This window comes from Mesorhizobium sp. WSM4848 (assembly GCF_055811375.1).
The window spans coordinates 1-51,212 of sequence record NZ_JBVVPX010000009.1; the positions used below are offsets into that span (position 1 = coordinate 1).

Consider the following 51,212-nt stretch of genomic DNA (forward strand, 5'->3'; position numbering starts at 1 on the left):
CCCCCCCCCCCCCCCCCCCCCCGCGCGGGCGGCTGCGCGCCCACCTCTCCCCCGCTTCGCGGTGGGCGAGGAACCCAGGTCTTGACAGCCATACCCTGCGTTCTTCGCCGGACCATCATCGCCACGATAGTCCTTGATTCGCTTGCGGCCCTCTTGCGGGCTAACGGCAGCCGCTCTAGCGTCCATGGAGTAAAAAATACTACAAAAATGAAGGAAACGCCGATGTCGCCGGGCCTCGAGGCCGGATTCACGCTGGATGCTCGTCTGGAGGCCGACAGCGAGCAGTTGATGTGGCTCGGCCTGTGCGAATTGCGGGTGATGAACGACCGTCGCTGGCCGTGGCTGCTTCTGGTGCCGCAGCGGCCGGGTGCGGAGGAAATCCATGATTTGACGCCGCTCGACCAGGCGATGCTGACCTTCGAGACCAACATGGTGGCGCAGGCGCTGAAAAGCGTGACCGGCTGCACCAAGATCAACAGCGGCGCACTCGGCAATATCGTGCGTCAGTTGCATGTCCATGTCATAGCCCGCTCGGAAGGCGATCCCGGCTGGCCGGGCCCGGTGTGGGGGCACGGCATGCGCGAGCCCTACCAGCGCTCGGACCTGCGCCGGTTTGCGCAACAGATAAAGGCGGCGCTATAAGCCTGTCCCGTGTCCATCCTGAATCTTGAGTCTCCGATGAGCTTCCGCCTGTTTGACGCGCCCTTGCGCGAGCCAAGCCAATTCGTCGGCTTCGCCGGCAACATGATCGACCGGCAATCGGAAAACCGTGCCGACGATTCCGTCGAAAAGGCGCTCGCCGATCCCTCAGCCAGGCTTTTGCTGATGCATGGCGGGCGGCTCTATCTGAAGCTCAGCGGTGGCGGCTTCGACCCTTGGTTCGGCGCCGAGGAAAGCCGGCCGCTCCAGGTGTCGCTCGACCATGGCGTCCTGCTCGGTTTTTCCGATAGCGGCCCGGTGCTCGCCGTGCCGGCCGGCGTCGATCCCGAACAGCTGCCCGATACGATCAAGGCCATCGACTATCGCTCGGTCTATATGCAGGGGCTGATCGACGAGGCGGCGGCCGGCGCGATGGCGCAAGGAGCTGCATTGCTCGCCTGGCATGCCAGCCACCGCTTCTGCAGCAAATGCGGCGCCGAAGCCGCGATGCGGGCCGGCGGCTACAAGCGGCTTTGCCCGGCCTGCGCCACCGAGCATTTTCCGCGCACCGATCCGGTGGCGATCATGCTGACGGCGACGCGTGAAAAATGCCTGCTCGGCCGAGGCCGCCATTTCGCGCCCGGCATGTATTCGGCGCTTGCCGGCTTCATCGAACCTGGTGAGACGATCGAGGCGGCGGTGCGCCGCGAAACACTGGAGGAAGCCGGCATCCGGCTTGGCCGCGTCGTCTATCACGCCAGCCAGCCTTGGCCGTTTCCCTATTCGCTGATGATCGGCTGCTTCGGCGAGCCGCTCAACGACGACATCCAGGCCGACCTCAACGAATTGGAAGACTGCCGCTGGTTCTTTCGCGACGAGGTGCTGTCGATGCTGGCCCGCGAGCATCCGGGCGGCCTGGTCACGCCGCCGAAGGGGGCGATCGCCTACAACCTCATCCGCGCCTGGGCCGACAGCGCATAGCCTTGCAGGGGAAGCAAAGATGATCCGTCATACAGTGGTGTTCAGGCTGAAGCACAAGGAGAGCTCGGCCGAGGAGGCAAAATTTCTGGAAGACGCCAAAATACTGGCGGCGATACCGGGCGTCGAGAAATTCGAGCAGTTGCGGCAGGTCAGCCCGAAGAACGATTATCGCTTCGGCTTCTCGATGGAGTTCGCCGACCAGGCTGCCTATTCCCGCTACAACGACCATCCCGAACACGTCGCCTTCGTCCGCGACCGCTGGATCCCGGAGGTCGCGGCGTTTTTGGAGATCGACTACGCGCCGCTGAGTTAAGTTGGTGATTTGCCAGTGAAAACCGCCAGTTGAGCGGCGAAAGCACGCTGGTAGGCGGGCCGGGCTTCGCCACGGGCGACATAGGCGGAGAGGTTCGGATATTCGTCCAGCATACCCGACCCGCTCAACCTTAGCAGCACGTGCACCATCATCAGGTCCCCGGGGCTGAACGCGCCATCGAGCCAGTCGGCATCGCCAAGGCGACCGGAAAGCTCGCCCAGCCGGTCGCGGATGCGATCATCGACCATGGGCAGGCGCTGTTCGTGCCAGGTCTCGCCGCGCTCCAGGAGCACGGCGGTTTGGCGTTCAAGGATCGGCGGCTCCACGGTGTTGAGCGCGGCAAACATCCATGAGATTGCGCGCGCCCGGGCATCCGCATCATCTGGCAGCAGGCCAGCATGGCGCTCGGCGATATGGAACACGATCGCCCCCGACTCGAACAGCGCGAGATCGCCTTCCTCATAGGTCGGAATCTGCCCGAAAGGGTGAAGCGCGAGATGCGCGGGTTCCTTCATCGCCTTGAACGAAACGAGACGAACCTTGAAGGGCTGGCCGACTTCTTCAAGCGCCCAGCGAACCCGCATGTCACGCGCCAGTCCCCTGCCGCGGTCGGGCGACTGCTCAAAGGCGGTGATGGTGGGGATCATTGGAAGGCTCCGGATGATTGCATGACGCCATCGTGCGTGACGTCGTCGATTGAGATCCGTTTCCTCATCTCGTCGTCTCCCTTCTTCGATTGTGGCAAGCAAAGGACGTATGTCGCGCCGGAATTCCGACATCCGGGGACTGCTTTTCAATCGCGCATGACCGCCGCGACGGAGGCGCGTAGCGCGCCGGCGAAGTCGGGATGGCCATAAAGGTCGTTGTGGCCAGCCGCTATGGCGATGTGGCTGCGCAGGTCACGCGCAGCCTCGCGCAGAGGCGCCGAACGCGCCGCAGGTACGATGGTGTCGTTCTCGGCGGTGATGACGGCCGTCGGCACATCGAGGTCGCGCAGAGCTTCCGCCGCTTCCATGCGGTGCCGTAGCAAGAGGCGCACCGGCAACCAGGGATAGTGGTGAGCGGCGAGTTCTCTCAGCGAATCGAAGGGCGTCACCATGACGATGCCGCGCAACGGCCGGGCCGTCGCCAGATCCGCTGCAACCGCAGCGCCGATGCTAAGGCCGACGGCGACGATGCCGGCTTTGGCATCGCTGGTCAGTTGGTCATGGGCGCGTCGGGCGTCCTCGAACAGGGCGGCGGCCGACGGGCTGCCGCTGCTCGGCGCATAGCCGCGGTAGTGCAGCGCAGCGACCTCATGCTCGGGAAACAGCTGGTGCAGCATCAGGGCAAGTGCGTCGGCATTCCAGGCATTGCCGGCGAACCCGAGCAGCAGCGGACGCGGCTCGGCCGGCGCTTGCCTTGCCGGCAGGAGGACCAGGACGACGCGCTCGCCATCCTCCGTCGCCAGCTCGACATGGCGTGCCCCGGCCGGCAGATCGGGTCCGAACGCCGCAAGACCGGCCGGAAAGATCAGCCAGGATTGGAGCACATACACGACCGCAACAATCACCGCATACAATCCAGCGGCCGCCAGCGTCAGTTTCAGAAGCCACATCGCAGCAATGTCGCCCGGCGCTCGTCACCTGGCAAGGCGCTGCGCTAGTCCGCCACCTTCCATTGCTCGCGCGACTGGCTGGCCGGGTAGACGCCCAGAATCCGCATTTCGCGCGAGAAGAAGGCAAGCTCGTCGAGCGCCAGTTTTACCAGCGGGTCGTCGGGATGGCCCTCGATGTCGGCGTAGAACAGGGTCGCGGTGAATGCGCCGAGCTGGTAGCTCTCCAGCTTGGTCATGTTGATTCCGTTGGTGGCGAAGCCGCCCATCGCCTTGTAGAGCGCGGCCGGCACGTTGCGGACGCGGAAAATGAACGTCGTCATCATCCTGGCGTCGGCCGAGGGACGTTCTGCCCACTGCCTGTTCCTGGTCAGCACGACGAAGCGGGTGACGTTGCTGTCGGTGTCCTCGACATTCTCCTCAATGATGTCGAGCCCGTAGAGCGTCGCGGCCAGCGCCGGCGCCAGCGCGGCCATGGTGCGGTCCTTCAGTTCGGCGACCAGCTTGGCGGCGCCCGCCGTGTCGCCGGCGACCACCGGCTTCCAGCCGTTCTTGCGGATGTATTTGCGGCACTGGCCGAGCGCATGGATGTGGCTGTGCACGGTCTTGATCTCGTCGCGCCTCACGCCGGGCAGAACCATCAGCTGGAAATGGATCGGCAGGAAATATTCGCCGACGATGTGCAGCTTCGATTCCGGCAGGAGATGATGGATGTCGGCGACGCGCCCGGCAATCGTGTTCTCGATCGGGATCATGGCGAGGTCGGCCTTGCCGGTCTCGACCGCGTTGAAAGCATCCTCGAAGGTCGGGCACGGCAACGGCTCCAATTCAGGGAACATGTTGCGGCAGGCGGTGTCGGAATTGGCGCCCGGCTCGCCCTGGAAGGCTATTCTGTTGGTTTTCTCAGGCATGCCAAATGTCTCAGGTGTCCAAATGTCTCAGGTTGAAAGGACGCTTCTGGCGCGTTCGAGATCGTCCGGCGTGTCGACGCCGAACGGCGCCGACTTTACGATCTCGGCATCGATGCGCATGCCGGCCTCCAGCGCCCGCAACTGCTCGAGCTTCTCGCGCCGTTCCAGCGGCGACGGCTGCAGCGCGACGAAGCGCTCGAGCGCTGAGCGGCGATAGGCATAGAGGCCGATGTGATGATAGAGCCGCCCCTCGCCCCAGGGTGCGGTGGCGCGGGTGAAATAGAGCGCCCGCAGCCGTGTCTCCGACAGCGGCGAGCCGACGATCTTGACGACGTTCGGATTGGTCTTTTCCTCGTCGCGGACGATCTCGATGCCAAGCGTGGCGATGTCGACCGTCGCATCCTCGAAAGGCTTCAGCGCGGCCTTGATGATGTCGGGATCGATGGTCGGCAGGTCGCCCTGCACGTTTACTATCGTTTCGACCTTGCGCCCGGGATCCAGCGTGGCCAGCGCTTCGAAGATGCGGTCTGAGCCCGATTCGTGGCCGACGCGCGTCATCACCGCCTCGAAACCGTGCGTCCGCACCGCGTCCGCCACGCTGTCGGTATCGGTGGCGACCACCACCCGGCCGAGCCCGGCCTCGGCGGCGCGGCGGGCGACATGGACGATCATCGGAACGCCGGCGATGTCGGCCAGCGGCTTGCCCGGCAGGCGGGTCGAGGCCATGCGGGCGGGGATGAGGATGAGCGTGGACATCGGGTGATGAAGCATCCGAAAAAGAGGAAGGGAAAAGTGGCAAAAGGTCTCACTGGAAGCGCCCTTATAGGTGTTGCAACGCCAGAGCAAAAGACCTAGTTTCCGCCCGATTTGACCGCCTCGCGGGGTGGTTCACGATTACCGACGGACGGAGTGGACGGATCGGTCCGCCGGAAAAGGGAGCCTGGGGCGTATGGACTCTTTCGAAATCAACAAGCTGATCGGCGGCCTGCTCGGAACCGTGTTCGTCGTCTTCTCGGTCGGCATCATCTCCGACGCGCTGTTCGCCTCTCCCGCACCGGAAAAACCCGGCTACGCCATCGAGGCGACCGAGGAGCCTGCCGAGGGCGGCCCGGCAGCCCCCGCTGCAGAAGCCAAGCCGATCGCCGACCTCCTGGCCAACGCCAATGTCGAGGCGGGTGCGTCCGTGTTCAAGAAGTGCCAGGCCTGCCACACCGGAGAAAAAGGCGGACCGAACAAAGTCGGCCCTGATCTCTGGGATATCGTCGACCGTCCCATCGCCGAGCATGCGGGCTTCGCCTATTCGGCCGGCATGAAGGAGTTTTCCAAGGGCGGCGCGGAAAAGTGGACCTACGACAACCTCAATCATTTTCTCCTTTCGCCGAAGAAGCTGGTGAAGGGCACGGCGATGGGCTTCGCCGGGCTGCCGAAGGACGAGGACCGCGCCAACGTCATCGCCTATCTGCGCACGCTGTCGGACAGTCCGAAGCCGCTGCCGACACCCGGCGCTTCGGCCGAGAATGCAGCCGCGCCCGCCGAAGGCGCGGCGCCGGCCAAGCCGGCTGAGGGTGCGGCGCCGGCCGCACCGGCGCCGGCCCCTGCTGCTCCCGCACCAGCTCCGGCGCAATAACGCAATTGTAAATCGAAACATTCCTTGAAAAAGCCGGGTTCAGCCCGGCTTTTTCAATGGGAAAAGCGCATGTGCGGCGACAAAGCCGGCCTGGCGCGGTTTTCATGAGCGTCAAATGAACTAGATTGTCCGCGGACAGCTATCGCACAGAGGAGAAGGCATGACGGTTGGCCGAACGTTTCTCAGATCGATGCTGGTTGTGGCGGCTTTTGCCGGCGGCCTGCAGGCAGTGTTCGCGGACGAATGGCGCACCACCTCGTCGCTGATCGGCGAATCCAAATATGGCGACAACTTCCAGCACTATGATTACGTCAATCCGAACGCGCCGAAGGGCGGCACGCTGAATTCGGTGGTGCTTGGCACGTTCGACAGCTTCAATCCCTATATCGTCCAGGGTTCGCCGGCAGCCGGTTTTGCACAATTCGGCGGCGGCTTGATCTACGACACGCTGATGGAGCAGGCAACCGACGAAGGCAGCGTCAGCCATCCGTTGATCGCCGATGCCTACAAACATCCGGACGACTATTCCTCGGCGACCTACCGCCTCGACCCGCAGGCGAAATGGCACGACGGCAAGCCGATCACCACCGAGGACGTGATCTGGTCGTTTCAGGTGCTGAAGGACCACAGCCCGATGTACAGCCGCTATTTCGAGAATGTCACCGAGGCGATTGCGGTTTCCGACCGCGAGGTCGAGTTCCATTTCGACCAGAAGGGCAACCGGGAGTTGCCGAAAATCCTCGGCGACCTCGTGGTGCTGCCGAAGCATTGGTGGGAAGGCACCGACGCCAACGGCAAGAAGCGCGACATCACCAGGCCGACACAGGAGCCGCCGCTCGGATCCGCCGCCTACAAGATCGCCAGCTTCAAGCCGGGTTCTGAAATCATCTGGCAGAGGGTTCCGGACTACTGGGCTGCCAAACTGCCGGTGAAGATTGGCCGCGAGAATTTCGACAGGCAGCGTTTCAGCTATTTTCTCGACGACAATGCGGCCTGGCAAGCCTTCACCAAGGGCGGCCTGCATGACATCAGGTCGGAAAACAGTTCGAGGCGCTGGAACACCGCCTATAATTTCCCGGCGGTCCAGGCAGGCGACGTCATCAAGCAGGAATTCAAGACCGCCTCACCCGAACCGATGCAGGCCTTCATGCTCAACACAAGGCGTCCGTTGTTTGGGGATCGTCTGGTGCGCGCCGCGCTGACTTACCCGCTCGACTTCGAGAGCATGAATCGTACCTTGTTCTTCGGTTCCAACACCCGTACCAGCAGTTACTTCCAAGGCACCGAACTGGCATCGAGCGGCCTGCCGCAAGGCAAGGAGCTGGAAATCCTCGAGCCATATCGCGACAAGCTGCCGCCCGAAGTCTTCACCCAGGAATTCGAGCTGCCGGTCTACGATTCGCCACAGGCGGAACGCAAGTATCTCAAGACTGCGGTCGATCTCTTCGCCAAGGCGGGCTGGGTGATCAAGGGCGGCAAGATGGTCAATGCCAAGACGGGCGAGCCTTTCAAGTTCGAAATCCTCGGCTGGAACGACACCGACCAGGTCCTTTCCAGTCCCTACATCGCCAATCTGCGCAAGATCGGTGTCGACGCCACGTTGCGGCTGATCGACCAGACCCAATACATCAACCGCGTCAACAATTTCGATTTCGACGTCACCATATCGCAGTTGGGGCAGTCGGATTCGCCTGGCAACGAGCAGCGTGACTTCTGGAGCTCCAAGTCCGCAGACACGCCTGGATCGCGCAACTACGCCGGTATCAAGAATCCGGTCGTCGATGCGCTGGTCGACCGCGTCATATTTGCGACCGACCGTGACGATCTGGTTGCTGCCACCCATGCGCTCGACCGGGTGCTGCTGTGGAATTACTATGTCGTGCCGCAACACCATCGGTCGGCGGTCTGGATAGCCTATTGGAACAAGTTCGGCATCCCGGAAAAGCAGCCGACCTATAGCGGCGTCGACCAGAATTCCTGGTGGATCGACCCGGACAAGGAAAAGGCGCTGGCGGCAAAATACAAGAGTGGCAATTGATGGCGGCGCTGCCTCGCGGTGACTTTTTGGCCCGCCGCGACTTTCTGGCCTTGGGCACTGCGGCCGCGGCGGCGGCGCTGCTGCCAGGCCGGGCCTTCGCCGCCATCCCGACAGGCGTAAAGCTGCACGGCCTGTCGGCCTTCGGCGACCTCAAATATTCCCCAGGTTTCACGCATTTCGACTATGTCAATGCGGACGCGCCCAAGGGCGGTCAGATGAATTTCGCACCGCCGAACTCCACCTTCAACCAGAGCTTCCTGACGTTCAACACGCTGAATTCGCTGGTGTTGAGGGGGGAATCGCCGCCGCGCACCGAACTCTGTTTCGATTCGCTGATGGCAAGCGCACTCGATGAGCCGGATGCGGTCTATGGCCGGCTTGCCGAGTCGGTTACCTTGTCGCCGGACCGCAATGGCTTCCGCTTCAGCCTGCGACCGCAATCGCGCTTCCATGACGGCTCGCCACTGACCGCCGAGGACGTCGCCTTCGCATTGAAGCTGTACAAGGACAAGGGCCATCCGAACCTCTCGCAGGCGTTGCGGCATATGACGGAAGCGGTTGCGGCCGATCCGGTTACAGTCGACCTCACCTTCAACGGCAAACAATCCGCGCAGAATATCCTGGCGATCGTAGCCATGCCGATCGTGTCCAAAGCCTTTTATACGGTCAATGATTTCGATGCCTCGTCGATGACACCGCCGCTCGGCTCCGGACCTTACAAAATAGGGCGCGTGGCGGCTGGACAGACCGTCGAATATGAGCGCGTCGCCGACTATTGGGGCAGGGATCTGGCGGTGAACCGCGGCCTCTATAATTTCGACCGCATCCGCATCGATTTTTACATCAATCGCCAGGCAGCGTTTGAAGCCCTGAAGAAGGGGGACACACATTTTCGCGAGGAATTTACCTCGCGGGTGTGGGCGACCGGCTACGACTTCCCGGCGCTGCAGGACGGCAGGGTCGTCAAACGCGAATTTCCCGGCGAGAAGACGCCATCCATGCAGGCTGTCGCGCTGAACCAGCGCCGTGCGCAATTCCGCGATGTGCGCGTCAGACGCGCGATCGCCAATTGCTTCGATTTCGAATGGACCAGGCGGGTTCTGTTTTACGGCGCCTATGAGCGCTCGCAATCGAACTTCGAACAGTCGGATTACAAGGCCGAGGGCCTGCCCTCGCCCGAGGAATTGGCCCTGCTTGAGCCGTTTCGAGCCGAGTTGCCGCCGGAAACCTTTGGCGAAGCGGTGATGCAGCCTGTTTCCGACGGTTCCGGTCACGACCGCAAGCTGCTGCGCGCGGCTTCGAGACTGCTTGCCGAAGCCGGCTGGAAGCGGGCGGGCAATTTCGTCGTCAATGAAAAGGGCGAGCGGCTGCGGGTGGAAATGCTGGCCGAGGATGACGGCATCGTTCGGCTTTTCTCGCCGTGGGCCGAGAACATGAAAACGATTGGCATCGACGCTTCGATCCGGCAGGTCGATTCGACGCAGTATGAACAGCGGCAGAGCAATTTCGACTTCGATTTCAACCTGCTCGCCTGGTCGATCGGGGCGACGCCGACTGCCGACGGCCTGGAGATACTCTATGATTCGCGGATGGCGAAAACGCCGGGAATGCGCAATTATCCCGGCACGGAAAGCAAAGCCGTCGACGCACTGATCGAGGCAGCCGGCAAGGCGCAGAGCCGGATCGAACTGGTCACGGCGCTCAAAGCGCTCGATCGGGTCTTGCGCGCGCGGCTAGACTGGATTCCAACATATTATCTCGCGAATCACCGAGTCGCCTATTGGGACATGTTCGGTTTTCCCGAGCAGAAGCCCGATTTCGGCTTTCCGGTCGAGACGCTATGGTGGTTCGACAAGGACAAGGCGGCAAAGATTGGCAAAGGGTGAGATGTTGCGCAGCACTTCACCCTCCCCCTTGTGGGGAGGGTCGGTGAGCAGTCCGCGCGTTGCGCGGATGGCGAACCGGGGTGGGGGTGCTGGCGCATGCATTGACTTGAAAGTACCCCCACCCCGCTCCGCTTCGCGGATCGACCCTCCCCACAAAGGGGAGGGTAAAAACTGATGGGCGCCTATATCCTGCGCCGCATCCTGCTGATGATCCCGACCCTGTTCGGCATCATGGCGGTGTCGTTCGCCGTCATCCAGTTCGCGCCGGGCGGGCCGGTCGAGCAGGTCATCGCCCGGCTGACCAACCAGGGCGGCAGCGATCGCCTTGGCGGCGGCGGTGGTGATGCCGGCGCCAGCAATTTCGACGCGGCCGGCGACGCCGGTTCGAGATATCGCGGCGCCCAAGGCCTCGACCCCGAATTCATCGCCAAGCTGGAAAAGCAGTTCGGCTTCGACAAGCCACCGCTCGAGCGCTTCGGCATGATGCTGTGGAACTACATCCGGTTCGATTTCGGCGACAGCTATTTCCGTGACATCTCGGTGATCGATCTGATCATGGAAAAAATGCCGGTGTCGATCTCGATCGGGCTGTGGATCACGCTGCTGTCCTACCTGATCTCGATCCCGCTCGGCATTCGCAAGGCGGTCAAGGACGGCTCGGCATTCGACGTATGGACCAGCGGCGTCGTTATTGTCGGCTACGCCATTCCGGGCTTCCTGTTCGGCATCCTGCTGATGGTGCTGTTTGCGGGCGGATCGTTCTACGACTGGTTCCCGCTGCGCGGCATCACCTCCGACAATTGGGACCAGTTGTCCTGGCCGGCTAAGATCGTCGACTATCTCTGGCACATGACCTTGCCGCTGACGGCGCTGGTGCTGTCGGCCTTCGCCACCACGACGCTGCTGACCAAGAATTCGTTCCTCGAGGAAATCCGCAAGCAGTATGTGGTGACCGCGCGCGCCAAGGGCCTGTCGGAACGGCGGGTTCTCTACGGCCACGTCTTCCGCAACGCCATGCTGATCGTCGTCGCCGGCTTTCCCGGCGCCTTCATCTCGGCCTTCTTCACCGGCTCGTTGCTGATCGAGAACATCTTTTCGCTCGACGGCCTCGGCCTGCTCGGTTTCAGGTCGGTGGTCGAGCGTGACTACCCGGTGGTGTTCGCCAATCTCTACATCTTCTCGCTGCTTGGCCTGATCGTCGGGCTGCTGTCCGATCTGATCTATACCTGGGTCGACCCGCGCATCGACTTCGAGCGGAGAGACGTCTGATGGCCGGGGCCGCAGCCGAAACGGCGCCGGAGCGGATCGCACGGCCCTGGCTGTCGCCGCTCAACCAGCGGCGGCTGCAGAATTTCAGGGCCAACCGGCGCGGCTACTGGTCGTTGTGGATCTTCCTCGTGCTTTTCGTGCTGTCGCTGTTTTCCGAATGGATCGCCAACGACAAGCCGGTCCTCGTCTCCTACAAGGGCGAGATCCTGTTTCCGGTCGTGGTCGCTTATCCCGAGGAGAAGTTCGGCGGCTTTTATGCGGTCACCGACTATCGCGACCCGGTCATCCAGGACGAGATCAATGCTCATGGCTGGATGATCTGGCCGCCGGTCCGCTACTCCTACCGGACCGTCAACAACGCCATTCCCGAGGCGGCACCGACCAAGCCGTCCTGGCTCTATGACGTCAAGACACGTTGCAACCAGTATCCGCAAGGTGCCGCCGACCCCAATTGCGTCGTCGGCAACTGGAACTGGCTGGGCACCGACGACCAGGCCCGCGACGTGTTGGCGCGCGTCATCTACGGATTCAGGGTCTCGGTGCTGTTCGGCCTGATTCTCACCGCCGGCTCGGCGCTGATCGGCGTGACGGCCGGCGCATTGCAGGGTTATTTCGGCGGCTGGACCGACCTTCTGTTCCAGCGCTTCATAGAAATCTGGTCGGCGATCCCGGTGCTTTATCTGCTGCTCATCGTCGCCGCCATCCTGCCGCCCGGATTCTTCATCCTGCTCGGGCTGATGCTGCTGTTCTCCTGGGTGGCGCTGGTCGGCGTGGTGCGGGCCGAGTTCCTGCGCGCCCGCAACTTCGAATATGTCAACGCCGCCCGCGCGCTGGGCGTACCCAACGGTACTATCATGTTCCGGCATCTGCTGCCCAACGCCATGGTGGCGACGCTGACCTTCCTGCCCTTCCTGCTCAGCGGCTCGATCTCGACGCTGACCTCGCTCGACTACCTTGGCTTCGGCCTGCCGCCCGGCTCGGCCTCGCTGGGCGAGCTCCTCAAGCAGGCGCAGCGCAACCTCAACGCGCCATGGCTGGGCATTTCCGGCTTCGTCGTCATCTCGCTGATGCTGTCGCTGCTGGTCTTCGTCGGCGAAGCGACCCGCGACGCCTTCGATCCGCGCAAGACGTTCAGATGAGCGAAGCCCCTCTCCTCTCCGTGCGCGATCTCAGCGTCGCCTTTGCGCAGGAAGGCCGCCAGTCGATGGCCGTCGATCACATCTCCTTCGACATCGCCAAGGGCGAGACGGTGGCGCTGGTCGGCGAATCCGGTTCCGGCAAGTCGGTCTCGGCGCTGTCGGTGCTGAAGCTGCTGCCCTATCCGGCCGCCAGCCATCCGTCGGGAAAGATCCTGTTCCAGGGCGCCGATCTGCTCGCTGCCGACGAGAAGGCATTGCGCCGCGTGCGCGGCAACAAGATCACCATGATCTTTCAGGAGCCGATGACCTCGCTCAACCCGCTGCACACCATCGAGCAGCAAATCGTCGAGGTGCTGACGCTGCACCAAGGCCTGCGTGACCGCCAAGCCAAGGCACGCACCCTGGAGTTGCTCAACGAGGTCGGCATCCGCGAGCCGGAGAAGCGGCTCGACGCTTATCCGCACCAGCTTTCCGGCGGCCAGCGCCAGCGCGTCATGATCGCCATGGCGCTGGCCAACGAGCCGGAACTGCTGATCGCCGACGAGCCGACGACCGCACTCGACGTTACCGTGCAGGCGCAGATCCTCGAACTGCTCGCGGAGTTGAAGAGCCGCAAAGGCATGTCGATGCTGTTCATCACCCACGATCTCGGCATCGTCAGAAAGATCGCCGACCGGGTCTGCGTGATGACCAAGGGCAAGATCGTCGAAACCGGCCCGACGAAGGAAATCTTCGCCAGCCCGCAGCACAGCTATACGCGGCACCTTTTGGCCGCCGAACCGAAGGGCAAGCCGCCCGCCGCCAACGCAGCCGCGAAGCCAGTGATGACCGGCAACGACATCAAAGTCTGGTTTCCGATCAAAAAGGGCTTTTTCCGGCGCACCGTCGACAATGTGAAGGCGGTCGACGGCATCGATGTCACCGTGCGCGCCGGCCAGACGCTCGGCGTCGTCGGCGAATCCGGCTCGGGCAAGACGACTCTCGGCCTGGCGCTGGCCAGGATGATCTCGTCGACCGGGACCATCCGGTTCAACGGGCGCGACATCAACGAGCTGTCATTCAACGCCATGCGGCCGCTGCGGCGCGAGTTGCAGATCGTCTTCCAGGATCCGTTCGGATCGTTGAGCCCGCGCATGTCGGTCTCCGAGATCATCGAGGAAGGGCTGAAGATCCACGAGCCAAAACTGTCGCCCGATCAGCGCGACAATCGCATCATCGATGTGCTCGGGGAAGTCGGGCTCGATCCCGCCACGCGCAATCGCTACCCGCACGAGTTTTCCGGCGGCCAGCGCCAGCGCATCGCCATCGCCCGCGCCATGGTGCTCAACCCGCGCTTCGTCATGCTGGACGAGCCGACCTCGGCGCTCGACATGAGCGTGCAGGCGCAGGTGGTCGATCTTCTGCGCAGCCTGCAGGCGAAGCACGACCTCGCCTATCTGTTCATCAGCCACGATCTGAAGGTCATTCGCGCGCTTGCCAACGACGTCATCGTCATGCGCAATGGCAGGATCGTCGAAGCCGGCCCGTCCGAACAGATTTTCGAACGGCCGCAGACCGACTATACCAAGGCGCTGATCTCGGCCGCATTCAGGATCGAAACGGCACCGGTCGGCATCGTCAGCGAGTAGGCTGTAGCGCATAAGGAAAAAGAACCCGCCATGGAAAAAGGCCGTGTCCTGCTTGCCCTCACCGGTATCCATCCAGGCCGTTGGCGCGAACTCTTGGCGGTCGAACGCGAGGTGGTGCTCGAGCCTGAAGGCGCCAGCGATCCTTCGATCACCTATGCGGTGGTCTGGAAGCAGCGGCCGAACCTTCTGTCATCCCTGCCCAATCTGCACGCTGTCTTTTCGATCGGCGCCGGCGTCGACCACATCTTCGCCGATCCCACTTTGCCCGACGTGCCGATCGTCAAGGTCGTGGCCGACAATTTGACCCAGTACATGACCGAATATGTCGTCTGGCGGGTGCTCGATCATCACCGTCAAGGCATGCTCTACCGGTCGCAGCAGCAAAAGAAGATCTGGCACGAGCCGCCGCAGCGGCCGGCCGGCGACATCTCCGTCGGCATCATGGGGCTCGGCACGCTTGGCCGCGCGGCAGCGTCGGTGCTTTTGTCGCTCGGCTTTGCGGTCAATGGCTGGTCGCGCAGCGAGAGGCCGATGGACGGCGTTTCAACCTATGCGGGTGAGGCCGGATTGATCCCCTTCCTCAACGCCACCGACATTCTGGTGGTGCTGTTGCCGCTCACGCCGCAGACGCATGGCATCATCAATTACGGCGTGCTGAAGGAGTTGAGGAAACGCAACGGCCTCGGCGGCTCGGTGCTGATCAACGCCGGGCGCGGCAAGTTGCAGAAGGACGCCGACATTCTGCGTGCGCTGGAGGACGGCACACTCAAGGAGGCGAGCCTCGACGTGTTCGAGGTCGAGCCGCTGCCGAAGACCAGCCGGCTATGGAGCCACCCAAAGGTCTTCGTGACGCCGCATGCGGCGGCGACCTCCGATCCCGTGCATCTGGTGCCGATCATGCTGCGCCAGATGGCCGCGTTCGAGCGCGGCGAGAAGCTCGAGAACGTCGTCGATCGCAACTCGGGGTATTAACCCGGCTTGCCACATTCGCGGCGGGCGATCGACCGGTTCATGGCGTCAATCCGGCCGCTTGCCTGTTCGACGTCGCGCTGGGCCTTGGAGCGGGTGTCCAGCGTGAACGGGCCGAGGCCCACACCCGGATCGGAGAAGGACGGCTTGGCGTTCTGCGGAAGACGATATCGCTGCGCCAGCGCGTTGCGTTGCGCCAGCAATTGATCGCAAGGCACGCTGTCATATTGCAGCGAGGACTGGACGTTCGCATCCTGTCGCTCGGCGATCGAGGTGCCGACGCAGCCGGCTATTGCCAGGCAAGATGCCAAGACCACCAAGTTCCAGCGCATGCAACGTCCTCCGTGTTGGTGTCCTGCCCTTTCGGGCATGCGAATCGGACTTTTCGCTGCCGCCGCCACGTGTGGCGCAGGTGAACGAAAAGGGTCGCCGGACAAGGCCTGATGCGATTTCGTCATGGAGATCCCGCCGGCAGTTGCCTGTATGCCGAGTCAGCAGTCACTTGCAACAGGCTTCCCGCGCCGGAATAAGCAACTATCTTGGAGCCATGCGCGCCAGCGACCTGCTTCACCCCCGGCCCCAAGGCCTCTATTGCCCGCCCGGCGATTTCTTCATCGATCCGGTGCGGCCGGTCAGCCGGGCGCTGATCACGCACGGCCATTCCGACCATGCCCGTTCCGGCCACCGTTCGGTGCTGGCTACACAACAGACGCTGGACATCATGCGGCTGCGCTACGGCGAGGGTTTTGCCGGGACGACGCAAGCGGCAGCACTCGGCGAGGCGATTGCGCTGAACGGCGTCAGCGTAACCTTCCATCCGGCCGGCCATGTGCTGGGCTCGGCGCAGATCGAGGTCGTGCATCAGGGCTCATGCATCGTCGCTTCGGGCGACTACAAGCGCCAGGGGGACGCGACTTGCCAGCCGTTCGAACCGGTCAAGTGCGACGTGTTCATCACCGAGGCGACCTTCGGCCTGCCGGTGTTCCGTCATCCGCCCGATACCGAAGAGATCGCCCGCCTGCTGAAATCGACAGCGCAGTTTCCCGAACGCGCGCATCTGGTCGGCGCCTATGCGCTCGGCAAGGCGCAGCGCGTCATGCGCTTGCTGCGCGACGCCGGCTACGACAGGCCGATCTACATCCACGGCGCGCTGGCCAGGCTCAGCGATTATTACCAGAGCCAGGGCATCGAACTCGGGAGGCTGGAGCCGGCGACCGTCGAAAGCGGTGGCAAGCAGGATTTCACCGGGTCCATCGTCGTCGGCCCGCCATCGGCCTTCGCCGACCGCTGGGCGCGGCGCTTTCCCGATCCGATCTCGTGCTTTGCCTCCGGCTGGATGCGCATCCGCCAGCGCGCCAAGCAGGGCGGCGTCGAGCTGCCGCTGATCGTTTCCGACCACGCCGACTGGGACGAGCTGACCGCCACGATAAGGGAGACCGGCGCCGGGGAAATCTGGGTGACGCATGGCCGCGAGGAGGCGCTGGTGCGCTGGTGCGAACTCGAAGGCATCGCCGCGCGGCCGCTGCATCTCGTCGGCTATGAGGACGAGGGCGATTGATGGCGCTCATGGCCGACGCAGCGCTCTACGGCGCCCCCCTCTGGCCTGCCGGCCATCTCCCCCAGTTGGGGGGAGATTGGCAGCTTCTTCGCCGGCGCTCGTTCTGCAACGTTGATGGTTGGCGAAACCGGCGACACCATCCAATCTCCCCCCAAGTGGGGGAGATGTCCGGCAGGACAGAGGGGGGCGCGACAGAACGCGACGCTCGCCCATGGTTCTCACCATCATGAACCGCTTCGCCGAACTCCTCGACCGCCTCGTGCTGACGCCGTCGCGCAACGGCAAGCTGACGCTGCTGAGCGATTATTTCCGCAGCGTCGAGGACCCGGACCGCGGCCTGGCGCTGGCTGCCATCACCGGCGACCTGACCATCGCGGCGGTCAAGCCGGCTATGCTGCGCATGCTGGTCATGGAGCGCATGGACCCGGTGCTGTTCGGCTATTCCTACGACTATGTCGGCGACCTGGCCGAGACGGTGTCGCTGGTCTGGCCGCAATCGCCTGGGGATATCGCCAACCATCAACCGACGCTCGCCGAGGTCGTTGCGAAATTGCAGGCGGCGAGCCGTTCCGACGGGCCGCAGGTGCTGGCCCGGCTGCTCGACAGCGCCAGCATCTCGGCGCGCTTCGCCATCATCAAGCTGGTCACCGGCGGCCTGCGCATCGGCGTATCGGCGCGACTGGCCAAGCAGGCGCTGGCCGATCTCGGCAAGGTCGACATCGCCGAGATCGAAGAACTCTGGCATGGGCTGACGCCACCCTATGCCGAGCTGTTCGCCTGGCTGGAAGGCAAGGCAGAAAAACCCAAAAAGACAGCGCTGGCGCTGTTCCGGCCGGTGATGCTGTCCAACCCGATCGGTGACGGCGATCTCGAAAAGCTCGACCCGGCCGACTACGCCGCCGAGTGGAAATGGGACGGCATCCGCGTCCAGGCCGTGTCGGAAGGCGGCATTCGCCGGCTTTATTCGCGCACCGGCGACGACGTCTCCGGGGCTTTTCCTGACCTCGCCGAGGCGATGGATTTCTCCGCCACCCTCGACGGCGAGCTTCTGGTCGGCGACCCCTTGCAGGCGACCGGCACGTTCTCGGACCTGCAGCAGCGGCTGAATCGCAAGAGCGTGACGCCGAAGATCCAGCAGCAATACCCGGCGTTCATGCGCTGCTACGACGTGCTTCAGATCGGCGACGAGGACTTGCGCACCCGCCCTTTTCGCGAGCGGCGCGGCCGCCTCGAAGCCTTCGTGCAGACGCTCGATCCGAGCCGCTTCGATCTTTCGCCGCTGGTCGAATTCACCGACTGGCAGGCGCTGGAGGAATTGCGCCGCAAGCCGCTGCATCCGGTCATCGAAGGCGTGATGCTGAAGCGCTGGGATTCGCTCTATCTCACCGGCCGGCCGAAAGGCCCATGGTTCAAGTGGAAGCGCGATCCGCACACAATCGACGCCGTGCTGATGTACGCCCAGCGCGGCCACGGCAAGCGTTCGAGTTTCTATTCCGACTACACGTTCGGCGTGTGGTCCGGCCCGGAAGGGTCGGAGGAACTGGTGCCGGTGGGGAAAGCCTATTTCGGCTTCACCGACGAGGAACTGAGGCAGATCGACAAATATGTCCGCGACAACACGATCGAGCGCTTCGGCCCGGTCCGCTCGGTGCGGGCCGACCGCAGACAAGGCCTGGTGCTGGAGGTGGCGTTCGAAGGGCTTAACCGCTCGACACGGCACAAATCCGGCGTCGCCATGCGCTTTCCGCGCATTTCACGGCTGCGCTGGGACAAGCCGGCGGCCGAAGCCGATCGCATCGAGACGCTGCAGGCGCTGCTCGATAGTTAGAGCGACGTGCGTCCATTGGACGCACAAAGTACGCTCTAACACTTTTGGTTGTACGCATCGTGCTTTTCCGAAAATCGATTCCGATTTTCGGGCCGCTGCGTTGAGGCTCAAGGAACAATCGCGACGCGGATCTCGTAGATGTCGACCGACTTGCCCTGCTTGTCGAAGTCGGAATTGATGGCGATCGTGCCGGCAGCGCCCGGACGTTTGTCGGGAAAGCGCACATCGAACAGGTATTCGTTACGCTCGTGTCCGACCGCGTAGCGCTTGCGGCCGCAGTCGCCGAGTTCGCCGAAATTGCAGTCGACGGAGATCTGCGTCTCCTGGCCCTCCTCCGAGCGGGCGACGATGTCGAACGTGGCGTGCTTGCCGGCGAGTTTGTCCAGGACGCCTTGCTCGACGTCGAAGCTGATCGCCGAACCGGAGGCGCCAGACCGGATGCGCAGGAAAGAACCACTGTCGTCCTGCATGACTTCGGCCTTGGCATCCGAAGGCGCGCTGACTAGCGTCGGGTCGCTCGGTGAAAACACATTGATCCAGTCGCGCTCCGCCTCGCCGGAGTTCAGCGGCGGGGCGGTGTCGCTTGGCGGCGTGAAATCATCGTCTTCCACCGTCGGTGGCGTTTGCGGCGGGGCGGTGTCGAGTTCGGCCGCCGACTTGAAGACGCCGGTCTGGGCAGCGAAATAGAGGCCGATGCCGGCGGCCGCGAGCAGCGTCACGCCGAGGAAGATCGCGGTGAGAGGCAGGCGGGGGCCTCTCACCCGCCTGTCGTCGCGGTCGGGCATCACCTCTGCACCGCCGTCCCCGGCCGATGGAGGGGACGACATGTCGATCTCCGGCGCACCGGGAAAAACCGGTTCGGGCATGATATCGGGAACGACCGGCAAGACGCGCGAGCGCGGCGCATCGGAAGCTGGGGGCGCGTCGGAAGCAGGAGGCGCGACCGATGCAGGAGGCTCCGCCGGAGCGTCGACAACGACCTCAGGCGGCGGCGCCGGTTCAGCGTCGGCGCCGGCATCCGGTTCGGCATCGGCCTGGGGTTCGGCATCGGCATCGGCTTCGCTGCCAGCTGGCTGTTCCACCGCCGGTGCTGCAGCGTCGTCATCGGTCGGCCGGCCGACAGCGGGAACCGCCGGCAGGAATTCGGATTCGATTTCGGTGATCTTGGCCTGCACCGCCTTGCGGCGCTTGATGGCGACTTCCACCGTCACGTTCGGGTTGGCCTGCAGGGCACGATCAAGTGCGGCGAAGGCCGATCGGTAGACCCGCTCGCGAAACGCGCGGTCTTCGGCATTGCCTTTCTCGAAGGCATTCCGGATCGCTTTTTCGATCGCGTCCAACGGGGACCCCTCTGCACGTACGGTCACATTGTCATGATCGTTAGCCGCAGGCGACCGATCAATCAACGGGCCAGCGACCGCATTCTGCCCTGGTGATGCATCCAAAGCCGATTTCGGCGGTTTTCGGTAAAGGAATCAACATTTTTCGCCGGTTTCCCGATGCAGCGCCAACGCGACCACACGCAACCTGGCGTTGAGGCTTCGCGCGACCTGATGGCGAGATCGGTGAGCGGTCGCCCATAGGCCCGGGATGAGCCGGCACGAATTGCCAAGTCCCATCTTGAATTTGTGGCGGGTTGCGTCTATCACCCAGCGCATCTTGGAGGCCTTGGCTTCCCGGGCCGCTTTAGCTCAGTTGGTAGAGCACATCATTCGTAATGATGGGGTCAGGTGTTCGAGTCACCTAAGCGGCACCACTAATCCACTGATATCATAGCGCTTTCTGCAGTATCGAAACGCAACGTTTCGAATGATTTCAGAAGTGTGCCGAAAAGTGTGGCCGAGATGATATTCGGCCGTTTCCAGACGCCTTCCGCGCCGCATCACTGCGACGCTGCTGCCAGTGACAGTCGCAATATTTTTCCCGCTGGCTCGTCGGTCAACGCCATGACCGCGCCGTCGGGAGCCTGCACCACGTCGCGGATACGCCTTCCGAGAGCGAGGACTTCCTCGCCGGCGACCTGCTTTCCGTCAATCCTGACGCGAACGATGCCTTCCGCCGACAGTCCGCCAATCAAGAGGTCGCCTCGCCAATCGGCAAACATGTCGCCGGTGTAGAAGGTCATGCCGGAAGGCGAGATGACGGGTGTCCAGCTATGGATGGCGTCGGCGAACTCCGGGCGCGTCGACGGATCGGGGATGCGTTTGCCCGAATAATGCCGGCCCCAGCTGACCACGGGCCAGCCGTGATTCCTGCCAGCTTCCGGAATGTTCAGCTCATCGCCGCCGAGCGGTCCCATTTCCGCCGTCCAGAGCACGCCGGTTTCGGGATGGAGCGCAGCACTTTGCACATTGCGATGACCGTAGGACCAGATCTCGTCGGCGCCGTCCTTGCCGACGAAAGGATTGTCGTCAGGCACCGAACCCTCGGGATTGATGCGGACGATCGTGCCGAGATGATTATTCGGGTCCTGCGCCTGCCGCATCTTGAAGCGCTCGCCGAGCGTGACGAAGAGCTTGCCATCCGGCGCGAATACCAGGCGGGAACCGTAGTGGTTCCGGCCGGAAACGGCTGGTTCCTGCCGGAAGATCACTTCGAAGTTCGAAAGCGCGCTGCCGTTCTTATCCAGACGTCCACGGCCAACGGAGGTGGCCGCGCCACCGCCGCGTTCCTCCGAGTAGGAGAGATAAACCGTCCGGTTGCTGGCAAAGTCCGGATCGAGCGCCACGTCCAGCAGGCCGCCTTGTCCGCCGGCGAGGACGTCCGGCACACCTCCGATCGGATCGGAAACGGCGCCGTCGGTCGAGACGAGCCGCAGCCGCCCCGGACGCTCGGTCACCAGCAACGCGCCATCGGGCAGGTAGGTCGCGCCCCAGGGATGCTCGAGCCCTTCGGCAAACGTCTCGACCGCAACGCGGCCTATTTCGCTGTCGATGCTGCTGTCCTGCGCGAGCGAGGGCGCTGCGAAGGCAAGAAGAAGAGATGAAGCAATGAATATCCGCAGCATGATTTCTCCATCCGAAAAGAGGCATGGGGAGGAGCCGCCCGCTCCCGGATATAATGACCGACTGCCGATGCAGTTCCAAACCGGCGCGCGCCCGGGTTTTCAGCTATGGTCAGGTCCGCGTCGACGAGAGCCCAGCGCCTGGCACGCTCAGCACGCCTCTCCAGAAAAAGAAGGAAAATGAGCGCCAACTGAAACCAATTGAGACACAACTGAAACACAACCGGGCGCAGGCGACATGCATGCGAAACGCTTTGGGGCGATGGTCGCCGCAAGACCAGGAACCAGGAGCGTCGCCGATGACACCCGACCAGATCAGACTTGTCCAGGACAGTTTTCGCGAGGTCGTGCCGATCCGCGTGGCCGCCGCCGCGCTGTTCTATGAGCGCCTGTTCGCGATCGACGCGGATCTTCGCGCGCTGTTTCCGGTGACAGACATGACCAAGCAAGGCGCCAAGCTGATGGCGAGCCTCGGCTTCGTCGTACATGGACTGGAACGTGCCGACACCATCCTGCCGACGGTGCGCGTGCTCGCCAAGCGTCACGTGACCTACGGCGTCGAGGAGCGTCATTACCCGATCGTCGGGCAAGCGCTCGTCGAGACGCTGGCGGCCGGCCTCGGCACGGCTTTTACGCCGGCTGTCCGCGAGGCTTGGGAGGCGGCCTACGGGTTGCTCGCCAGCGTGATGATCGCGGCTGCCCGTGAGGATCAGCTCGCCGCGTAAATCAAATCGGATGCAGCCGAAGGCGAGCATCCACCCAAACGACAATTCCAAATGGAGAGAAACACCATGTTCAGATACACAGCACTTGCGGCGCTTTGCGTCGCGGCAGGTTCCGCTTCTGCAGGCGAACTCACGGCCCGTCAGGGTGGGACCGTCGATCTCGGCAATTTTCACGGCGTCGTCTACTATACGGAGGCGGATGACGGCTACCGGGTGGTCACCACGATGGCGGCGGGCGAAGAAAACCTGCCAGTACGCTTCGTCGCGACCCTCAGCGAGGGCCAGGCGTTCGTGATCTCGGTCCCGGGCGCGTTGGCAGGGGCCGGCCAGGCACTCGAAATCTCGCGCGCCCAAGGCAAGCTCGTTGTCGCCAAGGTGGAGTCCACCCAGTAAACCATGGGTGTCGCTGTGGTCCTTGATGAGTCGGCGCCCTGAACCTCTGCATGGACTGGGCACCGCGATTGCGGGGCGTCAGGCGGCTTTCTTCTTCGCCAGCCGCGCCTTGATGCTGGCGACGTCGGCGCGCGGCGTCGCCGCGAACAGCGTCTTGGTGTAGCTGTGCTTGGGGTCGGCAAAGACCTCGTCGCGCGAGCCGTATTCGACGGCCTCGCCATAATACATGACCATCACGTCGTCGGCGATGTAGCGCACCACAGACAGGTCGTGGCTGATGAAGACGTAGGTCAGCTCGAACTCGTCCTGCAGGTCGGCGAGCAAGTTGAGCACCTGCGCCTGCACCGACAGATCGAGCGCCGACACCGGCTCGTCGAGCACCAACAGGCTCGGATTGAGCATCAGCGCGCGGGCAATGGCGATGCGCTGGCGCTGGCCGCCCGAGAACATATGCGGGTAACGGTTGTAATGCTCGGGTCCGAGGCCGACCTTCTTCAGCATCTTCATGGCGAGATCGCGCCGCTCGCCGGCCGGCGTGTCGGTGTTGATGAGCAGCGGCTCGCCCAGCACGTCGCCGATCTTCTGGCGCGGATTGAGCGAACCATAGGGGTTCTGGAAGACGATCTGCACCTTGCGGCGCATCTCCTTCGTCAGCCCATCCCTGGCGATGTCGACCTTGTTGCCGTCGATGAAGAGCTCGCCTGCTGTCGCGGGATCAATCAGGGTGATGATGCGGGCGAGCGTTGACTTGCCGCAGCCGCTTTCGCCGACGATGGCGAGCGTCTTGCCCTTGTCGACACTGAAGGAAACGCCCTTGACCGCGTGCACCGTGCGCGAGGGACGAAACAGGCCGCCACCGACATGATAGTCGCGCACGATGTTCTTGCCTTCGAGAACCGTCACACTCATGACGCGGCTCCCGTTGCGGGCCCGCTTCCCGCAGCAGAGGGGGCCGGTTCGAACAGCATGTCGGAAATGGTCGGCAGCCGGTCGCCGACGGCGTTTTCCGGCAGCGCCGACAGCAGCGCGCGCGTGTAGTTGCTCTTCGGCTGCTCGAACAGCGACAGCACGTCGGCCTCCTCCATCTTGCGGCCCTTGTACTGGACGATGACGCGGTCGGCGGTCTCGGCCACGACGCCCATATTGTGGGTGATCATGATCAGCCCCATGCCGTATTTGGCCTGCAGGCCGACCAAAAGATCGAGGATCTGCTTCTGGATGGTGACGTCGAGCGCGGTGGTCGGCTCATCGGCGATCAGCAGCTTCGGATTGCAGGCTATGGCGATGGCGATCATGACGCGCTGGCACTGGCCGCCCGACATCTGGTGCGGGAACGAGTTCAGCCGCTCTTCCGGATCGGCGATGCCGACCAGCTTCATCAGTTCGATGGCGCGGGCCCGACGCTGGGCGCGGTCCATGCCCAAATGGAAGCGCAGCACCTCCTCGATCTGGAAGCCGGCGGTGAAGCATGGATTGAGACTGGCGATCGGCTCCTGGAAGATCATCGAAATGTCCTTGCCGACGATCTTGCGGCGCTCGGACGGGCTGAGCTCGAGCAGGTCGACGCCGTCGAAGGCCATGCGGTCGGCCTTCACTGTCGCCGTGTTCGGCAACAGCCCCATCACCGCCAGCATCGCCACCGATTTGCCGGAGCCGGATTCGCCGACGATCGCCAGCACCTCGCGCGGCTCGATCGACAGGTCGATGCCTTGCACCGCCATGAACGGTCCGGCGGCGGTATCGAACGACACGGTAAGGTTCTTGATCTCGAGAAGAGGCATGGTCACGACCTCTTCAGCTTGGGGTCGAAGGCATCGCGCAGGCCATCGCCGATCAGGTTGATGGCGAGCACGGTGATCAGGATGGCAAGGCCGGGGAAGGTCACCACCCAGGGCGCGCGCAGGATGAACTCGCGCGCCGTGGCCAGCATGGTGCCCCATTCCGGCGTTGGCGGCTGCGCGCCGACGCCAAGGAAGCCGAGAGCCGCGGCCTCGAGAATGGCGTTGGAGAAGGACAGCGTCGCCTGCACGATCAGCGGCGCCATGCAGTTCGGCAAGATCGTCTTCACCATCAGCCTGAGATGACTGGCACCGGCCACCTTGGCGGAGATCACATATTCGCGGTTCTTTTCGGCCATCACCGCCGCACGGGTGAGCCGCGCGAAATGCGGCTGCAGCACCAGCGCAATCGCCAGCATGGCGTTGAACAGGCCGGGTCCGAGGATCGCCACCAGAACCAGGGCAAGCAGCAGCGACGGGAAGGCCAGGATGACGTCCATGACGCGCATGATCAGCGTATCGACCCAGCCGCGGAAATAGCCGGCGAGCACGCCGAGGACGATGCCGCTGGTCAGCGAGAAAACGACGACGACCAGACCGATGAACAGCGAGAACCGCGCCCCGAAAATCAGCCGCGAAAGCATGTCGCGGCCAACGGCGTCGGTGCCGAGCAGGAACATCGATCTGCCGCCCTCCTGCCAGGCTGGCGGCGCCAGCAGCGCATCGCGAAACTGTTCGTCAGGCGAATGCGGCGCGACCAGCGGCGCGAAGATCGCCACCAGCACCAGGGCAGTGAACACGACCAGGCCGATGACGGCGCCGGTGTTCATCGAGTAGTAATGCCAGAACTCGGTGAAGGCGCGTTGCCGGCCGCCGGTCGGAATGGAGGCGGCGGTGGCTTCTGCCGTGGTTTGGTCGGTCATCTCACTGCACCCGGATACGTGGGTTGATGACGGCATAGAGCACGTCGACGATCAGGTTCACCGCCATGACGATCAGCGCGATGATCAGCAAGCCGCTCTGAACGACAACATAGTCGCGCTTGGCGATCGCGTCGATCATCCACTTGCCGATACCGGGCCAGGAAAAGATCGTTTCGGTCAGGATGGCGCCCGCCATCAGCGTGCCGACCTGCAGGCCGATGGTGGTGACGACGGGGATCAGCGCATTGCGAAAAGCGTGGAGCCCGATGACGCGACGCGGCGCCAGGCCCTTGGCGCGGGCGGTGCGGACGTAGTCTTCGCCCAGCACCTCCAGCATCGCCGACCGCGTCTGGCGCGCTATGACGGCGAGCGGGATCGTCGCCAGCACGATCGCCGGCAGGACAAGATGACTGGCGGCGGACCTGAACGCGCCGCTCTTGCCGGAGATCAGGCTGTCGATCAGCATGAACCCGGTCGTCGGCTTGAAGAAATATTGAAGGCCGATGCGGCCGGAAACCGGCGTCCAGCCGAGATAGCCGGAGAAAAAGATGATGAGCAGCAGCCCCCACCAGAAGATCGGCATCGAATAGCCGGTCAGCGCCACGCCCATCGTCGCCTGGTCGAACCATGATCCGCGCTTGACCGCGGCGAAAATGCCGGCGGGAATGCCGATGAGCACGGCGATGATCAGCGCGATCGTCGCCAGTTCCAGCGTCGCCGGAAACAGCGCCTGGAATTCACCGAGCACCGGCCGCTTGGTGGCGAGCGATATGCCGAAGTCGCCGGTCAGGACCCTGCCGATATATTCCAGATATTGGACGACATAAGGCCTGTTGTAGCCAAACCGCTCGACAAGCTCGGCGTAGCGTTCCGGGCTGACGCCGCGCTCGCCGGCGAGCGCCGTGATCGGGTCGCCCGGCAAAAGCCGGACGAAAGCGAACGCCGCCAGCGATATGCCGAACACGGTCGGGATGATCAAGGCGAGCTTGTGGAGGAGATAACGGAGCATCTTGCTTCATAGAACGGCGGCGCTTCAAGTCCAGCGTCGCCGTTCTATTTCTCAGCGTTATTCGGCGACGTCGACGCCGTCGAACCGATGAATGCCGAGCGGATCCATGACGAAGCCGGTAACTTTCTTGTTCATCGGCATGAAGACCTTGGAATGGGCGATGGTCAGCCACGGCGCCTCACGCTTGAAAACGACCTGAGCCTCCTCGTAGATCTTGGTGCGCTCGGCGACGTCGGTGGTCGCCTTGCCCTTCTGCAGCAGGGCTTCGAACTCCTGGTTGCACCAGATCGCATAGTTGGACTGGCCGATGGCATCGCAGCCGAGCAGGAACAGGAAGTTGTCCGGGTCGCCATTGTCGCCGGTCCAGCCGAGCTGGAAGGCGCCGTCACGGTCCTTCTGCTTGCCGCGTTCGCGATACTCGGTCCATTCGTAGCTGACGATCTCGGCCTTCACGCCGATCTTGGCGTAGTCGGCCTGGATCAGTTCCGCGACCCGTTGCGCGTTCGGATTGTACGGGCGGCTGACCGGCATTGCCCAGATCTTCATCGACAGGTCCGTGACGCCGGCATCCATCAGCATCTTCTTGGCCGCGTCCGGATCGTACGGATCGTCCTTGACCTCCTTGTTATAGGACCACATCGTCGGCGGGATCGGGTTTATCGCCGCCTGGCCAGCGCCCTGATAGACGGCATCGAGAATGGCCTGCTTGTTGACGGCCATGTTGAGGGCCTTGCGGACCTCGACCTTGTCGAAGGGCGCCTGCGTCGTGTTGTAGGCCATATAGCCGATGTTCAGGCCTTCCTGCTCGTCGACCTTGAGGTTCGGGTCGGCTTTCAAGCCGGCAATGTCGGCCGGCGCCGGATACGACATGATATCGCACTCGCCTGCCTTCAGCTTCTGCGCGCGCACGGCCGGATCGGTGGTGATGGCGAAGATCAGATCATCGACCTTCTGGCGGCCGCCATAGTAGCCGTCCCATGCCGCATAGCGGATGACCGCATCGACCTGGTAGTCGACGAACTGGAACGGACCGGTGCCGATCGGCTTCTGGGTGAATTGCTGCCTGGAGCCGGCCTTGTCGAGCTGGTCGGCATATTCCTTGGAGACTATCGAAGCGAAATCCATGCCGAGGTCCGGCAGGAAAGCGACCTCAGGCTTGTTCAGCACGAATTTCACCGTCAGGTCGTCGACCTTGCCGATCTCCTTGAGCAGATCCGGGAAGCCCATCCCGGCAAAATATTCCCAGCCGGTGCCTGCCAGATAGTCGAACCACGGGTTTTCCTTCTTCCACTGGCGCTCGAAGGAGAAGATCACGTCGTCGGCGTTGAGATCGCGCGTCGGGGTGAAATAGTCGGTGGTCTGGAACTTCACGCCCGGCCGAAGCTTGAACGTGTATTCGAGACCGTCGTCGGAAACCGTCCAGCTCTCAGCGAGGCCGGGTGTGATGGTGGTTTTGCCGTGCTCGAACTCGACCAGGCGCGAATAGATAGTGCGCGACGATGCGTCGAAATCGTTGCCACCGCTCCACGGCGACGGGTCGAAGCCGGCCGGCGCCGCCTCCGAGCAGTAGACCAGCTGCTTGGCATTGGCCATGCCGCCGAGGACGCTTGCGGCCAGCAACGCGGCCGCAAAAGTCAGTTTCTTTTTCATGGAGGACTCCCTGATGTTCTTCCAAGCCCCTCTATCAGGCTCGCGAAGCGCGCATATAAGCACCGTTTTTCCGGCTTTGGAACACCTGGTTTGCCTACCCCATGGGAAGCAGAATTTCATTCTTCGCACTCGCCGAAAGAGGGAATGAAATGTCAAAACTCATCGATCACAATATTGTTAACGACTGCATTTTTTTATCATCTCCAGCGCATCCGACGGTGAGGAACCCGCCGCCTTCGGCTTGTCATTGGGCGCGGACGATTTCTTCCCAGCTTGCCGCAGGGGCAGACTTGCACGGCTGCCGATAGTCGCCATACATAGATGCAGGCTGGATTTCCTGGTTGCCTCAGCAACGGAGGACGTCTCTGTCATTCGGAGGCGACGCGGCGGGCGGAGACAACAAGAAGAATCGAGGGAGGGACGAGTGGCAAAAACACCAAGGACGACGGCACCAGCGACAGCCAAGGCCAAAACTGCTGCGAAACCGGCCAGCCCCGACAAGCCCCCGACAAGCCAAAGGCCAAAAGCGCCGACGGCCAAAGCCAAGCCGAAGGCGGCCGCCATGCCCGCTAAAACCAATGAATCCGCGAAGACCAATTCCGCGAAGATCAATGCATCCGCGAAGGCAGGCGCAAAGCCCGCCGCCGCCAAACCAGCGGCGAAGGCGGCGCCGACAACGGCTTCATCGGCGTCAAACCCAGGTCCGGCCAAAACATTGCCGAATGCGGCTGCCGCCGGATTGGCGGAAAAACCCTGGCTCAAAAGCTATCCGAAAGTCGTTCCGGCCGAGATCGGCGCTCTGCCCTTCGGCTCCATCGGCGATCTGCTCGCCGACGTCTGCAAGCAGTACGCCAGCCGGCCCGCCTTTACCTGCATGGGCAAGACCGTCAGCTATGCGGAAGTCGAGCGGCAATCGGCCGCCTTCGGCGCCTATCTGCAATCGACGGGGCTGCCGAAAGGCGCACGCGTGGCGCTGATGATGCCGAACGTCCTGCAATATCCGGTGGCGATGATGGCAGTGCTGCGCGCCGGCTATGTCGTGGTCAACGTCAACCCGCTCTACACGCCGCGCGAGCTGGAACATCAGCTCAAGGATTCCGGCGCGCAAGCCATCGTCATTCTCGAGAATTTCGCCAACACCTTGCAGGCGGTGATCGCCAAGACAGCGGTCAAGCATGTCGTGGTCGCGGCGATGGGCGACATGCTTGGCGGCCTGAAGGGGACGATCGTCAATCTCGTGGTGCGCCGCGTGAAGAGGATGGTGCCGGCCTGGTCGCTGCCGGGCCATGTCAAGTTCAACGACGCGTTGAAGGCAGCCGCCGGCATGAATTTCAAGCCGGTGAAGGTCGCTGCCGACGACGTCGCCTTCCTGCAATATACCGGAGGCACCACCGGCATCTCGAAGGGCGCGGTGCTGCTGCACAGGAACGTGCTGGCCAACGTCGCGCAGAACGCGCTGTGGATCGAGGACGCCTTCACGGTCAAGCCCAAGCCGGCGCATCTCAACTTCATCTGCGCGCTGCCGCTCTATCATATCTTCGCGCTGACGGTGAACGCCCTGATGGGCATGCAGTTGGGCGGCCAGAACATACTCATTCCCAATCCGCGCGACATTCCCGGCTTCGTCAAGCAACTCGGCAAATACCCGATCCACATCTTTCCAGGCCTCAACACGCTGTTCAACGCTCTGCTCAACAATGAGGATTTCCGCAAGCTCGACTTCAAGCCGCTGATCCTGACGCTGGGTGGCGGCATGGCGGTGCAGAAGGGTGTCGCCGAACGCTGGAAGGCGTTGACCCGCTGCCCGGTCACCGAGGGCTATGGGCTTTCGGAAACCTCGCCGGTGGCCACCGCCAACACGTTCAGCGATGGCAACTTCACCGGCACGATCGGCCTGCCGCTGCCCTCGACCGAGATCGCCATCCGCGACGAAGACGGCAACGATTTACCGCCCGGCGAGGTCGGCGAGATCTGCATCCGCGGACCGCAGGTGATGGCCGGTTACTGGAACCGGCCGGACGAGACCGCCAAGGTGATGACCAAGGACGGTTTCTTCAAGTCGGGCGACATGGGCTTCATGGACGAGCGCGGCTACACCAAGATCGTCGACCGCAAGAAAGACATGATCCTTGTGTCCGGCTTCAACGTCTATCCGAACGAACTCGAGGAAGTGGTGGCGCTGCATCCGGGCGTGCTCGAAGTGGCCGCGATCGGCGTGCCGGACGAGCATTCAGGCGAAGTGCCGAAGCTGTTCGTCGTCAAGAAGGACCCGTCGCTGACCGCAGAGGTGCTGACTGTGTTTTGCCGCGATAACCTGACCGGCTACAAGCGGCCAAAATACATCGAGTTCCGGACCGAACTGCCAAAGACGCCGGTGGGCAAGATCCTGCGGCGGGCATTGCGGGAATAGGGACGACTTTGGCCGATAGCCTTATTGTCGATGACGCGGCGGATACGCTTTCCCGTCCCGATCCGCTGACGTTCATTAGGGCGAACATGCGTATCGCCCCTGTTCCGGCACTGCCCGAAATCCGCCTTTACACAGCCCATCCGGCAAGCGGGCTGTGGCGGCTCACGCGTCCCGAAGCACGAGCAGCCGAGCCGGCAGGAGAAGAATCCGAAGCCGACGAGGACGGGCCCGAGCCGCAGCCTCCTTACTGGGCCTATGCCTGGGCCGGCGGCGCGGTGCTTGCCCGCTACATCCTCGATCGGCCGGAGACCGTGGCTGGGCTTCGCGTGCTCGATATCGGCGCCGGGTCCGGCCTCGTCGGTATCGCCGCGGCAAAGGCCGGCGCCAGCGAAGTGATTGCATCCGAGATCGACTGCAACGGCGTCGTCGCGCTCGGTCTCAATGCGGCGGCGAACGGCGTCGCAATCGCGGTCGTCGGCGAGGATATCACCGCCGGGCCGCCGCCGCCGGTGGACGTCGTGGCAGCCGGCGACTTGTTTTACCGGCAAGACCTCGCCGACCGGGTCATCCCCTTCCTCGACCGCTGCCTGGCCGCCGGCATCAATGTGCTGATCGGCGACCCGGGCCGCGCCTACCTGCCCCGCTCGCGGCTTCGCCAGTTGGCCGAATACCAGGTGCCGGATGTCGGCCAAGGCGCGGCGACGAAGCCGAGCGGCGTCTTCTCGTTCGAGCCGGAGCAACTCGGAGGCGAGTTCAGATCGTCTCCTTGACCCTTGCCGAAAGAAAGTCGGGCAGATTGGCAACCGAATCCAGAATGACGTCGGCGATCTGCGACAGCGATTCCCGCGTCCCGGTGCCGGAGAGCACGCCGATCGCCAGACCGCAGCCGCCGGCCCGCGCCATCTCCAGATCGTGGCGATTGTCGCCGACCACGGCGATCGCGGCGGGCCTCAGGCCGGTCAGGTCCGAGAAGGCGAGGATCGTGTCGGGCGCCGGTTTCGGATTGGCCACCGCGTCGTAACCATAGGCGGCGTCGAACAGCTGCGCGACACCCAGCGTCAGCAATGTCTTCTCCGCGCCAGTGGTCGAATCGTTGGTGGCGACGCCGAGCCGGTAGGATTTCCTGTGAAGGACGCCAAGCGTCTCGACGATGCCCGGCAGCGCCACCGCCATCGACGAGCCCTGCACCGAGGTGATCTCGTTGAAGCGGGCGACGGCAAGCATCTGGTCTTCATCCGACAGCCGCGGAAACCAAAGCTCGACGACATCCATGTTGGTGCCGGAGGCAAAGATGGAATCGGGCTTGAAGCGTTTGGTGGCGAAATCGTAGCCCGCCGCGGCAAGCAGCCTGTCGGCCTTCCAGCGGTCGCCCTCCGCCGCATCCATTGCCATGAAATCGGCAACGCCGAGCCACGTCGCGTTGAAATCGACAAGGGTGCCGTCCTTGTCGAACAATATTCCCTTGATCTCTGCCAAGCCGCTCACTCCGATCCGCGCAATCGGTGGATATGTCCCACCAGTCCGGCGGTCGAAGCGTCCCGCTTTGCGGCATTCTCCTTGCCTTCCACGACAGGCAGCAGCCCGGTCGCCAATTCCTTGCCCAGTTCGACGCCCCATTGGTCGAAGGAATTGATGTTGAAGAGCGTGCCTTCGACGAAGACGCGGTGCTCATAGAGCGCGATCAGCCGTCCGAACGTATGCGGATCGAGTTGTCTGTAGAGGATCGTCACCGAGGGCCGGTTGCCGGAGAAGACGCGATGCGGGGCGATCCTGTCGACCTCGGCGGGCGCCATGCCTTTTGCCAGCATCTGCGCGCGCGCTTCCTCCAGCGTGCGGCCCTTCATGAACGCCTCCGACTGCGCCAGGCAATTGGCGAGCAGCAGGTCGTGGTGATGCTTGAGGTCCGGCTCATGGCCGATGGCTGCGGCGAGGAATTCGACCGGAATGAAATCGGTGCCCTGGTGCAACAGCTGGAAGAAGGCGTGCTGGCCGTTGGTGCCGGGCTCGCCCCAGACCAGCGGCCCGGTCGGCGTGGTGACAGCGCCGCCGTCGAGGGTGACGCTCTTGCCGTTCGATTCCATGTCGAGCTGCTGCAGATAGGCCGGCAGCCTCGACAGACGCTGGTCGTAAGGAATGACGGCGCGGGCGGGGTATTGGCAGATCACCCGATGCCACCAGCCGATCAGCCCCATCAGCGCCGGCAGGTTGCTGGCCAGCGGCGCCGTCTGGAAATGTTCGTCCATCGCATGCGCGCCCTCGAGAAAGGCGCGAAAATTCTTCGGGCCGACGGCGATCATCACCGGCAGGCCGATCGCGCCCCACACCGAATAGCGTCCGCCGACCCAGTCCCAGAAGCCGAAGACGCGGTCGGGCGCAATGCCGAACTTGGCGACCAGGTCGAGCGCCGTCGAGACGGCGGCGAAATGCTTGCCGACCGCTTCCTTGCCCAGCGCCTTCTGCACCCATTCGCGCGCCGTCTCGGCATTGGTCATCGTCTCGACGGTGGTGAAGGTTTTCGAGGCGACGATGAACAGCGTGGTTTCGGCGGAGAGGCCCTTCAGCGTGTCGTGGATATGGGCGCCGTCGATGTTGGACACGTAATGCGTGCGCGGCCCATCGTGATAGGGCGCCAGCGCCAGCGTCGCCATGGCAGGGCCAAGGTCGGACCCGCCGATGCCGATGTTGACGATGTCGGTGATCTTCTTGCCGGTGGCGCCGGACGCCTTGCCGGAGCGCACGGCATCGGCGAAGGCGCCCATCGCATCGAGCACGGCGATAACCTGCGCCTTCACGTCCTGGCCGTCGAGCACGATGCCCTTGCCGTTCAGGTTGCGCAGCGCGGTGTGCAGCACGGCGCGGCCTTCGGTGACGTTGATCTTCTTGCCTGAGAACATCGCGGCGCGCCGGCCTTCAAGATCCGCGGCTGCCGCCAGCTTCTCGAGCAGATCCATCGTCTGCGCATCGACCGCGCATTTCGACCAGTCGAGCAGCAGGTCGCCGTCGGTGGCGGAGAATTTTTCGAAGCGCTGCGGATCGGCAGCGAAAGCCTCGCGCATGCTGCCCGATTTGGCCGCGCGGTGATCGCGCAGAGCGTCGAGCTGTTTCTGAAAGGACGATTGATCCACTGCCTCACTCCGAGCCTTGAATTGCCAACATATCAGACCGGATGTTTCCGGCGCGTGTCGTCGCGTCCAAACTATCTAGCCGAAATCCACTGGTTTCAATGCGCCGCGATGACGCGTTGCGTCACGGCTGGGCGTCAGGCGGCGATGACGCGAAGCGTCACGCTGGGATGCCGCGTTGCGTCACGCGGGGGATGACGCGTTGCGTCAGGCAGCGACGACGCGTTGCGTCGCGCTGGGGATGACGCGATGCGTCACCCTGGGGATGGATCACTGGCGTAAATCCCAGCGATCAGAAAAATTGATTGGCGTAACAGCTTGTGCCACCGGTACATTCGACTGGTCCAGCCAAGTGAAAAAGCTGGCCATCGAGGAACATCTCCCATGCCACAGCGAAACGACACGGCCATATGGTCCGGCCTGTTCCGGATTTCGGCGGAATCCGGCCAGACCCTGCAGGCGCAGATCCGCCAAGCGATCGTCGCCGCTATCCTCGACCGGCAAATCGCCGCTTCGATGCCGCTTCCGTCCTGCCGAATCCTGGCCGAGAAACTCGGCGTGGCGCGCGGCACCGTGGTGTTGGCCTTCCAGCAGCTCGTCGACCAGGGTTTTCTGGTGGCGCGCGAACGGCGTGGTCATTTCGTCAATCCCGACGTGCTGGCGACGCCGGCCAAACCGCACCAGAAGGCGCCAGACCAGGCCAACGAGATCGACTGGAAGGCGCGCCGGCAGATCGCCGCCAGCGACATGCCGCCGCCGGCCAAGCACGACAACTGGATCAAGTCGTCCTACCCCTTCGTCTATGGCCAGTTCGATCCGGCACTGTTCCCGACCGCCGAGTGGCGCGAGTGCAACCGCATGGCGCTCGCCGTGCTCGAGATCCGCAATTGGGCGTCCGACATGGTCGATCGCGACGATCCGCTTTTGATCGAGCAGATCCAGGCGCGGCTGTTGCCGCGGCGCGGCATCTTCGCCAATCCCGACGAGATCATCGTCACGCTCGGCGCGCAGAACGCGCTCTACATGCTGGCAACGCTGCTGATGACCAAGGGCTCCAAGGTGGCCATGGAAGACCCCGGCTATCCCGACGCACGCTCGATCTTCCGGCTGGCGGGTGCCGACGTCGCACCGGTTCCTGTCGACCATTCCGGCATTGTAACCGCTTCTATTCCCAGCGATTCCGGCTTCGTCTTCGTGACACCCAGCCACCATTGCCCGACCATGGTGCCGCTGTCGGCGGAGCGCCGGCAGGATTTGCTGGCGCGCGCCAATCGCCACAACCAGATCATCATCGAGGACGGCTACGACAGCCAGCTTCTGGACGAGGCGCCGCAGCAGGCGCTGAAGAGCCTCGACCGGTCCGGCCGCGTCATCTATGTCGGCTCGATGTCGAAGACGCTGGCTCCGGGTCTGCGGCTCGGCTACATCGTCGCCTCGGCCGGGTTGATCTCCGAGCTTCGCGCGCTGCGTCGCTTCATGCTGCGTCATCCGCCGGCCAACAACCAGCGCGCGGTCGCGCTGTTCCTGTCGCTTGGCCATCACGAGGCGCTGGTGCGGCGGCTGTCGAGCGCCTTCGACGAAAGGCGCAAGCGTCTGATCCATGCGATTTCCGCCTTCCTGCCTGAGTGGCGCTCGACCGATTCCGCCGGCGGCGCGTCGCTTTGGCTCGAGGGGCCGCGCGGCACCGATTCGCGCGGGCTGGCCGAGGCCGCCGCCTCGCGCAGCGTCATCATCGAGCCCGGCGACCGTTTCTTCGACCGCACCGAAAAGCCGTCGCGCTTCATGCGGCTGGGCATCTCCTCGATTGCGCTGCAGCACATCGAGCCCGGCATCCGCGAACTGGCGACGGCGGCCGGGCGCAGGCCGGCCGCGGCTTGATGCCTCGTCGGGGCCGGGACCGGCCGTTGTTTAGCGCCCTGGCATATGCGACGGCACCGTCTGGCTCATAGGCTGTGCCAATGCCGGCGGCATAGTTCGAGGCATAAGGGGACGATGCGGGCCGATGGTGGACCAACCACCTGGTGGACCAACCACAGCCGCCCGCTCGCAGCTAAAGGTGGAGTGCCTCCCATGTCAGTGGCTGTTGAGAAGCCGGATACGCCCTCGGACCAGCGTTCGCGGCGTTCCGGCGGGCGCGAAGCGCGTCGCGCCATGCGGGCGGCACCCCTTGCCGACGATATCAAGCCGGTGCGCGCCGGCCTCGAAGGCGGAAGCTACGGGCCGCTCAGCGAAAACGACCGCGAGCGCATTCACGAAGCGGTGCTGTCGCTGCTTGAAACGGTCGGCTTCGCCAATGCCATCCCATCCTGCATCGAGGCGCTGACCGAGGCCGGCGCCACGCTCAGCGAGGACGGCCGCATTCGTTTTCCGCGCGCGCTCGTCCTCGACACCATCAAGAAGGCGGCGCGCCATTTCACCCTGCATGGCCAGGATCCCAAGCACGACATGCTGATCCAGGGCAAGCGCGTGCATTACGGCACGGCGGGCGCCGCGGTGCATCTGGTCGACGTCGAGAAGCGCTGTTATCGCGAGTCGCTGCTGCAGGACATCTATGACGCGGCCCGCATCGTCGAAGGGCTCGACAACATCCATTTCTTCCAGCGGCCGATGGTGCCGCGCGACATTCCCGATCCGCTCGATATGGATTTCAACACGCTTTACGCCTGCGTGATGGGCACGTCGAAGCATGTCGGCACATCCTTCACGGTGCGCGAGAACGTCAAGCCGGCTCTCGACATGCTCTATGCGATTGCCGGCGGCGAAGAGAATTTTCGCGCCCGGCCTTTCGTCTCCAATTCGAACTGTTTTGTCGTGCCGCCGATGAAATTCGCCGAGGACGCCTGCGGCGTGCTCGAGGCCTGCGTCGAAGGCGGCATTCCGATACTGCTGCTGTCGGCCGGCCAGGCGGGCGCCACGGCGCCGGCGGCGATCGCCGGTGCCGTGGTGCAAGCGGTGGCCGAGGTGCTCGCCGGCCTCGTCTATGTCAACGCCATCAAGCCGGGGCATCCGGCGATCTTCGGCACCTGGCCGTTCGTCTCCGACCTCAGGACCGGCGCCATGTCAGGCGGCTCGGCCGAGCAAGCGGTGCTGACCGCTGCCTGCGCCCAGATGGCGCAATTCTACGACCTGCCGGGCGGGTCGGCCGCCGGCATGACGGACTCGAAACTGCCCGACATTCAGTCCGGTTACGAAAAGGGCATCACCGATGTGATGGCCGGTCTTGCCGGCCTCAACCTTGTCTATGAATCGGCCGGCATGCACGCCTCGCTGCTCGGCTTTTGCCTGGAGAGCCTGATCATCGACAACGACATGCTCGGCCATTGCCTGCGCTGCGTGCGTGGCATCGAGGTGACCGATGAGTCGCTGTCGATAGACACCATCGCCGACGTCTGCCTGAGGGGGCCGGGCCACTATCTCGGCAACGAGCAGACGCTGCGGCTGATGCAGACGGAATATTTCTATCCGGCGGTCGGCGACCGCTTTTCGCCGAAGGAATGGAACGAGAAAGGCAGGCCCGACATCCTGCAGCGGGCGATCATCGAGAAGAACCGCATCCTCGCCGAACGCTTCCCGCGCCACGTGCCGAAGCCGGTCGACGACAAGTTGCGCGCCCGCTTCGGCAATCTGATCCAACTGCCCCGCGGCGGCATGGGCGGCTGAAGACGGTTCTCGTCAAAACGGTCAGAGCCTAATCCATCCCGACAAAATCGGGATGGGACTCTACCTTTCTGTTTGACCATGATCTTTTCCGAAAACCGGGTTCCACTTTTCGGGATCATGGTCTAGTCGGTGCTCAACCCGTAGCGCTCGACGACCTCGCCACTGATCAGCTTGGCATGCAGCGTCATCAGTATGATTTGCGCATCGAAGCTGTCGCCGGCCTCAAGTGCCGCCCCAACCCGGCGCTCCGCATCCAGCCTATGTCGAAGACCATTGGATTGCTCGAATGCGTCCGGCCCGGCGATACAATAGCCAAGCAGTTGCGCCACCGGCGGGTATGCCTGTGGCGGCGGCTCGTCGGACCAGTGGTCCTTCATCAGATTGACGATGGTGAGCTTTGCTCCCTCCGGCACAAGGGCGGGATGAAGGTCGACGTCGCGTAACGCGGCGTCGAGTTGCCTGAGGTCGCCTGAGCGGCCGAACATTCCGAGGAAGCCTAGGGAGGAGCGCCGTTTCGCCATGATGTACCTGTGCCCGAAACCGCAGCGAAGCCCGGCCGCACGCAGCCGCTAAAGCGCGTCGCGTTTGACCGGCCGCATGCGACGCGCTTTAGGTTGCTGCTTATGCATGTCGTTATCGCAAAACCGCTGCACACTTTTGCGCGACATGCATTAACCACTCGCTGCCAGCAACAAAACACCGGCGAGGGCCGATCCCGCAAGCGTCGGCAGCATGCCGATCTTCAGCTTCAGAATAGCGATCATGGCAGCACACGACAGCAGTGCGGCGCGCCAGTCCATCGATGAGAACACCGGCACGTCCATTCCAAGCCCGATGTTGCGCACCTCGCCGAAAATGACGTGCAAGCCGAACCACAGAGCGAGATTCATGATGACGCCAACGACGGCAGCGGTGATCGCGCCCAGCGCCGCCGACAGCGCCTTGTTGCCGCGCAGGGATTCGATGTAGGGCGCGCCGAGGAATATCCAGAAGAAGCAAGGCGTGAACGTCGCCCACAGGGTGAGCATCGCCCCAAGCGATCCGGCAAGCAGCGGGCTCAACGATCCGGATTGGCGGAAGGCGGCGAGAAAGCCGACGAACTGCAGGACCAGAATGAGCGGGCCGGGCGTGGTTTCGGCAAGCCCGAGGCCATCGACCATCTCACCGGGTGCGAGCCAGCCGAAGGACTCGACCGCTGCCTGCGCGACATAGGCAAGGACCGCGTAGGCGCCGCCGAAGGTGACGACCGCCATGACGCTGAAGAAGCCGCCGATCTGCGTCCACACACTAGCAGACCCGGTAAAAGCCCAGATCAGCAGCACCGGCCCGAGCCAGATCGGCAGCCAGATCGCGACGGTGCGCGGCGCATGCCATCGCGTCGGCTGGGTGTGGGCCAGTTCGCCGCGCTCGAACATCAGGTCGACCGCGCCCTTGATGTCGGGAACCGCGTCCTTGCCGTGCGCCGCGCCGGAAAAAAGCGCCGGCGCAACACGATTTCCAATCCAGCCCGTCAGGCCGGCAAGCAGGACGATGAGCGGAAACGGCATGTTCAATGCATAGATGGCGATAAACGCGGCGAGCGCGATCGAAACCATGACCCGATTCTTCAGGGCACGTCGTCCGATCCGGATCATCGCCTCGATCACGATGGCGAGCACGGCCGCTTTCACCCCGAAAAACAGTGCCTCGACGAGGGGAGCGTCGCCATACAGCGCATAGAGGATGCTCAAGGTGAGCATCACAAGCGCGCCCGGCGCGACGAACAGGATGCCGGCGACCAGACCGCCGATCGTCCGGTGCAGCAGCCAGCCGATATAGATGGCGAGTTGCTGGGCTTCAGGGCCGGGCAGCAGCATGCAGTAATTCAACGCATGCAGGAAACGTTGCTCGCCGATCCAACGCCGTTCCTCGACCAATTCCCTGTGCATGAGCGCGATCTGGCCGGCCGGCCCGCCGAAGCTGAGCAGGCCGATTTTCGCCCAGAGCTTTACGCCTTCGCGGAAGCTTGGCGCTGCCGCCGCGTCGACGATCTCGCCCGTTTTTTCCGAAGCCGCCGTTTTGGCAGAAGGCAGGGCGCTCATGATGGCTTGCTCGCGCTTGGCCAATTGTGCGTCTCCTCGGTGGCATCGCGGCACCACCGGAAAAACGCGTCGTAGAGCAGCATTCCTGCCTCCAGCTGTTCCAGGTCGTCGCGAAACATCCGCGACAGGCCAAGCGAGGCGGCCAGAAATCCGGCTGCCTGGGGAACCAGATCGAGGCGTGCGGTATCGGCTGCGCGCACGATCATGGCCAGGCGGTCGAGCGCCTCGGATTCGAGCCCGAACTCTTCGATCATCGTATCGAAGGTGCAGCGTTCGCCCCGGTGAGTCCAGAACACATTGTCGATGTCGAAAGGCACGGCCTGAAAGCGATCCGCAGTGGCCGACACTTCGGCCGCCTCGACAAAGAGGAAGACCGCGCCCGGATCGATGAAGCGCCGGATCAGCCAGGGGCAGGCGATGCGATCGACCTTCGGGCGGGCCCGCGTCACCCACACGGTGCGGCCTTTTTCATCGCGGGGCGGTATCTTGCCGGCATCGATCAAAGGCCCCTTGGCATCGCGCCAGGCCTCGAACCCGCCTTCGAGGGATTCGGCGGCAATGCTTTCATGCCGCAGCCATGCGGCCACGCCTTGCGAGAGCTTTTGCCCTCTTTGGCAGACGACCGTCACTCGGCTGCCGGCGAATTCGGATGCCCAGGTTGACACGGTTTTGAAATCACGCCGGTTTGAGGCCGGCAGCAGGCGCGGATCGGCGCTGTAGTCCTCTTCGATGCGAACATCGACGATCGCGGGCGCACCCGGCAGACCAATCAGACGGGACAGTTGCGGAACGGTGATAGCGGTTGTCGACGGCATGGCGTCCACCTCCTTGACAGAGAAGCTTGGACGCGAACGTTGGGCTGACGCCTCACGGGGTCGTCGCGATACACCCCTTGCCATGATCGTGGATTTGTCGCGCCCGCTTGTCAAGCGCCATGGCTGGAGCAAAGGCTGCTCTGGCTCCGGCGGGAGGCGGAGCCAGGACACATCTGGGAGGAAACCCATGAAAAAGACATATCACGGCAGCTGCCATTGCGGTGCGGTGCGTTTCGAAGCCGAAATCGACCTCACCGAGGGCATCCGCAAATGCAATTGCAGTTTCTGCTGGAAACTCGGCTACCGGAAATCCTTCGCCGCCTATGAGGCCGTGCGGGTGACGGATGGCCGCGACCGGATGCGGGAGTACAAGGCGACGCCGTCGAACTGGCCGGAAGGCGACATCAACCACTATATGTGCCCGAACTGCGGCGCGAATTTTCTCTCGCGCGGCTATCTCGATTTCATGGGCGGGAATTTCTGGGCGGTGAACGTCGCCGGCCTCGACGACGTCACCGAAGAGGAACTCGCCGCAGCCCCGATCGTCTACGAGGACGGCAAGCGCGACAGGCAGGACCAGACGCCTGAGATCACTGTCTATCTATAGGCGCTTGGATGCGGATCTTCCTTCTCCCCTTGTGGGAGAACCCCACAGGGGGAGAAGGCAAGAAAAGAGGCGTTCAGTGATTGTCCCGCGGCACGCCGCGGGTGTGCGCCACATCCTGGTACTTTACCGCCGGCTTCAGCACCATTCCTTCGGAAAACTGGTCGACCATGCCGCGCTGGATCTCCTGCCATGGCGTCTGGTGCTCGGGGTAGCGATAGCCGCCACTGTTCTGCAACTCGGCGCGCCGGCGCGTGATCTCGTCGTCGGTGACGAGAATGTCGGCGGTGCCCTTGCGCAGGTCGATGCGGACGCGGTCGCCGGACTTCAACAGCGCCAGCCCGCCGCCTATGGCGGCTTCGGGCGAGGCGTTGAGGATCGACGGCGAGCCCGACGTGCCTGACTGGCGGCCGTCGCCGATGCAGGCCAGCGCATGAATGCCCTTCTTGATGAGATGGGCCGGCGGCTGCATGTTGACGACTTCTGCGCCGCCGGGATAGCCGATCGGGCCGGCGCCGCGCATGAACAGGATGGTGTGCTCGTCGATGCCTTGCGCCGGATCGTCGATGCGGGCGTGGTAGTCTTCGGGCCCGTCGAAGACCATGGCGTTGCCCTCGAAGGCCTCGGGGTCGTTCGGGTTCGACAGATAGCGCTCGCGGAATTCGGGCGAGATGCCGCTGGTCTTCATGATCGCCGAATCGAACAGATTACCCCTAAGATTGATGAAACCGGCATTGGCCTTAAGCGGCTCGGCGACGGTGCGGATAACATCGAGATTCTCGTTGACGGCCGCGCTGCAGTTGGCGCCGATCGTCTTGCCGTTGACCGTCATGGCGTCGGGATGAGGCAGCAGCCCGGCCTTCATCAGTTCGGCCACCACCGCCGGCACACCGCCGGCATGGTGATAATCCTCGCCGAGATACTCGCCCGACGGCTGCAGATTGACGAGGAGCGGCACTTTCAGGCCGACCGTCTGCCAATCGTCATTGTCGAGAGGCACGCCGAGATGGCGGGCGATGGCGTTGAGGTGGATCGGCGCGTTGGTCGAGCCGCCGATGGCCGAGTTGACGACGATGGCGTTCTCGAAGGCCTGGCGGGTCATGACGTCGGAGGGTTTCAAATCCTCATGCACCATATCGACGATGCGTTTTCCCGTTTCATAGGCGATCTGGCCGCGCTCGCGGTAGGGCGCCGGAATGGCGGCCGAGCCCGGCAGCTGCATGCCGAGCGCCTCGGCCAACGAGTTCATGGTGGTTGCGGTGCCCATTGTGTTGCAATAGCCGGTGGACGGCGCCGAGGAGGCGACGATGTCCATGAACTCGTCATAGCCGATCTCGCCGGCCGACAGGCGCTGGCGCGATTCCCAGACGATGGTGCCGGAGCCGGTGCGCTTGCCCTTGTGCCAGCCGTTGAGCATCGGGCCGACCGACAGCGCGATAGCCGGAATGTTGACTGTGGCCGCGGCCATCAGCAGGGCCGGCGTCGTCTTGTCGCAGCCGATAGTGAGCACGACGCCGTCGAGCGGATAGCCGTAGAGCACCTCGACCAGGCCGAGATAGGCGAGGTTGCGGTCGAGTGCCGCGGTCGGGCGTTTGCCCGTCTCCTGGATCGGGTGGCACGGGAACTCGAAAGGGATGCCGCCCATCGAGACGATGCCCTCGCGCACGCGCTTGGCCAGTTCGAGATGATGGCGGTTGCAGGGCGACAGATCCGAGCCGGTCTGGGCGATGCCGATCAGCGGCTTGCCCGACATCAGTTCGGCACGCGTCAGCCCGTAATTCAGGTAGCGCTCGAGGTAAAGCGCCGTCATCCCCGGATTGTCGGGATTGTCGAACCACTCCTGCGAGCGAAATTTCTTTTTCTGCGTGGGGGCGCCGGCCATCATGGTCTCCGTATTTGTATGACAAATCGATATGACAACGCGCGAGAGCAGGCAAGAGGCACGCGCCATCCGATTCCGGACTTTGGTGCGATAGACATGCGTTTGCCCCCACGCTAGACCGCATCGGGGTTTGTCAATTCGTATCCGGGAGATTTTGATGGCTTTGGTGATCGAAGGCGAGGAACGCATCGCCGCACCCTTGCAAAAGGTGTGGGAAGCGCTGAACGACCCCGACGTTCTGCGGCAAACCATTCCCGGCTGCCAGAGCCTCGAAAAGAAGTCGGACACCGAGATGGCGGCGACCGTAGTGGTCAAGATCGGCCCGATCAAGGCGACGTTCAACGGCGAGGTGACGCTGACGAACCTCAACCCGCCGCATTCCTACACCATCCAGGGCGAGGGCAAGGGCGGCATCGCCGGCTTCGCCAAAGGCGGCGCCGATGTGACGCTGACCGCCGATGGCCCGGAGGCGACGATCCTCAGATATGCGGCCAAGGCCGATGTCGGCGGCAAGATCGCCCAGCTCGGCAGCCGGCTGATCGAATCGACATCGAAGAAACTGGCCGGACAGTTTTTTTCGAGTTTTGGCGAGAAGGTGGGCGGCTCCCCTCCCCCTTGAGGGGAGGGTGCCGCGCGGAGCGCGGCGGGAGGGGTCGCCTCAACCGCCTCGACCTCGACTTAAGAAGATGGAGCGCGTCGCTGCGGACCCACCCGGCCCTGCGGGCCACCCTCCCCTCAAGGGGTAGGGATATCCGCATCACTCAAACACGATGCTCGGCACGGCGGCTTCGGCCGCGCCGCGTTCTTCTTTGACCCTGCCCCAGACGTTCGAGGCGATGTCGCGGTAGATCTTGGCCTCGGCGCTATCGGGCTTCGAGACCACCACCGGCGTGCCGGCATCCGAGCTTTCGCGGATGCCCATTTCGAGCGGCACTTCGCCGAGGAAGCTGACGCCGAGACGCTCGGCCTCGCGGCGCGCGCCGCCATGGCCGAAGATGTCGTAGCGCTTGCCGGTGTCGGGGGCGAGGAAATAGCTCATATTCTCGACGATGCCCAACACCGGCACGTCGACCTTCCTGAACATGTTGAGGCCTTTTCGCGCATCAATGAGGGCCAGATCCTGCGGCGTCGAGACGATGACGGCGCCGGCCAGCGGCACCTGCTGGGCCATGGTCAGCTGCGCGTCGCCGGTGCCGGGCGGCATGTCGACGACGAGCACGTCGAGCGGACCCCACTCGACCTCGCGCAGCATTTGCGTCAAAGCCGACATTACCATCGGTCCGCGCCAGATCATTGGCGTCTCCTCGTCGACGAGGAAGCCCATCGACATGACCTTCAGGCCGTAGTTCTCCATCGGCTTCAGGACCTTGCCGTCGACGGTCTGCGGCCGGCCATGGATGTTGAGCAGCCGCGGCATCGACGGGCCGTAGATGTCGGCGTCGAGCACGCCGACCCTCAGCCCGTTGGCGGCGAGGCCTAGCGCGATGTTGACGGCAGTGGTCGACTTGCCGACGCCGCCCTTGCCGGAAGCGACAGCGATGATCGCCTCGATGCCGGGCACGCCGCGCTTGCCCTGACTGTGCGAGGCTGGAGCGTGCGGAGCCGGACGCGGCGCGGCAGCGGGTGCGGCCGCAGGTGTGGGCCTGGGGGCAGGCCTTCGCGGCACCGGAGCCTCCATGCCGCCACCCTTCTTTTCCGCCGTCAGCGCGACCACGGCGCCGGCGACACCCGGGATCGCCTTGACGACACGCTCGGCGGCGGCACGCAGCGGCTCCATCTCCTGGGCCCGGGCAGCCGGCACAGTGATCGAAAAGAACACTTTGGCATCGGCAATGAAAATCTCGGAAACCATGCCGAGGTCGACGATGTTGCCGGTGAAGTCCGGTCCGTTGACCGTCTTCAGGCGCTCGATGACGATTTCCTTGGTGATTTTTTCCTGGCCGGCTGGCATCAGCTTTTCCTCTGCTTTTGCGCCTGAGATAGTGCAGTTCCCGAACAGAACCAAGCGGCGGAACGACACGCACGGGCGTGGCTGCAAAAACTTGCGTCCGTTTGTCGGGCTTGCAGAGGACAAAGCGTCCTTGGGGAAGAGGGCACGCCGATAGCGCAAGCTGCGGTCGCCGGAAGACGAAGCAGCCCTATCTTTGCAGGCTTCGGACGTGCTCGCCCGCAAGCAAAGGAGACAATCATGCTCGCAAACAGCAACGCAACGGCCAATCTCGCAGTGAAGGACCTGGCCAGGGCCAAGGCCTTCTATGAAGACGTTCTAGGGCTGACGGAGGTTCACAACGAGGGTGGCGAACTGATCGTCTACAAATGCGGCGACACCAGCATCAATGTCTATCGCTCGCAATTCGCCGGAACCAACAAGGCGACGGCGGTGACCTGGATGGTCGGCGATGAGATCGATAACACCGTCAAGGCGCTGAAATCGAAGGGCGTCGTCTTCGAACATTACGACATGCCGGGCCTGACGATGGAAGGCGACATCCATGTCGGTCACGGCATGAAGGTCGCCTGGTTCAAGGATCCCGACGGCAACATCCTGAACCTTGTCGACAGGTAGGCCTGGACGGCGGCGATGCTTCGGCCGCATGAGGATTCGCCAAGCAAAAAAACAGCATGCATCTGGCGCAGCCTCGCTTGGCCGGCTAGCGTCCGCTCATGATCGACAAGCTGGAATTCTTCATCGCGCTGGCCAGGGAGGAGCATTTCGGCCGGGCGGCGGAGCTGTGCGGCGTCACCCAGCCGACGCTTTCGGCCGGCATCAAGCAGCTGGAGGGCCAGCTCGGCGTGATGCTGGTGCTGCGCGGCTCGCGCTTCCAGGGGCTGACGCCGGAGGGAGAACAGGTGCTGGCGTGGGCGCGCCGCATCGTCGGCGACACGCGCACCATGCGCGAGGAGATGCGGGCGGCGCGTCACGGCCTTTCGGGGCGCATCCGCATCGCCGCCATCCCGACGGCGCTGGCCATGGTGGCGCGGCTGACCACACCCTTTCGGGCAAAACATCCCGGCGTCACCTTCTCGGTGCTGTCGCGCACCTCGATCGAGGTGCTGTCGCTGCTCGGCAATTTCGACATCGACGCCGGCATCACCTATCTCGACAACGAGCCGCTGGGGCGGGTGACCAGCGTGCCGCTCTATGACGAGCGCTATCAGCTGATCACCGCGATCGGAAACCCCTATTCCGACCGCGACAAAGTGACATGGGCGGAGCTCAGCCAGCTGCCGCTCTGCCTGTTGACGCCGGACATGCAGAACCGCCGCATCATCGACCAGCATTTGGCCGAAGCCGGCACGCAGGTGCGGCCGACACTCGAATCCAATTCGATGATCGTGCTGTTCTCGCATATCCGCACCGGAAAATGGTCGTCGATCATGCCGCTCAACCTCTCGGAAACATTCGGCTTTTCCGAGCCGATCCGGGCCATTCCGATCGTCGAGCCGGACGCCAGCCACACCGTCGGCCTGGTGGCGACGCTGCGCGAACCGCACACCCCGCTGGTCTCGGCGCTGCTGGACGAGGCGATGGCGCTGGCAGACGATTTCCGCGCCCGCCACTGAGCTAGAGATTGCAGGCTGGACGGCATCGATAGAAGATTTCTATCGAGCGACGGATCAGCTTTATTGATTTAGCGGGTTTCCTCCGATTTCCTAAGCACTTAGCGGATCACCACGACCAGGGAGGGCGCTGCATGATCATGCAGCCTGCAAGTACCGAGATCGCGTCGCGCACGGCGGCGATCGTCCAGGAGCTGAAGGGCCTCGAAGGCCCGCTGTTGCCGATCCTGCACGGCATCCAGGAAGAGTTCGGCCATGTGCCGCAGGACGCGCTGCCGGTCATCGCCGAGGCGCTGAACATCTCCAAGGCGGAGGTGCACGGCGTCGTCACCTTCTATCACGACTACCGCAGCCGCCCGGCCGGCCGGCATGTGCTGAAGCTCTGCCAGGCCGAAGCCTGCCAGTCGATGGGCTCGGAGGTGATTGCCGCCAGGCTCAAGCAATTGCTGGGCATCGGCTTCCACGAGACGGCCCGCGACGGTTCGGTGACGCTGGAGCCGGTCTATTGCCTCGGCCTTTGCGCCTGCGCGCCGTCGGCGATGCTGGACGGCGAGGTGATCGGCCGGCTCGATGACGAAAAGCTCGACGAGATCGTTGCCGAGGTGCGCTCATGACCCCGCGCATCTATATTCCCGGCGATTCCGGCGCGCTGGCGCTGGGTGCGGAAAAGGTCGCCAAGGCGATCGAGAAGGAATTGGCCGATCGCGGCATCGAGGCCAAGATCGTGCGCAACGGCTCGCGCGGCGCCTACTTTCTCGAGCCGATGGTCGAGGTGGCGACAGAAGAGGGCCGCGTCGCCTATGGGCCGGTGAAGCCATCCGATGTCAAAAGCCTGTTCGACAGCGGCTTCCTCACTGGCGGTCATCACAAACGCTGGCTGGGCGCGCCCGACAAGATCCCGTTCCTGGCCAGGCAGACGCGGCTGACCTTCGCGCGCTGCGGCGTCATCAATCCACTGTCGCTCGATCACTACAGAGCGCATGGCGGGCTGAAGGGCTTGCAGAACGCCTTGGCTATGGCGCCGGCGGAAATCGTCAAACAAGTGACGGAATCAGGCCTGCGCGGTCGCGGTGGCGCCGGCTTCCCGACCGGCATCAAATGGAAGACGGTGCTCGATACGACCGCCGACCGCAAATATATCGTCTGCAATGCCGACGAGGGCGACAGCGCCACCTTCGCCGATCGCATGATCATGGAGGGCGACCCCTTTGTGCTGATCGAAGGCATGGCGATCGCCGGTGTCGCCACCGGCGCAACCAAGGGCTTTGTCTATATCCGCTCGGAATATCCGCATGCGGTGGCGATGATACAAACGGCGGTCGAGGTCGCCCGCAAGGCCGGTCTGCTCGGCCTCAACGTGCTGGGCTCGCCCAACGCCTTCGACATGGAGATCCGCGTTGGCGCCGGCGCCTATGTCTGCGGTGAGGAAACCTCGTTGCTCAACAGCCTCGAAGGCAAGCGCGGCGGCGTTCGCGCCAAGCCGCCACTGCCGGCCATCCAGGGCCTGTTCGGCAAGCCGACGGTGATCAATAACGTCATCTCGCTGGCCTCGGTGCCCGTCATCATGGACAAGGGTGCTGCCTTCTACAAGGATTTCGGCATGGGCCGCTCGCGCGGCACCATTCCGATCCAGATCGCCGGCAATGTCAGATATGGCGGCCTGTTCGAGGCGGCGTTCGGCATGACGCTCGGCGAGATCGTCGACGACATCGGCGGCGGCACGGCGACTGGGCGGCCGGTCAAGGCGGTGCAGGTCGGCGGGCCGCTCGGCGCTTATTTTCCGCGCAGCCTGTTCGACACGCCGTTCGACTACGAAGCCTTCGCCGCCAAGGACGGGCTGATCGGCCATGCCGGCATCACCGTGTTCGACGACACCGCCGACATGCTGAAGCAGGCACGCTTTGCCATGGAGTTTTGCGCCATCGAGAGCTGCGGCAAGTGCACGCCCTGCCGCATCGGCTCGACACGCGGCGTCGAGACGATAGACAAGATCGCCAGGGGTATAGAGCCGGAAAAGCAGATCGAGCTGGTGACGGACCTCTGCAACACGATGAAGTTTGGTTCGCTCTGCGCGCTGGGTGGCTTCACGCCTTATCCGGTGATGAGCGCAATCAACCACTTCCGCGAAGATTTCAAGCCGGCGCCAGTCGCCGAAGCAGCAGAATAGGAACCTCGCGATGGGTCTCATTCAGGAAATCGACTACGGCACGCCGGCCTCGACATCCGAGAAGCAGGTGACGCTGACGGTCGACGGCTTCACCGTCACCGTGCCGGAAGGCACCTCTATCATGCGGGCCTCGATGGAGGCCGGCATTGCCATTCCAAAACTTTGCGCCACCGACATGGTCGACGCCTTCGGCTCCTGCCGGCTCTGCCTGGTCGAGATCGATGGCCGCAACGGCACGCCCTCCTCCTGCACGACGCCGGTGGCGCCGGGCATGGTCGTGCACACCCAGACCGGTCGGCTGAAGGACATTCGCCGCGGCGTGATGGAGCTCTACATTTCCGACCATCCGCTCGACTGCCTGACCTGTGCGGCCAATGGCGACTGCGAATTGCAGTCGCAGGCCGGCGTCGTCGGCCTGCGCGACGTGCGCTACGGCTATGAGGGCGACAACCACGTTTTCAAGAACAACGACGGCGCAGAAAACTTCAAATGGATGGCGAAGGACGAGTCCAACCCGTACTTCACCTATGATCCATCGAAATGCATCGTCTGCTCGCGCTGTGTGCGCGCCTGCGAGGAGGTGCAAGGCACTTTCGCGCTAACCATCGAGGGCCGCGGCTTCGAAAGCCGTGTGTCGCCCGGCATGCACCAGCTTTTCATCGACAGCGAGTGCGTGTCCTGCGGCGCCTGCGTGCAGGCCTGCCCGACGGCGACGCTTTCCGAGAAATCGGTGATCAAGATCGGCCAGCCGGAGCATTCGGTCGTCACCACCTGCGCCTATTGCGGCGTGGGCTGCTCGTTCAAGGCCGAAATGCGCGGCGACGAACTGGTGCGCATGGTGCCCTATAAGGACGGCAAGGCCAACCGTGGCCATAGCTGCGTCAAGGGCCGTTTTGCCTACGGCTACTCGACCCACAAGGAGCGCATCCTCAATCCGATGATCCGCGAAAAGGTCACCGATCCATGGCGCGAGGTGTCGTGGGAAGAAGCGCTGACCCACACCGCCAGCGAGTTCCGCCGCATCCAGTACCAGTATGGCCGCACCTCGATCGGCGGCATCACCTCGTCGCGCTGCACGAATGAGGAAACCTATCTGGTGCAGAAGCTGATCCGCCAGGGTTTCCGCAACAACAATGTCGATACCTGCGCCCGCGTCTGCCATTCGCCGACCGGCTATGGCCTTGGCCAGACTTTTGGCACCTCGGCAGGCACCCAGGATTTCGATTCGATCGAGCAGACCGATGTGGTGATGATCATCGGCGCCAATCCGACCGACGCACATCCGGTGTTTGCGTCGCGCATGAAGAAGCGGTTGCGCAAGGGCGCCAAGCTGATCGTGCTCGACCCGCGCCGCACCGACATCGTGCGCTCGGCACACATCGAGGCGCAGCATCATCTGCCGCTGAAGCCCGGCACCAATGTCGCCGTGGTCACCGCGCTTGCCCATGTCATCGTCACCGAAGGCCTGTTCGACGAAGCTTTCATCCGCGAGCGCTGCGACTGGGACGAGTTCCAGGATTGGGCGTCGTTCGTGGCGCTGCCGGAAAACAGCCCGGAGATGGTCAGCCAGCTTGCCAATGTCGATCCTGAAGAGATCCGCGGCGCCGCACGGCTGTTTGCCACCGGCGGCAATGGCGCGATCTATTACGGCCTCGGCGTGACCGAGCACAGCCAGGGCTCGACCACCGTCATCGCCATCGCCAATCTTGCCATGGCGACCGGCAATATCGGCCGGCCGGGCGTCGGCGTGAACCCGCTGCGCGGCCAGAACAATGTCCAGGGTTCCTGCGACATGGGTTCGTTCCCGCATGAGCTGCCCGGCTATCGCCACGTCTCCGGCGACGCGGTGCGCGACATCTATGAGAGCCTGTGGGGCGTCAAGCTCGACGACGAGCCCGGCCTGCGCATCCCCAACATGCTGGACGCCGCCGTCGACGGCTCGTTCAAGGGCCTCTATGTGCAAGGCGAGGACATCCTGCAGTCCGACCCCGACACCAAGCATGTCGCCGCAGGCCTTGCGGCGATGGAATGTGTGGTCGTGCACGATCTCTTCCTCAATGAGACCGCCAACTACGCGCATGTCTTCCTGCCCGGCTCGACTTTCCTCGAGAAGGACGGCACCTTCACCAATGCCGAACGCCGCATCAACCGCGTGCGCAAGGTGATAGCGCCGAAGAACGGGCTGGCCGACTGGGAAGTGACGCAGAAGCTCGCGCAGGCGATGGGGCTTGCCTGGAATTACCAGCATCCGTCCGAAATCATGGATGAGATCGCCAGGACAACGCCGAGCTTCGCCAAGGTCTCCTACGATTATCTGGAAAAGATGGGCTCGGTGCAGTGGCCGTGCAACGAGCAGGCGCCGGAAGGCACGCCGATCATGCATATCAGCGGCTTCGTGCGTGGCAAGGGCAAGTTCATCCGCACCGAATATGTGGCGACCGACGAGAGGACGGGACCGCGCTTCCCGCTGCTGCTGACCACCGGCCGCATCCTGTCGCAGTACAATGTCGGCGCGCAGACCAGGCGTACCGACAATGTCATGTGGCACAGCGAGGACCGTCTCGAGATCCACCCGCATGACGCCGAAAACCGCGGTCTGCGCGACGGCGACTGGGTCCGCCTGACCAGCCGCTCCGGCGAGACGACGCTGCGCGCGCTGATCACCGACAAGGTGTCGCCTGGCGTGGTCTATACGACGTTCCACCACCCCGACACGCAGGCCAACGTCATCACCACCGACTTCTCCGACTGGGCGACCAACTGCCCTGAATACAAGGTGACGGCGGTGCAGGTCGGCGCGTCCAACGGGCCATCGGAATGGCAGCGCGACTATGACGAACAGGCCCGCAACAGCCGTCGCATCGCGACCTTGGAAGCAGCGGAGTAATCGTGCCGAGGCATTCGACCGAAAGCGCTTCAATCTTGACGGTTGGTCGACCCCCCCCCCCCCCGGCGGGGGGACACCCCCCACAACCCCCCCCCCCGGGGGGGGGGGGGGGCGCCCCCGCCCACGCCCACCACCAACAACCCCCGGGGGGGGTGCGGGGG

General features: G+C 63.6%; 45 protein-coding genes and 1 tRNA gene. 26 read left to right on the forward strand and 20 right to left on the reverse strand.

The genetic code is table 11. From position 1 onward, the window contains the following. Window positions 1–222 precede the first annotated feature (222 nt). From AC0L16_RS11040 to AC0L16_RS11050, 3 genes are read left to right on the forward strand one after another with little or no spacing between them, the layout of a single operon-like run. Window positions 223–642, forward strand: coding sequence for an HIT domain-containing protein (locus AC0L16_RS11040; protein ID WP_123146493.1), 420 nt, complete (start codon window positions 223–225; stop codon window positions 640–642). 36 nt (window positions 643–678) lie between these two features. After that, entirely contained in the window at window positions 679–1,620 is a 942-nt protein-coding gene (gene nudC, locus AC0L16_RS11045; RefSeq protein WP_473620699.1) for an NAD(+) diphosphatase, read from the forward strand. 19 nt (window positions 1,621–1,639) lie between these two features. After that, window positions 1,640–1,933 (forward strand): Dabb family protein, encoded by a 294-nt coding sequence (locus AC0L16_RS11050; RefSeq protein WP_473620701.1) that lies wholly within the window; start codon window positions 1,640–1,642, stop codon window positions 1,931–1,933. On the opposite strand, the gene AC0L16_RS11055 is transcribed toward AC0L16_RS11050, so the two are convergent. From AC0L16_RS11055 to AC0L16_RS11070, 4 genes are all read right to left on the reverse strand, one after another. After that, window positions 1,930–2,580, reverse strand: coding sequence for a glutathione S-transferase family protein (locus tag AC0L16_RS11055; protein ID WP_473620703.1), 651 nt, complete (start codon window positions 2,578–2,580; stop codon window positions 1,930–1,932). The two genes, AC0L16_RS11050 and AC0L16_RS11055, sit on opposite strands and share 4 nt — an antisense overlap. A gap of 146 nt (window positions 2,581–2,726) precedes the next feature. Beyond that, window positions 2,727–3,530, reverse strand: coding sequence for an alpha/beta hydrolase (locus AC0L16_RS11060; protein ID WP_473620705.1), 804 nt, complete (start codon window positions 3,528–3,530; stop codon window positions 2,727–2,729). Between the two features lie 44 nt (window positions 3,531–3,574). Continuing rightward, on the reverse strand, window positions 3,575–4,438 hold the full coding sequence (locus AC0L16_RS11065; protein ID WP_473620707.1) for a prephenate dehydratase: 864 nt from the start codon (window positions 4,436–4,438) through the stop codon (window positions 3,575–3,577). Between the two features lie 27 nt (window positions 4,439–4,465). Continuing rightward, complete coding sequence (locus tag AC0L16_RS11070; protein ID WP_473620708.1) at window positions 4,466–5,194, reverse strand: 3-deoxy-manno-octulosonate cytidylyltransferase; 729 nt, start codon at window positions 5,192–5,194, stop codon at window positions 4,466–4,468. Between the two features lie 193 nt (window positions 5,195–5,387). Here AC0L16_RS11070 and AC0L16_RS11075 point away from each other — a divergent pair, with 193 nt between their 5' ends. The 7 genes from AC0L16_RS11075 (at window position 5,388) to AC0L16_RS11105 (ending at window position 14,997) form a co-directional block, all read left to right on the forward strand. Beyond that, window positions 5,388–6,065 (forward strand): c-type cytochrome, encoded by a 678-nt coding sequence (locus AC0L16_RS11075; RefSeq protein WP_473620710.1) that lies wholly within the window; start codon window positions 5,388–5,390, stop codon window positions 6,063–6,065. Between the two features lie 160 nt (window positions 6,066–6,225). Further along, window positions 6,226–8,103 (forward strand): extracellular solute-binding protein, encoded by a 1,878-nt coding sequence (locus AC0L16_RS11080; protein ID WP_473620712.1) that lies wholly within the window; start codon window positions 6,226–6,228, stop codon window positions 8,101–8,103. Next, the gene (locus AC0L16_RS11085; RefSeq protein WP_473620713.1) at window positions 8,103–9,989 is read left to right on the forward strand and encodes an extracellular solute-binding protein; all 1,887 of its coding nucleotides are present in this window, start codon (window positions 8,103–8,105) and stop codon (window positions 9,987–9,989) included. Before AC0L16_RS11080 ends, AC0L16_RS11085 begins: the two co-directional genes overlap by 1 nt. A 174-nt stretch (window positions 9,990–10,163) precedes the next feature. Beyond that, window positions 10,164–11,258 carry a microcin C ABC transporter permease YejB gene (locus AC0L16_RS11090; protein WP_473620714.1) on the forward strand — a complete coding sequence of 365 codons (1,095 nt, stop codon included), beginning with the start codon at window positions 10,164–10,166 and terminating at the stop codon, window positions 11,256–11,258. Further along, window positions 11,258–12,397, forward strand: a complete 1,140-nt coding sequence (locus tag AC0L16_RS11095; protein ID WP_473620715.1) for an ABC transporter permease — start codon at window positions 11,258–11,260, stop codon at window positions 12,395–12,397. The genes AC0L16_RS11090 and AC0L16_RS11095 overlap by 1 nt, the downstream gene beginning before the upstream one ends. Continuing rightward, complete coding sequence (locus AC0L16_RS11100; RefSeq protein WP_473620717.1) at window positions 12,394–14,025, forward strand: ABC transporter ATP-binding protein; 1,632 nt, start codon at window positions 12,394–12,396, stop codon at window positions 14,023–14,025. The genes AC0L16_RS11095 and AC0L16_RS11100 overlap by 4 nt, the downstream gene beginning before the upstream one ends. Window positions 14,026–14,055: 30 nt before the next feature. Continuing rightward, window positions 14,056–14,997 carry a 2-hydroxyacid dehydrogenase gene (locus AC0L16_RS11105; protein ID WP_473620718.1) on the forward strand — a complete coding sequence of 314 codons (942 nt, stop codon included), beginning with the start codon at window positions 14,056–14,058 and terminating at the stop codon, window positions 14,995–14,997. Here the strand turns inward: AC0L16_RS11105 and AC0L16_RS11110 are convergent. Next, window positions 14,994–15,326, reverse strand: coding sequence for a hypothetical protein (locus AC0L16_RS11110; RefSeq protein WP_473620719.1), 333 nt, complete (start codon window positions 15,324–15,326; stop codon window positions 14,994–14,996). The two genes, AC0L16_RS11105 and AC0L16_RS11110, sit on opposite strands and share 4 nt — an antisense overlap. Before the next feature lie 215 nt (window positions 15,327–15,541). On the opposite strand from AC0L16_RS11110, the gene AC0L16_RS11115 reads away from it, so the two are divergent. Beyond that, the gene (locus tag AC0L16_RS11115) at window positions 15,542–16,552 is read left to right on the forward strand and encodes a ligase-associated DNA damage response exonuclease (protein WP_473620721.1); all 1,011 of its coding nucleotides are present in this window, start codon (window positions 15,542–15,544) and stop codon (window positions 16,550–16,552) included. Window positions 16,553–16,778: 226 nt separating this feature from the next. Next, on the forward strand, window positions 16,779–18,380 hold the full coding sequence (locus AC0L16_RS11120; RefSeq protein ID WP_473620879.1) for a cisplatin damage response ATP-dependent DNA ligase: 1,602 nt from the start codon (window positions 16,779–16,781) through the stop codon (window positions 18,378–18,380). Between the two features lie 107 nt (window positions 18,381–18,487). Here the strand turns inward: AC0L16_RS11120 and AC0L16_RS11125 are convergent, their stop codons facing one another. Further along, entirely contained in the window at window positions 18,488–19,720 is a 1,233-nt protein-coding gene (locus AC0L16_RS11125) for a hypothetical protein (RefSeq protein WP_473620722.1), read from the reverse strand. Window positions 19,721–20,060: 340 nt separating this feature from the next. Here AC0L16_RS11125 and AC0L16_RS11130 point away from each other — a divergent pair. Further along, window positions 20,061–20,136, forward strand: a tRNA-Thr gene (locus tag AC0L16_RS11130). 126 nt (window positions 20,137–20,262) lie between these two features. On the opposite strand, the gene AC0L16_RS11135 is transcribed toward AC0L16_RS11130, so the two are convergent. Next, entirely contained in the window at window positions 20,263–21,387 is a 1,125-nt protein-coding gene (locus AC0L16_RS11135; protein ID WP_473620724.1) for a PQQ-dependent sugar dehydrogenase, read from the reverse strand. A gap of 296 nt (window positions 21,388–21,683) precedes the next feature. Here AC0L16_RS11135 and AC0L16_RS11140 point away from each other — a divergent pair, with 296 nt between their 5' ends. Both AC0L16_RS11140 and AC0L16_RS11145 read left to right on the forward strand, forming a co-directional pair. After that, window positions 21,684–22,109, forward strand: coding sequence for a globin family protein (locus AC0L16_RS11140; protein WP_473620725.1), 426 nt, complete (start codon window positions 21,684–21,686; stop codon window positions 22,107–22,109). Window positions 22,110–22,175: 66 nt separating this feature from the next. Beyond that, complete coding sequence (locus tag AC0L16_RS11145; protein WP_473620727.1) at window positions 22,176–22,502, forward strand: hypothetical protein; 327 nt, start codon at window positions 22,176–22,178, stop codon at window positions 22,500–22,502. Window positions 22,503–22,580: 78 nt separating this feature from the next. Here the strand turns inward: AC0L16_RS11145 and AC0L16_RS11150 are convergent, their stop codons facing one another. The 6 genes from AC0L16_RS11150 to AC0L16_RS11175 form a co-directional block, all read right to left on the reverse strand. Next, complete coding sequence (locus tag AC0L16_RS11150) at window positions 22,581–23,411, reverse strand: dipeptide ABC transporter ATP-binding protein (RefSeq protein ID WP_473620728.1); 831 nt, start codon at window positions 23,409–23,411, stop codon at window positions 22,581–22,583. Then, window positions 23,408–24,283 carry an ABC transporter ATP-binding protein gene (locus AC0L16_RS11155; RefSeq protein WP_473620880.1) on the reverse strand — a complete coding sequence of 292 codons (876 nt, stop codon included), beginning with the start codon at window positions 24,281–24,283 and terminating at the stop codon, window positions 23,408–23,410. Before AC0L16_RS11155 ends, AC0L16_RS11150 begins: the two co-directional genes overlap by 4 nt. 2 nt (window positions 24,284–24,285) lie before the next feature. Next, the gene (locus AC0L16_RS11160) at window positions 24,286–25,203 is read right to left on the reverse strand and encodes an ABC transporter permease subunit (protein ID WP_473620729.1); all 918 of its coding nucleotides are present in this window, start codon (window positions 25,201–25,203) and stop codon (window positions 24,286–24,288) included. Window position 25,204: 1 nt separating this feature from the next. After that, on the reverse strand, window positions 25,205–26,212 hold the full coding sequence (locus tag AC0L16_RS11165; RefSeq protein WP_023802897.1) for an ABC transporter permease subunit: 1,008 nt from the start codon (window positions 26,210–26,212) through the stop codon (window positions 25,205–25,207). Between the two features lie 57 nt (window positions 26,213–26,269). Next, on the reverse strand, window positions 26,270–27,862 hold the full coding sequence (locus AC0L16_RS11170; protein ID WP_473620731.1) for an ABC transporter substrate-binding protein: 1,593 nt from the start codon (window positions 27,860–27,862) through the stop codon (window positions 26,270–26,272). Window positions 27,863–28,039: 177 nt separating this feature from the next. Beyond that, window positions 28,040–28,624, reverse strand: a complete 585-nt coding sequence (locus tag AC0L16_RS11175) for a hypothetical protein (protein WP_473620732.1) — start codon at window positions 28,622–28,624, stop codon at window positions 28,040–28,042. Between AC0L16_RS11175 and AC0L16_RS11180 the strand changes: the two genes are divergently transcribed. Together AC0L16_RS11180 and AC0L16_RS11185 are read left to right on the forward strand one after the other, a co-directional pair. Beyond that, the gene (locus AC0L16_RS11180) at window positions 28,602–30,272 is read left to right on the forward strand and encodes a long-chain-fatty-acid--CoA ligase (RefSeq protein ID WP_473620734.1); all 1,671 of its coding nucleotides are present in this window, start codon (window positions 28,602–28,604) and stop codon (window positions 30,270–30,272) included. The two genes, AC0L16_RS11175 and AC0L16_RS11180, sit on opposite strands and share 23 nt — an antisense overlap. Before the next feature lie 8 nt (window positions 30,273–30,280). After that, window positions 30,281–31,042 (forward strand): class I SAM-dependent methyltransferase, encoded by a 762-nt coding sequence (locus AC0L16_RS11185; RefSeq protein ID WP_473620735.1) that lies wholly within the window; start codon window positions 30,281–30,283, stop codon window positions 31,040–31,042. On the opposite strand, the gene AC0L16_RS11190 is transcribed toward AC0L16_RS11185, so the two are convergent. Next, complete coding sequence (locus AC0L16_RS11190) at window positions 31,026–31,748, reverse strand: HAD family hydrolase (protein WP_473620736.1); 723 nt, start codon at window positions 31,746–31,748, stop codon at window positions 31,026–31,028. The two genes, AC0L16_RS11185 and AC0L16_RS11190, sit on opposite strands and share 17 nt — an antisense overlap. A 5-nt stretch (window positions 31,749–31,753) precedes the next feature. Next, complete coding sequence (pgi, locus tag AC0L16_RS11195) at window positions 31,754–33,397, reverse strand: glucose-6-phosphate isomerase (RefSeq protein ID WP_473620737.1); 1,644 nt, start codon at window positions 33,395–33,397, stop codon at window positions 31,754–31,756. 381 nt (window positions 33,398–33,778) lie between these two features. On the opposite strand from pgi, the gene pdxR reads away from it, so the two are divergent. Continuing rightward, window positions 33,779–35,272 (forward strand): MocR-like pyridoxine biosynthesis transcription factor PdxR, encoded by a 1,494-nt coding sequence (gene pdxR / locus AC0L16_RS11200; protein ID WP_077377077.1) that lies wholly within the window; start codon window positions 33,779–33,781, stop codon window positions 35,270–35,272. A 192-nt stretch (window positions 35,273–35,464) separates the two neighbouring features. After that, window positions 35,465–37,054 (forward strand): trimethylamine methyltransferase family protein, encoded by a 1,590-nt coding sequence (locus AC0L16_RS11205; RefSeq protein ID WP_473620738.1) that lies wholly within the window; start codon window positions 35,465–35,467, stop codon window positions 37,052–37,054. 122 nt (window positions 37,055–37,176) lie between these two features. Here AC0L16_RS11205 and AC0L16_RS11210 read toward each other — a convergent pair whose 3' ends face one another. From AC0L16_RS11210 to AC0L16_RS11220, 3 genes are all read right to left on the reverse strand, one after another. Next, a complete protein-coding gene (locus AC0L16_RS11210) occupies window positions 37,177–37,575 on the reverse strand; it encodes a hypothetical protein (RefSeq protein ID WP_473620740.1) in 399 nt (132 codons plus the stop codon). Between the two features lie 150 nt (window positions 37,576–37,725). Beyond that, window positions 37,726–39,135 (reverse strand): chromate efflux transporter, encoded by a 1,410-nt coding sequence (chrA, locus tag AC0L16_RS11215; RefSeq protein WP_473620881.1) that lies wholly within the window; start codon window positions 39,133–39,135, stop codon window positions 37,726–37,728. Next, entirely contained in the window at window positions 39,132–39,950 is an 819-nt protein-coding gene (locus AC0L16_RS11220) for a chromate resistance protein ChrB domain-containing protein (protein WP_473620742.1), read from the reverse strand. The genes chrA and AC0L16_RS11220 overlap by 4 nt, the downstream gene beginning before the upstream one ends. Window positions 39,951–40,137: 187 nt before the next feature. On the opposite strand from AC0L16_RS11220, the gene AC0L16_RS11225 reads away from it, so the two are divergent. After that, window positions 40,138–40,557 carry a GFA family protein gene (locus tag AC0L16_RS11225; protein ID WP_473620743.1) on the forward strand — a complete coding sequence of 140 codons (420 nt, stop codon included), beginning with the start codon at window positions 40,138–40,140 and terminating at the stop codon, window positions 40,555–40,557. Window positions 40,558–40,630: 73 nt separating this feature from the next. Here AC0L16_RS11225 and AC0L16_RS11230 read toward each other — a convergent pair whose 3' ends face one another. Then, the gene (locus AC0L16_RS11230) at window positions 40,631–42,436 is read right to left on the reverse strand and encodes an IlvD/Edd family dehydratase (protein WP_473620745.1); all 1,806 of its coding nucleotides are present in this window, start codon (window positions 42,434–42,436) and stop codon (window positions 40,631–40,633) included. 157 nt (window positions 42,437–42,593) lie between these two features. On the opposite strand from AC0L16_RS11230, the gene AC0L16_RS11235 reads away from it, so the two are divergent. Beyond that, window positions 42,594–43,055 (forward strand): SRPBCC family protein, encoded by a 462-nt coding sequence (locus tag AC0L16_RS11235; protein WP_473620746.1) that lies wholly within the window; start codon window positions 42,594–42,596, stop codon window positions 43,053–43,055. A gap of 138 nt (window positions 43,056–43,193) precedes the next feature. Here AC0L16_RS11235 and AC0L16_RS11240 read toward each other — a convergent pair whose 3' ends face one another. After that, window positions 43,194–44,387: an Mrp/NBP35 family ATP-binding protein gene (locus tag AC0L16_RS11240; RefSeq protein ID WP_473620748.1), complete on the reverse strand. Its 1,194-nt coding sequence runs from the start codon at window positions 44,385–44,387 to the stop codon at window positions 43,194–43,196. 237 nt (window positions 44,388–44,624) lie between these two features. On the opposite strand from AC0L16_RS11240, the gene AC0L16_RS11245 reads away from it, so the two are divergent. The 5 genes from AC0L16_RS11245 (at window position 44,625) to fdhF (ending at window position 51,051) form a co-directional block, all read left to right on the forward strand. After that, window positions 44,625–45,002: a VOC family protein gene (locus AC0L16_RS11245; RefSeq protein ID WP_077377059.1), complete on the forward strand. Its 378-nt coding sequence runs from the start codon at window positions 44,625–44,627 to the stop codon at window positions 45,000–45,002. A 98-nt stretch (window positions 45,003–45,100) separates the two neighbouring features. Beyond that, window positions 45,101–46,000, forward strand: coding sequence for a LysR family transcriptional regulator (locus AC0L16_RS11250; RefSeq protein WP_473620750.1), 900 nt, complete (start codon window positions 45,101–45,103; stop codon window positions 45,998–46,000). Window positions 46,001–46,131: 131 nt separating this feature from the next. Further along, entirely contained in the window at window positions 46,132–46,611 is a 480-nt protein-coding gene (locus AC0L16_RS11255) for a formate dehydrogenase subunit gamma (protein ID WP_473620751.1), read from the forward strand. Beyond that, complete coding sequence (locus tag AC0L16_RS11260) at window positions 46,608–48,164, forward strand: formate dehydrogenase beta subunit (protein WP_473620753.1); 1,557 nt, start codon at window positions 46,608–46,610, stop codon at window positions 48,162–48,164. Before AC0L16_RS11255 ends, AC0L16_RS11260 begins: the two co-directional genes overlap by 4 nt. Before the next feature lie 10 nt (window positions 48,165–48,174). Continuing rightward, window positions 48,175–51,051, forward strand: a complete 2,877-nt coding sequence (fdhF, locus tag AC0L16_RS11265) for a formate dehydrogenase subunit alpha (protein WP_473620755.1) — start codon at window positions 48,175–48,177, stop codon at window positions 51,049–51,051. The last annotated feature ends 161 nt before the right edge of the window (window positions 51,052–51,212 follow it).

Bases quoted from the DNA above. Each gene is read 5' to 3' on its own strand.
- chrA (WP_473620881.1), bottom strand. From the start codon at position 39,135: ATGAGCGCCCTGCCTTCTGCCAAAACGGCGGCTTCGGAAAAAACGGGC.
- AC0L16_RS11210 (WP_473620740.1), bottom strand. From the start codon at position 37,575: ATGGCGAAACGGCGCTCCTCCCTAGGCTTCCTCGGAATGTTCGGCCGC.
- AC0L16_RS11075 (WP_473620710.1), top strand. From the start codon at position 5,388: ATGGACTCTTTCGAAATCAACAAGCTGATCGGCGGCCTGCTCGGAACC.
- AC0L16_RS11105 (WP_473620718.1), top strand. From the start codon at position 14,056: ATGGAAAAAGGCCGTGTCCTGCTTGCCCTCACCGGTATCCATCCAGGC.
- AC0L16_RS11235 (WP_473620746.1), top strand. From the start codon at position 42,594: ATGGCTTTGGTGATCGAAGGCGAGGAACGCATCGCCGCACCCTTGCAA.
- AC0L16_RS11255 (WP_473620751.1), top strand. From the start codon at position 46,132: ATGATCATGCAGCCTGCAAGTACCGAGATCGCGTCGCGCACGGCGGCG.
- AC0L16_RS11110 (WP_473620719.1), bottom strand. From the start codon at position 15,326: ATGCGCTGGAACTTGGTGGTCTTGGCATCTTGCCTGGCAATAGCCGGC.
- AC0L16_RS11245 (WP_077377059.1), top strand. From the start codon at position 44,625: ATGCTCGCAAACAGCAACGCAACGGCCAATCTCGCAGTGAAGGACCTG.
- AC0L16_RS11085 (WP_473620713.1), top strand. From the start codon at position 8,103: ATGGCGGCGCTGCCTCGCGGTGACTTTTTGGCCCGCCGCGACTTTCTG.
- AC0L16_RS11205 (WP_473620738.1), top strand. From the start codon at position 35,465: ATGTCAGTGGCTGTTGAGAAGCCGGATACGCCCTCGGACCAGCGTTCG.
- AC0L16_RS11115 (WP_473620721.1), top strand. From the start codon at position 15,542: ATGCGCGCCAGCGACCTGCTTCACCCCCGGCCCCAAGGCCTCTATTGC.
- AC0L16_RS11145 (WP_473620727.1), top strand. From the start codon at position 22,176: ATGTTCAGATACACAGCACTTGCGGCGCTTTGCGTCGCGGCAGGTTCC.
- AC0L16_RS11095 (WP_473620715.1), top strand. From the start codon at position 11,258: ATGGCCGGGGCCGCAGCCGAAACGGCGCCGGAGCGGATCGCACGGCCC.
- AC0L16_RS11260 (WP_473620753.1), top strand. From the start codon at position 46,608: ATGACCCCGCGCATCTATATTCCCGGCGATTCCGGCGCGCTGGCGCTG.
- AC0L16_RS11070 (WP_473620708.1), bottom strand. From the start codon at position 5,194: ATGTCCACGCTCATCCTCATCCCCGCCCGCATGGCCTCGACCCGCCTG.
- AC0L16_RS11150 (WP_473620728.1), bottom strand. From the start codon at position 23,411: ATGAGTGTGACGGTTCTCGAAGGCAAGAACATCGTGCGCGACTATCAT.
- AC0L16_RS11225 (WP_473620743.1), top strand. From the start codon at position 40,138: ATGAAAAAGACATATCACGGCAGCTGCCATTGCGGTGCGGTGCGTTTC.
- AC0L16_RS11100 (WP_473620717.1), top strand. From the start codon at position 12,394: ATGAGCGAAGCCCCTCTCCTCTCCGTGCGCGATCTCAGCGTCGCCTTT.
- AC0L16_RS11140 (WP_473620725.1), top strand. From the start codon at position 21,684: ATGACACCCGACCAGATCAGACTTGTCCAGGACAGTTTTCGCGAGGTC.
- pdxR (WP_077377077.1), top strand. From the start codon at position 33,779: ATGCCACAGCGAAACGACACGGCCATATGGTCCGGCCTGTTCCGGATT.
- AC0L16_RS11165 (WP_023802897.1), bottom strand. From the start codon at position 26,212: ATGCTCCGTTATCTCCTCCACAAGCTCGCCTTGATCATCCCGACCGTG.
- AC0L16_RS11160 (WP_473620729.1), bottom strand. From the start codon at position 25,203: ATGACCGACCAAACCACGGCAGAAGCCACCGCCGCCTCCATTCCGACC.
- AC0L16_RS11240 (WP_473620748.1), bottom strand. From the start codon at position 44,387: ATGCCAGCCGGCCAGGAAAAAATCACCAAGGAAATCGTCATCGAGCGC.
- nudC (WP_473620699.1), top strand. From the start codon at position 679: ATGAGCTTCCGCCTGTTTGACGCGCCCTTGCGCGAGCCAAGCCAATTC.
- AC0L16_RS11120 (WP_473620879.1), top strand. From the start codon at position 16,779: ATGAACCGCTTCGCCGAACTCCTCGACCGCCTCGTGCTGACGCCGTCG.
- AC0L16_RS11060 (WP_473620705.1), bottom strand. From the start codon at position 3,530: ATGTGGCTTCTGAAACTGACGCTGGCGGCCGCTGGATTGTATGCGGTG.
- AC0L16_RS11055 (WP_473620703.1), bottom strand. From the start codon at position 2,580: ATGATCCCCACCATCACCGCCTTTGAGCAGTCGCCCGACCGCGGCAGG.
- AC0L16_RS11220 (WP_473620742.1), bottom strand. From the start codon at position 39,950: ATGCCGTCGACAACCGCTATCACCGTTCCGCAACTGTCCCGTCTGATT.
- AC0L16_RS11230 (WP_473620745.1), bottom strand. From the start codon at position 42,436: ATGGCCGGCGCCCCCACGCAGAAAAAGAAATTTCGCTCGCAGGAGTGG.
- AC0L16_RS11155 (WP_473620880.1), bottom strand. From the start codon at position 24,283: ATGCCTCTTCTCGAGATCAAGAACCTTACCGTGTCGTTCGATACCGCC.
- AC0L16_RS11135 (WP_473620724.1), bottom strand. From the start codon at position 21,387: ATGCTGCGGATATTCATTGCTTCATCTCTTCTTCTTGCCTTCGCAGCG.
- AC0L16_RS11170 (WP_473620731.1), bottom strand. From the start codon at position 27,862: ATGAAAAAGAAACTGACTTTTGCGGCCGCGTTGCTGGCCGCAAGCGTC.
- AC0L16_RS11080 (WP_473620712.1), top strand. From the start codon at position 6,226: ATGACGGTTGGCCGAACGTTTCTCAGATCGATGCTGGTTGTGGCGGCT.
- AC0L16_RS11050 (WP_473620701.1), top strand. From the start codon at position 1,640: ATGATCCGTCATACAGTGGTGTTCAGGCTGAAGCACAAGGAGAGCTCG.
- AC0L16_RS11090 (WP_473620714.1), top strand. From the start codon at position 10,164: ATGGGCGCCTATATCCTGCGCCGCATCCTGCTGATGATCCCGACCCTG.
- fdhF (WP_473620755.1), top strand. From the start codon at position 48,175: ATGGGTCTCATTCAGGAAATCGACTACGGCACGCCGGCCTCGACATCC.
- AC0L16_RS11065 (WP_473620707.1), bottom strand. From the start codon at position 4,438: ATGCCTGAGAAAACCAACAGAATAGCCTTCCAGGGCGAGCCGGGCGCC.
- AC0L16_RS11040 (WP_123146493.1), top strand. From the start codon at position 223: ATGTCGCCGGGCCTCGAGGCCGGATTCACGCTGGATGCTCGTCTGGAG.
- AC0L16_RS11250 (WP_473620750.1), top strand. From the start codon at position 45,101: ATGATCGACAAGCTGGAATTCTTCATCGCGCTGGCCAGGGAGGAGCAT.